Genomic DNA, 53,799 nt, shown 5'->3' with positions numbered 1-53,799 from the left:
ACACCCGACACCCGCCCCAACGGGGCTTGGTAAACTACAAAATCTATGATTCTGAACTTTTGGGTATTACTTCAGCATTAGGTCTTTCCTTTTCTGAAAAATTTTAATTTCTTAAAAATCCTTTACATACAAAATCGCCTTTGCAGACCCTGGCTGTCTAATTGGTGTTTGTATTACAGGTAAGCTGAAAAAACATCTACCAACAGCCATTCCATTTGAATTTAAAGATAAATAGGGGAGAAATAGGGGAGATAATTGCAATTGGAGAAAAAATTTTCAGCACGGATTATTGGGGGGATCAGCCTGGATCTGACAATATCTCTGGGCATCTCATTTCTCTGAAAAATCTTTTCCTTAATTCGTCGGGCATTAGTTTCGGCATAACCAAAAAGAGAACGCGGTGCAACTCAAATTTGCATAGGGACAAAAGAAGGCAGGGGGCAGTGTTTCGACTACGCTCAACAACCGGGCAGGAGGTCACTGAGCGTAGTCGTTGGCGTGGTAACTGAGCGTAGTCGAAGTGTAGCCTCTCGTAGAGAAGTGAGGCAAGAGGAAAGAAGTATTAATTAAAACTAAAGTTTCAGGGTATAAAGCCCAGTTTAAAAGAGGAATTGTATCAGCGGAAAGTGCGTGAGGTACAAAGCGTCCAAGATCAATCCTACATTTTAAAACGTGGGTTCCTCCTGCCTCCTGCCTCCTATCTCCTGCCTCCTATCTCCTTCCTCTTGAACACACACCAAGTAGATAATCACCTCTGGAATCTGCTGTATTGTAAAAAACTTACCTATTGAGGGATGTTTGAGTTTCTAATGTCTAAGAGAATACAAATATAATCTAGTACTGATTGATTGAAGAAACGTTTGAGCCTCTAAATTAGAGATTGAAAAATAACCTTTTTATAAGTAGGAGTATTAATGAGTTTACCAGTTAAAGAAATTGTCTTAACGCCAGGAGAAGGTAATCATCTAACTACTGGTAATAGCGAAATAACATTTAAAGTAGTTGGTGCTGATACTCATGGTCACTTAGGATTGTTTGAAAACTTAATACAACCAGGTGGAACTGCCCCGGTACTGCATATTCATCGACAAATGGAAGAAATGTTTTATGTATTAGAAGGAGAAGTAGAAATTCAAGTTGGTAATCAGATAGTGCAGGGGCAACCAGGGGCATTTGTGTTAGTTCCACGTAATACGCCTCATACATTCGCTAACCGAGGAACTCAGCCTGCAAAATTATTAATCATGTTTTGTCCAGCAGGAGAACGCGAAAAGTATTTTGAAGGGTTAGCCGAACTGCTCAAGGACGGACAGACTCCAGACCGAGATGCTCTTGTAGAATTGATGCGGAAATTCGATCAGGAGCCAGTAGAGATTTAATTCTTGGCGGTGTTACTATTACCGCTGGTTGAAAGTATCAACCGAGGAAGAACAACACTAGACTTGTTGGCATTGTAGGAAAAAGGGTAAGGGAAAATTCCATACCCTGACAAAAGCTAGGTTCCATCTTTTCTTAGTGGCATTCGTGTCTTATATGTGCCGCCTGAACGAGAGCTAGAAAAAGTCTTTGATGACTGGGATCGAGAATTGAAAGCTCAGGATGCCATTGCACACCAATTGCCCAAGGATGATGTTCATGCTCCACAGCTTCAATGACTCCATCATCCCAAGCATGAGCAACAACCCGCCAACCAGGCGGTACTTTATCTACTGCTTGATGATGCCAAGAAACTACAGATATGTGAGAATTCTGTAAACAGTCAGCTAAAAGACTTTCTACATCTATCCTGACGAGATGTTCTGTAGGTAAACGTCGTCCAGGTTCCGGCTCTAGACGATGTAATACAGATGTACCGTAAACATCTGGAATGTGAGGAATTAGAGTACCCCCACAGGCGACGATGAGAATTTGTAAACCCCGGCAAATACCCAATATCGGCAGATGACGTTCAAGAGCAAACTTGCCAAGCTGCAATTCAAAAGCATCGCGTTCGCGATCGACAGAATAAATTGTAGGATGAGCAAAACCGTTGTAGCAAGCAGGGTGAATATCTCCACCACCAGAGATGATTAAACCATCCAAAGAATCTAGAACTTGAGCAGGCTCAATTTCTCCTGGTGGTAATAATATGGGAATGCCACCTGAAGCACGGACTGCATCTATATATTCGCTTGGCAGAGAAAATGGTAATGCTGCAAGGCGACCGTAAGTTGTAATCCCAATCAATGGTTTTCGAGATTTTCTACTCATCATTCTTCAAATAAGCGATCGCCTTTATGTAACCGATAAGCGATTTGATAGGTTTGTGCTTGCGATCGCATTGTGGGAGAATGGGCTGCTAAATACCGAGCAGCAGCAACTAATACATGAACCCCAGCAGGAGTGTCACCTAATAGGGAATACTGACGAAAAGCGGCTTCTATTTCTTGAATAACATGAAAATCACGGTTTTCTCTGAGCATCATTTTCCCTAGCATTGCCATCAGTCTTTCAGGCTTGCCACCACTATATAAATAATTAGCCACTAATTGACCTGTCTGGTTAACTTGCTGTTGACGATTTAATAAATCAGGTAGCTGCTGGAGCAATTCTTCGGGATTTGGAGCGAAGTCTTTGGGTTCTGGAAGTCGTGCTGGTGGTACATTCAAAAAACGATTCAAATAAACACTCATCGCCGCATCAAATACACCTCTGAGTAGTTCCACTGTTGGCACTCGTCGTAAGCCTTGATGCACAGCGTTAGCAAAAGTAAATGGATGATGTGCTGAATTCCAATCTCCAAAGTCATTGTTAGTATTAAAACGAGCTACACGCAGGGCTGCCGTATAAGTAACTACGCTTGCTAATTGTTCTTCTGTACAACCAGCTTGTAGGGCATTCAGTAGCGAGTCGGCGATCGCTTGTGGGTCTTCACCTAATAAGATTGGTATTAATTGCTCCGAGTTTGACCAAGTTCCTTGTTGAGATTTTCCCGCATTTAAAACATTGGGTAATTGCTTAAAAGCCGACTCTAATATTGCCACCAAGTCTACAGGGTAGCGCCAGGAATTAGATTCTTCCATCCGGGATGCACTCGCTAAACCCGAAACTAAGCTAGGTAGAACAGATTCTGCTGCTTGCCAACCAACAACATCAAGTGCTTCTAGTGCTTTGTTAATAAAATCAAGGGTATGCCCAATGTCGAGATAACGATGATCTGTGGCCGATGAAAACAGCATATCTGCAACTTGCTCTAAATTAGCCCCTGAGCGAATCGTAGATACCAGACATCTTTGTGCAGCTTCACTATCCCGTACCTCAATAAACTGGCGAAACCAGCTTTTTAGAGTTGGAAAATCAACTGTAGAGTTAGGCAATGGCTGAACGACAAACAGAGGCGGCGCACCTGCACTATCATTAGCAACTGCCGAAAGTCCGTGGAATAAAGCACGGGGTTTGTCTTCTTCATCCAGATAAGGTAAGAGATTAATCGTGCAGGTATGGATAGTTAAACCTGTACTCCAACCTGTTTTGTTGTAACGAGTGCCAAATTGTAGCCCGATTTGAAATGGTTCCGCCGGATTTACTCCTATATCTAACAGTGCGATCGTTGATTTGGCAATCACTAAGGAAATACTCTGCTCTAAACCATCTTCAAGGCGTTGAAGATGGTGGGAATGAGAATTAACTGGCGGTGCTAAATTCACCCAAACTTCACCATCACGGATTTCTACAGGAAATGCCGGAACATCATCTGCCCAAGAGTCGAAGGTTCCACCACTAGCGAGATCGAAGCGGGCATAATGCCAAGGGCAGGTAACAATACCATCTTTGCAAGTGCTACCTTGTAGGGGAAAACCCATGTGGGGACAACGGTTATCAATTGCATAAATTTTATTGTCTGAGTAAAACAAGACAATAGTATGCTTTTCCCTGTGGATTAACAAACTGCCTGCTGCCTGAACATCTGTAAGTTGAGCAACACGGGTATAATTGTCTTTCTTGGTCGTTTCTTTAAATATTTGAGTCATTTAATTTACAGACAAGTAAATATCAAAAGCCTTGCTTCTACTCTGACAAATTTTTTCTTTTTTCGACCATTTGTACAATACTAATTTTTGTTAATAATACTTGAAGCGACTGAGTACTACTGGGACTACAAAGGGCATGACCGAATGGCACGCTTGATAACGTGAAACCTCGTCTGGGCAGGGTGTAGGGTGTAGGGTGTAGGGTGTAGGGTGTAGGGTGTAGGGTGTAGTGTTAATAAACATTAGATTTCTTGCAGAAGTGGGGGAAAGGGGAAGGGTTAAAGGGAAAAGGGATGGAATTTCCCCTTTACCTTTAACCTTTAACCTTTCCCCAACCGGAAAGCAAAAGTTACTTTTGCAAGATGTCTATTCAAGCTCACGAGGTGAAACAGAAATTACTTATTCTTCATTCCCTACACCCCACACCCGATACCCTACACCCTTTCATCCTTATAGATAATGGATTTACCCTTATCAAGCGTGTCATTCGGGCATGAACGAATCCTGGCTAGTGATGTCAGAGGTTGCCAGGTTTATTACTGTTGTTCGCCCAAAGGCAGCGGGGAGGATTCCTACAAAACTTTGAGCAATAGCAGTTAGATTAGTCATCTTTTGCGATCGCTGGTACTGAATATTTACTACACCTTGCACCCAAAAGCCTTAAAAATAATGCATTTGACCTTATTAAGCCTGCCATTTAGATATGAACTATAATGCTTAACTGACAAAATTAGCTGTGTTTCGCTGCACTAATATATACTCTGATTAACGTGTCATTCAAACCCCTATGAGCTGCGAACATTTAGATAATCTGACTGCGGAGACTCTGATTTCTAAAGCAAACTACCCAGTATTTCGTTGTGAAGAGTGTATCCAGATAAACAGTCGCTGGGTGCATCTCCGTATTTGTCAAAGTTGCGGCAAGATGCTGTGCTGTGATTCTTCTGTTCATCAACATGCCCGACGGCATTATGAAGAAACTGGACATTCAGTAATTAGCTCGGCTGAGTTAGGAGAACAGTGGTTATGGTGTTTTTTGGATGAGCAGGCAAAAAACTATTAAAGTGAGGCGAACACAGGATCAAAAGAGTGCAGAGGAACTGGAGACGCTTGCAGTTTCGGGAAAAAGTAGCTCTTTAAGCGGTGAATGTTGAATCGCAGATGTTACAGATGATGAACGCTGGCACTGTCAAGAGAAGGGATCGCTATCTTCCCAACGTCTCACTCAGGCAATCGTCCTTTCAGAGAAACCGCTTTCAACTGTTGTTGAAAACCAGTATCATCCGAAATTTTATGCGAAGAATTATTATTGGGGTTATGGGTAGGGGAGAAAATGCGACAGCAAATGATTTACAAAATGCTTATATACTAGGTCAACTTATTGCCAAACAAGGATGGATTTTACTCACTGGTGGTAGAAATGTAGGCGTAATGGATGCAGTAAGTAAAGGTGCAAAATCTGCTGATGGTTTAACTATTGGTATTCTTCCAGGTAAGAATCAGGATGGTATGTCCTCTTGGGTAGATATTGCTATTTTCACAGACATGGGTAATTCTAGAAACAATATTAATATTCTTAGCAGCGATTTAGTTATTGCTTGCGGTATAGGTGCAGGAACCGCTTCAGAAATCGCTCTAGCTTTGAAAGCAAATAAGCAAGTAATTTTGTTGAATAATGATGAAGAAAGTAAACTTTTCTTTAAAAAATTGTCGCCAGAAAATGTTTATATTGTCGAGAGTGTGGATCGGGCGATCGCTACTGCCAATCGCATTATCGATAAGCTAATCAGCATTTAAGCTGCAATATAGCTGAAATTTCCTTTTATGTTTAATTTTCCAATGCCACTTAATTACTAACTCGCCTTGATATATGTTTCAGCGATCGCAGAGGTTCGGGAAATTTTCTCAGTACAACAATGACTTTTAAAACCGCCTTCGATATCATGGCGGGTTCTCTGTTGGTACGGGGTGCGATCGCAAAAAAGGAACATGAGCGTCACTGTTACTGTAAGGAAACCTTGTTGAGTTTTGAAGATAACTAGCAAGCTCATCATTGATTACGAGATTGCGTTAGCGAAGCTCACCGAAGGTATCGCTTTTGATGATCTATGGAGTGGAAAAGCCAGGATTTATGAGTTTGCCCATCACAATCGTGATATTCAAACGACTAAACAGCGATCGCGCCAAAATTACTGCATTAAAACTTGGATACTCTCCGTCAATTCATTTAGCACATCGCAGAACCGACGATGATGAAATTTACATCGATCAATGGGTGTTGACTGAAGAACAGATTTGCCCAATTTTTGTTATTAACAACTGCTACGCGTATGGTGCTGACTTTTTTGAACCATGTCCTACAGCAGCGGAGATTGAAAGCTGCGATTTGCCAGCCACAGACAGATGACACTGTTGGACTGTAAGCCATGCTAAATAAAAAGTTTGTTTCTTCTGCGTTCAATTGACACTCTGGTATTTGCGGCTCGAAGCTTGCTATTAGTTTCGGCTATTTTACTGTCAATATCTGGCACTAAAATTGTAACTACTCAGTTGGCATACTTTGGTATATTTTGGCATAATCTGGCATATTATGAGACTTGTAAATTACCCCAGTTTTACCCCACTTGATGGTTTTGACTGCTTTTGATTTCCTATAATAAACAGCAAAACCCTTGTTTTACAAGGGTTCGTGAAAAAGAATTAGTTAAAAGGCGGCACCCGGATTTGAACCGGGGGTGGAGGTTTTGCAGACCTCTGCCTTACCACTTGGCTATGCCGCCACAGCAAGATTCCCTGAACTACTTTAATGTTTCTAAGGTATCTTAGTTGTCATTTAGTAGTCATAGGACGCTAGTTAAACCATGATAGCATAGGATTCTGAGGTAGAGATAGTAGGTTAACTGGATGTTTTTGGTAGTCTTTAAGCGATCGCTAGAAAATTCCGATCGCAGATTGACCGCAGCACAAACAAATCTTAGCTGATTAAAGAGAGTTGTAACTCCTCACTCCTCACTTGTTACACCTTTACTTCGTCGGCAAAATTACTCCAACGGACAAAGTGAAATGGGCCAGCGATAGAACCCCACAGACGTTCATCGGTGTCTAAATCTCTTCCCCTGTCGAGGCTGAAAAATTCTTTAGCGTCAATCTCAAATTCGTTATCTAGATAAGTATTTTTGCCGTCACGAACCACTATGCAGCCTTTACCAGGTTCAACTCTGCCTTTGAAGCTCTTACCTGTCCACTCTACAATCATGTTGCAGCCTGACATTTTTTCCAATTGGTCAACAGACAACTCTTTGAGGCGTTCGGGTTCGCGAGATGCACCGTAAAATTTCTCTTCTTCTTTAACGGTGTAGTGTTCAATCGCAATGTGGTTTTCTGCCGGAATCAAGTTCATTACCCGCATCCGGTAGGGTTGATTGAGCAAAAAATCATAAGCTTGTTCGAGAAACAAACTTACCCCTGAGAACAACTCTAAGGGAAGGGGACGGATACAGACGCGGATATGGGCATAAAAAGGTGGATTTTCAAAAGCTTGTTCTTGATTGCTAAAGTCAGCTGCCATCCAACGGGCTAAAGTGGCGATATCAGTAGAATGAGTCATTACAAAACGATCGACTAGTTGCTTAAATATTATCTAGGATTATTTTGACACTCTGCTGACTCAAAAATCCTAGCTGCGATCGCAATTTTTAAATTATATCTAGGATAAATGCTCTGACTGGAGAAAATTTAGCTGCTTCAGTACAAGTTAAACTGCTGACATCTTGTACTTAACAACTAGAACTCGTTAGGCATTTATTTTGGCAAAATCCGCACTTACTGTATCCTGAAGCCAGATAGCTCTCAGGTAAGCTTTTCTTGGAAAGCTGGAGAAAAGCTGGAGAATAGTTAGTCAATAATAGGCATGGGGATAATTGCTAATTATCTCATGCAAATCATTTAAGGCAAAGTAAAGTACTCATGCTCAGGCACTTAATTGCGATCGCTACTGCCACTATACTCTTTAGCAATTCTTTAACGCTGGCAAAGAGTAAACCGCCGAAACCACCCGATCAATTTCCTCCCAGCCCTCTAGAGATTACCACACCCGATCCACTGCTACCGCGATCGCCCAAGGATAAACAGCCGTTAACTCCCCAAGAACGGCAAAAGTTAGAACCAGTGTTGGATGAGTTAAATCAAGAAGCGGCAGCGAAACTGCAAGCAGGTGAACAGGTTGCGGCGTTTGAAATTTGGAACCGAGAATTACGTTTGCGGCGCTTTTTAGGTTCATTAGCAGAAGTGCAAGCATTATCACGAGTTGGCGCGATCGCTTGGAAGCTAAACGACGGACAAGAAGTACAATATATTACGGAACGATTGCAAGCAATTCAAAAGCAAGCCCAATCTCAGAAAAAAAACGTCCCAATCGATCTAGAATTGTGGCGATCGCTAGCTGAAGCTTACAAAAATGTGCGAGCGTCTAAACTGGCTATAGAAGCTTACAACCAAGTTTTGCTAGTAGTGCGACAACAAAACGATCGAGCAGCGCTATTAGAAACCCTCAAAACAATTGGAGAACTGCATTTGAGTTGGTTTGATTATCGCAAAGCTGCGCCAATCTACGAGGAATTGTTGAGTTTCGCTAGATCTCTTGGCGATCGTGTAAACGAAGTAACATATCTGCAACAACTGGCTTATATTTACGAGCAGACAAGCCAACCACAGCAGTCATTGAATGTACTTAACAAACTAGCAGAAATTTATGTCAATGAAAATAAGCTTACGGAAATACCAGAATTAAAGCTAGCGATCGCTTCAGATTACGAATCTCTAGCTAAGAAAGATCCTAACTTACTGCTAGAAGCTTTTAACAATTATCAAGAAGCTTATACCACTGCTTGGCAATTAAAGGAGTACGTTCGGGCTGGTGATGCTTTGCAGAAGTTAATTGCGCTGTATCGTTCCCAAGGACAAACAGAGGAGGCTTTGCAGGCTAGCGAAATTCTGGTGCAGATACAGGCGCAAGCTGCCAACTTTTACGGAATGATGCAAGCTTATGACCAAATTGGGCAATTACATCTAGAACGCAAAGAATTTCCTCAAGCATTAACAGCTTTTCAACAAGGGTTAAAACTGGCGCAACAACTCAAACATCAAGAAGCATACTTTACTGGACAAATTGCAAAACTGTCGAAAGCAAATTAACTGAAGTTTCTGCGATCGCTTAATATAAAAATACCCGTCACGCCTCCCCACAAGGTGAAAAGCTATGTCAGAAACTACCCTAGCTGCACCAGATATTCAACTCCCACCCACCCAAGCAGAATTACCAGACGATGACGGTATTCCGATGGAAAGCGCACGACACAAAGCCCAGATGGATTTGCTGATAGATGCTTTGATACCTTGGTTGTCAGAACGAGAGGATGGGTTTATCGGCGGTAATATGTTCGTTTACTACAGTCTGGCTCAGGTGCGAAACAAAGACTTTAAAGGGCCAGACTTTTTTGCTGTGTTGGGAGTCCCGAAAGGAGAACGTCGCAGTTGGGTGGTTTGGGAAGAGGGGAAAACACCAGATATAGTTATTGAATTGCTTTCGGACAGCACAGCCCAAGCAGATAAAAATCAGAAAAAGCTGATTTATCAAAATCAAATGCGTGTGCCAGAATATTTCTGGTATGACCCTTTTAACCCTAATGATTTGGCTGGTTTCTCTATTGAAAAAGGAGCTTATCAACCTATTGTAGTGAACGCTCAAAATCAGTTAGTGAGTCAATCTTTAGGATTAGGATTGCAGTTGTGGCAGGGAAGTTATAAAGGTATTGATGCTACTTGGTTACGCTGGGCAAATGTGGCAGGAGAATTGCTGCCAACCCCTGAAGAAAAGGAACGTCAAAGGGCAGACAAGGCAGAATCGCAGTTATTACAAACTGCACGCAACTTACTTGAGTCTGGGATGACAGTAGAACAGGTAGCTAGGTTAACAGGTTTGAATGTATCTGAGATAGAAACGTAGAACTCAGAAGATTTGATCGTGAATGCGTTCTTTTCTCAACTCATCTATAAAGGTATTAATATCAAAATTTTCTGGTAATTCTGCCTCTACAACTAAAATCCCTTCTTTTCGATAAATATTTGGTTGGTTAAGAGCCAGTACATTGGTCATCTCAGAGTTTTGTTGAGTATGTTCTTCAGTGACTTGCTGACTCAGCGTGTCAATTTTTTCTGCAATAGCTTGCAAAACAAACTGCTCAGTCGAAATTTCCTGATTGCTTGCCCATTTTTCAATCTTTTGTTGGAGTTGGAGAGGAAAGTTCATAGACGTAAATATAATTAATACTCCAATTGTAAAAGGCGATCGCCTACGACGGGCTACGCTTAAGTATTTGTGTTGATGAGAGAAAAGCGATGTCTGACAACAAGCTGTTTCTCTACGAGATACTTTGCAGGAATAGGCATCTACGCGGATAATCAGGTCATCGCCACAAGATTGGATAATTTATTTGTTAAAAGTCCCTTGTTCTGGTGCTTTCTCAATAGCAGCTACAGTCTGGTGAGACTGTTTTTTGAGCGGGACGAGAAACTTACCAGTCTTATTCCATAAAGCTTCACCTACCTTTTCGCCCGTTTTTTCTGAAGCTTTAGTGGCTATTATAGTGCCAACAGCGATCGCCGCAGTTTCAAGTATCATCATCCTGCCTTGACTATGTGTATTTTATTTACTTATTAACACACCGCTTTTGTTCTAAATTCCGCAACTAAGTTAAAAAACCTAGATTTAACTCAGTGTTACAGATTTTGCAGAGTTCAGCATTACTTGCTCAATTAATTGCGTGTGATATCTAGGCTTTTTGAATTGAAACCAGTTGCCGTTACTAAACATCGCCACTAACATCGTGCTTTAAGTTACTAAAATAACGAGTTTAGTTATCACCACTACGATTTTTGTTACAAACATCATTATTTTCGTTATAACGCTACGATTTTGTTAGTAAAATAACGAGTTTAGTTACCACCACTACGATTTTCGTTACAAACATCATTATTTTGGTTGATATTGCTGGGTCTATCGTTACATTTAATACTTTTCAAATTCAGCGACGTTGAAATTTCACTTAGTTTGAAAGATATTTTGTACCATTTTTTTGTCTGCATTCGCCGCCGCCTTATCCAACTCTGCAATCTCACCAGCATCTAATTGCCAACCCAACGCCCCAAGATTCTCTTTCGCTTGCTCTACGCTCTTTGCTCCAGGGATGGGAATAGTTCCTTTACAGATGCACCAATTAATTGCTACCTGTGACATAGTTTTGTTTCTGAACTGTGCCACCTCTCGCAAACATTCTAAAAGCGATTTACCAGTAGAAGCCGTTTTGCCTCTACGCATTCCTGATAATATTTGCTTAAATAACAGACCTCGAATGCCTTTAGGCAAAGGGCCTTGCTCTGAGTATTTTCCTGTCAGTAGTCCCAAAGCTAGAGGGCTGTAGGCAATCAATTTAATGTCTAACTCATCACAAAGGTCTTTAAGGTTCAGTTGGGTGACAGGATATGTAGACAACAGAGAGTATTGAACTTGCAAAGTTGTAATCGGAACGCCTCGTTCGGCAAATTTTTTCTGCACTCGCATCAGCCGTTTCGGCCCATAATTGGATAATCCCACGCCCTTAACCAGTCTTTGCTCATACAAATCGGCAAGACCATCTAAAAGTCCTTCTTCTTGCCAAGGAGCATAGTTTGCTGTTGACCAATGCATCTGTACCAAATCAACATTTCTTCCCAGGCGTTGAGCAGATGACTGACAAGCCCTTACCATTGATTGACGCGTCCATCTCCACGGGTAAGCAGCAAGCTTAGTCGCAATACAAATATTTTCTTTGCCTGAACCTACATATTCTCGGTTGAATTGTCCCAGAAGCAACTCACTGCGACCATTCAATCTCCCCGTTCCGTAAGAATCACCTGTATCAAATAAAGTTACACCGTTGCTTACACAAAGGTTAAAGACGGCTTGCAACTGCTCATCCATACTTTCGTCATATCCCCAAAGCAGTTGGTTGCCCCAAGCCCAAGTGCCGCAGCCCATGCTTGGGAGTGAGAGTTTTTGGAGAGTCTGCATTCTTTACTGTTTGTAGATTGCCTTATTAATTATCAGGCATATATAGCAGTCCGAAATCATTCGTGAAAATTTGAGATAGTTATAACCACCCTGTAGTCTTGATTCATTAATTTCAACTTGACAGACTACTATTAGGAAATATGGTCGGATTTGCCAAGAGCCAAGCTTTTTCAGTCCAAGCGTTATTTAATAACCCGACATCTGACACTTGTAATTCAAATGAATGGGGTGGTGATTCTAGCAACAGGGGCGAACCTTTATCCTGGGCTTCAACTAAGTTAAGTATCCAGGGAAGAAAGTCTAAGATTTCTTTTGGTAGTACAGTTAACTCGAAATCCCACATCAAATTCATACCTCGGCAGACTTGTCCTTTTCTGGTCACTGTGACTCTACCAGCACTCTTGTTAATAGCCAGTCGCAGAATGAATGGGCGGAATGGGACAAATTCATCGGGTGCTGTATAAGCGTATACATTTATATAGTTGAGTCTCTGCCTACGATCCATCCAAGATGCGATCGGTGAATTACTACTATAAGATGTACCAGTTATAAGTACCGGCATACTCATCGCAGCAGCAAAGTTAGAGTAGAACTTATGCCTTAGTTCGTTAACAATATGTTTAGCTTCTGGGGTCATTGTTGCTACACCGATTACAAAAACGATACCTGCGGTAAGCTACCCTAACGCATGGCTTCATAAGAATTATTTCCTAAAACCTCCTGCATCACTTCTCTACGAGAGGCTGCACAACTCTTGGAGACGCTGCGCGTAGCTTGCTTCCCCGGAGGGGTACGACTACGCTCTGTTACCACGCCAACGACTACGCTCAGGACAAGCTCAGTGACCACCTGCTCTCTGACTTGAAAGTGCTGAGTGCTGTTAGCGGATAGCTAAGGTTTAGCCCGTGCTGAGTGCTAAGTCAAAATACCAGTCCCAAAAAGCAAAAAAGGCAGACTCCTTGTCTGCCCTTTAGACCTGAGAGTTAAATTTTTGGCTTTAGACCTTAATAGCGGCCACCACCACCGCCACCGCCACCATAGCCTCCTCGTCTACCACCAGAGGAACCGCCATCTGTTTTGGGCTTGGCTTTATTAACTTTTAAGCTTCGACCCATCCATTCAGCGTTATCAAGGGCATCAATCGCCGCTTGTTCTTGTGCGTCTGATTCTAATTCCACAAAGCCGAAACCTCTCATCCGACCTGTTTCTCGGTCGATAGGCAATTGAACATTTTTTACAGTTCCATATTCTGCAAAGACTTGCCGGAGGTCATCTTCTTTAACCTCATAAGATAGATTACCGACGTAAATTGACATAGAATGTCTCCAGAATCAAAGGGTGTAGAGATTTAGATCCGGAGAGGTCTGTAATACAAGTATACATAAAAACAAACTGTACAGCCGAATTTCATCTTCCACGCATACTTTAACATAAATGGAGAAGTTATGTTCGTAAGTAACACTATACTTAATCTGTCGATCTAAGTACTCAGATAGTTGGCAAAACTAGTTTTAAATCAACCTACCAGCGATCGCATGAAATTTGCAGCGATCGAAAAATTTTCATCACTGAACTTAATTTATCTGCAAAGAATATTAATTGGTAATTTTTAGATTTTATTCAATCAAAATTTTGAGAGAGAAGAAACCAATAAAACCAGTGCGATCGCTTGTAACGTAAAATTAGTTTCCATCCAGCATTTGCTAACAGCTTGACGCCCATGTTTTGCGACTACCTCATCCAAATCCTGACTGCCCGTGTGTATGATGTTGCCCAGGAAACACCACTGGAGTATGCTCCAAATTTGTCTGCGCGGCTGAATAATCAACTCCTGTTGAAACGCGAGGATATGCAGTCAGTATTTTCATTTAAACTGCGGGGTGCTTATAACAAGATGGTGCAACTGCCCCCAGATATATTGGCCCAGGGTGTAATTGCCGCGTCTGCGGGGAACCATGCTCAGGGAGTCGCCCTTGCAGCCAATCGTTTGGGAACCAGAGCGATTATCGTCATGCCAGTAACCACACCCCAAGTCAAGGTAGATGCGGTGAGAATGAGGGGCGGAGCAGTAGTGTTACATGGAAACACTTATGACGATGCTTATAGCTATGCCCGTGAATTAGAAATAGAAAAAGGATTGACTTTTATTCATCCCTTTGACGATCCCCATGTAATTGCTGGACAAGGAACAATTGGGATGGAAATTTTACGGCAATATCAGCAACCCATCCATGCGATTTTTGTGGCAATTGGCGGCGGCGGATTAATTTCTGGGATTGGGGCTTATGTAAAACGATTGCGTCCCGAAATCAAGATTATTGGTGTTGAACCAGTTGATGCTGATGCCATGTCTCAATCGCTCAAAGCCGGACATCGGGTGCGCTTGTCTCAAGTGGGGTTATTTGCTGATGGCGTAGCGGTGCGGGAAGTAGGTGAAGAAACCTTCCGTTTATGTCAACAGTATGTAGATGAAATTATTTTGGTGGGTACAGATGATACTTGCGCTGCAATTAAAGACGTGTTTGAGGATACGCGCTCCATTTTAGAACCAGCCGGTGCATTAGCGATCGCAGCTGCCAAAGCCTACGCCGAACGAGAACAAATCGAAGGACAAACCTTAATTGCTGTCGCCTGTGGTGCAAACATGAATTTCGATCGCCTCCGCTTTGTGGCAGAACGAGCAGAGTTCGGCGAACGCCGCGAAGCGATCTTTGCAGTCACAATTCCAGAGCAACGGGGAAGTATTCGCCAGTTTTGTGAATGTATTGGCAACCGTAATCTGACCGAGTTTAATTATCGTATTGCCGACGAAAAAACAGCCCATATTTTTGTCGGCGTGCAAATTCAAAACCGTGCCGATGCTGTCAAGATGGTAGAAACCTTTGAAGCTCATGGATTTGAAACCCTTGATTTAACCGACGATGAGCTAACTAAACTACATTTGCGGCACATGGTAGGTGGACACTCTCCCCTAGCTAACAATGAATTGCTGTACCGTTTTGAGTTTCCCGAACGTCCCGGCGCATTGATGAAGTTTGTTACTTCCATGAGTCCCGACTGGAATATTAGTCTTTTTCACTACCGCAACAACGGCTCAGACTACGGGCGAATCGTTGTTGGTATCCAGGTTCCCCCCCACGAGATGGAAGATTGGCAAGCTTTTCTCGACCATCTGGGCTATCGCTATTGGGATGAAAACAAGAATCCCGCATACAAGCTGTTTTTGGGATAGCAGGGGAGCAGGGGAGCAGGGGAGCAGGGGAGCAGCACTTCGGCTACGCTCAGTGACCAAGGAGAAGTTGCAGTAAGTTTTTCCCCTCTGCCCCTCTGCCCCTCTGCCTCTTCCCAATACCCAACCTAACGAGAACTCCCCTTCAATATCAGATTTGAGTCCCAAGTATAGAAGCCAATTTGATTAGGAACCCTAGCGAATCTACCTGTGCGATAGCCTCTAGATAGTTCATTCAGCACCTTATTTTTGATCTCTCTAATTTGCTGAGAATCTAGTTCTCCATAAATTCCGGCGATGACTTCAGCCACGCTGAAAACTTTACCTGGATTTTGTTTTAACAGAGAGGTGAGGGCATCAATTAAGAATTGACCCTCAAAGGCTTTGAGCATTGGTACTGTTTTTGTCGGAGGAACGAAAGGCTTCTTATTTTTGTTCTTGATATTCCTAGAAGCACCATTGCGATTACTTGGGGCTACTAAACTTAAATCCAGGGTATAACAACCTGGCTCATCGGGAATAGTTACCCAGTAATTCCTTTCTCTGCCTTGGGTGAGGGAAGATTGCACTCTACCTTTAACTACTTTGAATAGATTGGAATCTAACTCTCCATAAAGCGATCGCACGATAAAATCTATATGACAAACAGTACCTATCTGTTCTTGCAATAGCTGTTTTATAGCTTCCATTCGCGAGATAGCGTGCTGATACTGAGGTAGCATCGGGATTTCCACTACCTTTGTTGAACTATCGTTGTTCTCTAGGACGATCTTTGGATCTGTTGATGTCGTTTGAGATTGACTCTCTTTTGTATCAACAGCAGCAGAAAAAGAATTATTTATCTCAACTCGATCTGAGTCTTCTTGTTCTGACTCTAAAGATTCCACCAAGTTGATTTCGCCGATGTCATCAAGGGGTGATAAAAACCGCAGAGAACTTTCCCCAGAAAGATTTGAGGTTTCATCAGTCGACGTTAATCTTGATATCTGCTTGTTGTTATCAGAAAAAGACCAGTTAGACAACAATGCTTCTACATGATCGAGCTGCGATCGCGCCTGCACAAAGAGGCGTTCATACTCTTCTGTCAGGCGAGCATAATAGTCTCGTAATTCCAACAGTGGTGAGAGAAAGGTGCCCGGAGGCGGTTCTAATTGTCCATTTTGAGTCATAGGGCTTTAATCAATTTAAATCGATGTCACTTTTATAAGACATTGCTCTGGGTTTTGCCTTGTGAGATGCTGGCTGGGATTTCTTAGGCGGTTGGGGAGGGCGACATCTCTCACAATATAAAGGTCGAGGACCGAAAGTCTCGCGTTTTGTCAGATCGTTACACTCTTTACAGACAAACTGGAAAACACGAGTATGAATCTGTCTTTTGTGCGCCCTGACAGTATATTCCCTAACATCAATGAATTTACTTGCCATAATCAGGAATTGTGAATTGCCGACGTTATCAATGTCCTATCAATATAGCTATTCAAGCAAATCAAACCGCATCAGTGTGTGTTTATGTAGAAGTTTTATTCAAATCAGTGAATTTGACATCTAGACATAAAGTGCAGATGAGCAATTTGAGAGTTAGCCGTTGACTATATCTCTCAGCATATAATTGGTGATGAGCAAACACTACTATCATTTTTTCGGGGCAGCGATTTTCATTGCCCGGATTAGAAAAATGGGTAGAGAAAGTCCAGGATTATTTTCTTCCAGTACTATTGATTGGCAAATCAAGCGATCGCCAGCCTATATAATTGCCCATCATCAAATTACCGCACTCCTAACCCCTCTTCCTCATACTAGATGGGTAATGCTTAATGAAGCCATTTCTATCTAAAGAACAACCGCCTCCTAAAAACAGGAGGCGGCGATCATTGTTAATCAAAGTATGATTCCAATAAGTTTGATCCCTCTACTAGTAGTATGTCAAGTCAACTTCACGGGGTCAATAAGTTTGTAGTCAGAACTTTAGTCCTTTATTAAGCGCTTAAGCGCTTATTCTTAACCCATGAATTTCAACTTGACAGACTACTGCTGACTGGGAGTAGCAGGTTGTGATTGAGGTTGTTGGCGTAAACGACGCAAAGAGTCTCGCAATTTACTCTGGCTAGCGTTATCTCTTCGCCGCCGCCGATTTGTGGTTACTTGTGGTTTTTGTGATGAATCGGTAGTCGTTTGCTCGCGCTGGATGCGGCGTAGGGACTCTCTTGCAGTTCCTTGAGTACGAGTTGTTCTAGCTTCAGATGATGAGTTTCTCGCAGGACTTTCTGCTCTTTGAGGTTCCAGTCGCCGACTAAATCCAGATATGGCTGGTCTTGATGGGGGTGCCAACTCTCTGCGCCTACGTCTTGGAGTTTCCTGTGTAGAGTTAGCAGCCGTTGTTTGCTGGTTTCTTTCTCTCTCTTGTGCTTGTCTTTGTGTTTTCCGTTCTTGAACTTGGCGCGATCGCCGTGAACCTTTGATGGCATATTCAGTGGCTATAGATACCCCTTGTCTACCACCTTCTGCGGGTTTTAATTTCCACTCACGCGCTTGTCTTGCGGTTTCTGCATCCAAGTCGCGGTTTCCACTGGAGCGAGCAATTCGCACATTGGTAACATTACCTTGTGCGTCAGTATCTACAGCTACTTCTACTCTGCCTTCAACTCCTCGCCGTCTTGCTGCTTCTGGATACTTGGCATTACATTCGCGGCAAGCAGCACGACCATTACCTGGACTGTTAATTTTTGGAGGTGTAGGCGCTGTTGCTACTGTGGGACGGTTTCCTGTTCCACTACCAATTCCACTGCCAGTACCGCTACCAATCCCACTGCCAGTGCCGCTACCAATTCCACTGCCAGTGCCACTACCAATGCCGCTACCAGTGCCAGTACCAGTTCCACTACCAATTCCACTGCCAGTGCCACTACCAATACCGCTACCAGTGCCAGTACCAGTTCCACTACCAATACCACCACCAGTGCCAGTGCCAGTTCCTCCACCAGGACCAGTACCACTGCTTGTACCTACAGCAATACCACTACCTGAGCCTAAACCAACACCAGAGCCACCGCCGCCACCGCCACCGCCACCGCCACCCGCTGAACTTGCTTTGGAATCTTCAGACGGAGCTGATTGGGGAACGGATGCAGATTTCACAGGTACTTCTGGTACCGATCGTGGAATAGGTGCAGATTTCACAGCAACTTCTGGCTTGATAGGAATTGCTTTTGGCGGCGTATTTATTGGCTGTGGCTTCTGAGGGACTGCTGTAATCTGTTCAAATTTTTCTACTGGTGGGGTTTGTATAGGCTGTTTTTGAACAATCTCTGGTTCTTTTTTTATTTCTTCTGGAATCTCTGCAATTGGTTTTTCTGGTTCCGCAGTCGGAGAATCCACAAGCGCCAACTCTATTGGTTCTTCTTCTCCTGTGGGCACTCTCGTCAAATAATTACTTATGCCAGAAGACAGTACGCCGATATGCAGCGCCAGTGAACCTATTAGACTGTAAGTCAGAAAAGACTTGAGAGCCTCAACTTCTTTGGAACGTTGCTCGACAGTAGTGCCGGAAAAGCTCATAGCTATTGCTACCTATTCTCACTAATTTAGCTATCTTAGAATGCTAGGTTACAAATATCAAGTAAACAATTCAAATTATTTGGGATAGCTTTACGGAACCCCCGGACTAAGATAAACATCTTTTTAAACCACCAATATCATGGTTTTTGAACAAAATGAACTTTTATTGCAATTAAATTAATTTAATTTATGTAAAACAAACGAACGAGTAAATAAAAATCATGACCGTTTCATTTGAAAAATTTCTCATTATATCTTATATTTTGTTGAGAATAAGTTTCAGCTTTTCTCTAGATTCTGGTAGTCTAATTTTGTATTGTGGATGACGTTATAGAGGCACTACATGGGAATTCAAAATTTGTTTGCAGCAGGCGGTGTGGTCATGTGGCCCCTGTTGGCGTTTTCAGTATTGGGTGTGGCACTGATCTTCGAGCGGATCAGGTTTTGGGTACGGATTAATAAGCGTCAAAACCGGGTGGTGCGAGATGTTTTGAATCTCTACCGTCTCGATAATATTGTCGGTGCAATGGATAAACTTCAGAAAAACGCAGATTTGCCACTCGCTCGGATTTTTCTGGCGGCTCTAGAATTAGAAGAGCCAAATCCAGAGGAATTTCGTTTGGCTTTAGAAAGTGAATCGCAAGCTGAGATACCTGTACTCAAACGTTTTCAAAACATTTTCGAGACAATTATTAGTCTGGCACCACTGTTAGGTCTTCTTGGCACGGTATTAGGATTGATAGCTTCTTTTGCTTCCCTAAATCTTGGTGATGTGGGAGGTAGTAAAACCGCAAGTGTTACGGCTGGGATTAGTGAAGCCCTTGTATCAACTGCATCAGGATTGATCGTTGCTATATTCATACTCATGTTTGCCAATACCTTCCGGGGATTGTACCAACGGCAAATTGCACTAATTCAGGAGTATGGGGGACAGCTAGAATTACTTTACCGCCGTCGCTATGAACGAGGAGAAAAAACCTATGCGTCTACCAGATGAACCAGAGCTTCCGCTCCAGATCAACATCGTGCCGATGATTGACGTGATTTTTGCAATTTTGACATTTTTCATTATGTCAACTCTGTTTTTAACACGTTCGGAAGGTTTGCCAGTAAATTTACCGAAGGCCGCCACAGCTAAACAACAGCAAGTTCCCACTAGAATTACCATTACGGTAGATGAAAAAGAACAGGTAAGCCTGAACCGTAAACCAATTGCAGTTGATGATTTAACAGCGCAAGTGCGAACCTTAGTTGGTTCTAACCCGGAAGTATTAGTGATTATTAATGCTGATGAAAAAGTTGATTATGGCCGGGTGGTGGCGGTGATGGATCGGGTACGTCAGGTTCCGGGAGCTAAATTAGCGATCGCTACCCAAAGAGAATAAAAAGATATATTGGGCATCAGAAGTTCAGAGAGTCAGGAAAATTCTATATTCTGACTCCTAACTCCTTCTTGTCTAATAGACATCTCCAGCAATTTATTATGCATTGCCCAAAATCCTTGTTATACACAATTCATTAATTTTGCCTACCTGATTTTCACCAGATGTTTAATTCTAACGGCAGTAACTTTTATTGGTCTAGGTTTTGCCAAGGTTAAGTTTCAGGCGAATGGTTCCATTCTAGTATCTACAATCACGACATAATCCAAACTGACTTGATAAATTGCTAATTACACGAACAAAATAGGCATAGCAAATTTATACAAGCAGGTAGATTATCTGATGACTATTCCAGAGTCAATTAAAAAATTCATTACATGGATACAAGGTTTCGATCGTCATGTTTTACGAAATGAAGATGATGTAAAAGAAAAGTTAATTTTGCCAATGTTTCACTATCTCTGCTATCCAAAGATATGTCATCGTGAATACTCTTTGAAAACATATCAATCAGAAACACACACCAAAAATCTAAAAATTGCTCAGATTTATTTTGCCACAGATGATGTTAAGAAACAAAATACAGATACATCACTGATTTTTGTAGAAGCGATAGAACCGCATAAAACTAAGTTAAATAAAGCTATTGAACAAGCTAAATTTTATAGTAACTATTTTAATACACTATTTTTTATAGTCACTAATGGATATGAAATTAAGGTTTTTCAGCGCCTAGATTATAATCGAGAAGAATTAGTATTCGATCTAAATATAGATGCCTTTAAAAATAACGATATCGCCTCAAAGTTTTATAATAAGCTCAATTTTGATATAGTTAAAAATATCGATAAAAATGCAGCCGATATTTTGACATATCCTAAATGTAACTTAATAGAAAAATTAATTAGACGCCATCCAGATTTACAGTATTTTTTAGAAAAATATGATTTTGAGCCTTCTATAACACTAGAAGGCTGCCACTTAGTTGTTGTTAAACCAAAAGTAGCGATCGCCTGTAATTTGCCCAAAACTTTTGGAGAAGGTAATTGTCAAATAGAATTCAGTAGTATTCTTTTTAAAGGTTTAAAAATTCACTTAAATCATCAAGATATTTTAGGTCAATTAATGACTGGATTGCACACTCAACCAAGTTGGGGTTGTCGTCGTTTTTTAAAACAGATAGATAAAGATAGTTTTACAGTAAATTTGGGTCAAATAACAGTTATTTTATCACAGCTAGAAGTAATAGACTTGTGTTTGTGTATTGATGAAGTTTGCGAAAAATATAAAAACTCAATAATTGAATTTGAAAATGCTTTAGAAACATGGAATTTTGAATTTGTAAACTTTTCAGAAGTTCGTGGTTTTATACTTTTTTCTGTTAAGCAAGAATTATGGGAGTTAATGCAGCAGTTTGTTAAAGAATTTGATTATAAGAAAGGCAAGTCAGAATGGCATCTATTTCATAGAGAAAATATATCAATTCGAGTGAGTCGAGGAATTCGCGATCATGTATTTTTCTTCCCCAAATTTGACAGAAATTTATCTTTATTACCTAGCAATCAAGTTAATGTAATCTACGAACTAAATGATATCAATTTACAATCTATTGAAGCAGCTCAATTTGGCTTGTGGCAGCAAGATATTGGAGTACGAGGAACTTGGACAGCTAGATATACCAAACAGTGGTTATTAGATAAATATATTCCCAAAGTTATTAATTATTACTCAAAAAAATCTCAATTATCTGAATCTGAATTGCTAGCAAAAATAAAAAATTACAGAAATGAACGTGCGCTGATTAAAGAAATTGATAATATTAAAGATTTAGTATCTTATCTTCGTGACATCCAATCTTGGCTACATATCTATGTGGAAAATATTGCAGCTTCGCTATTGAAGCCATATTACCAAGCCTATACAAATTTAGTGCGTAACACAGATTCTTCCATAACAGGCATAGACTATATTTTCGGAAATTTGCGGAGAGTAGAGTGGAAAAATACCCCAGAAGAAAATTATAGCAATTCCACAGACTGGAAAAACTTGACTTTTAAATATGTTATAGATTGCTTAGATGAGCAAGTAGTAAGAATAAATAATAGTGAATACGAGAATAGTTTTAAGGCAGATTTAATAACTCGGATATTTATTTGGATTATAGAAAATGGTAGAATATCTTTTTCACAAGCTCAGTTAAGTGCTGCTAAACAAGCTTTAATCCCACTTTGGGAACAAAGTCGTTTTGAAATGCGCTATATCTATCCTAATCAATAAAATTACATAATTTGCTGTAAATCCAACACAAATCCAGGCAGTACATTTTCTCCAGATAAACTAGCAGGATTGTCTAATATTTCTACATCTTTACCTGGACAATAAATTTCCACTCGCTTGTTTTTCCGGTCAATTAACCAGCCTAATTGAGTGCCATTTTCGATGTACTCCTGCATTTTCTCTTGCAATTCTTTCAAGGAATCAATACGAGAACGCAACTCTACTACAAAATCAGGACAAATGGGGGCAAATTTTTCTTGCTGTTCTGGAGTTAAAGCATTCCAACGCTCAATTTTCACCCAAGAAGCATCAGGAGAACGTTCTGCACCATTAGGTAGCGTGAAACCAGTTGAAGAGTCAAAACCTTTGCCTAATTTAGTTTGTTTATTCCAGATTCCTAATTCAACAACCATATCAAAGTTACGGTTGCCAGTATCACTACCTGTAGGTGGCATAATTAATAATTCCCCTGATGCTGTACGCTCAAATCGATAATCGCGGTTTTTCTGACACATTTGGAAAAATTGATCATCAGTTAAGTCGATTTTCAGTTTGAGGATTGAAGGTAAGGCAACTGTAGTAGCGTTCATAGACTTATCACGACATCTTACTTTCTAGTTTAGTGGTGTGGTAAATTTTATTTCGTTCTCAGTGCTTCTTAATCAAGAAAGCTACATAATCTGCTGTAAATTTAATACGAATCCAGGTAGGACATTTTCTCCAGATAAACTAGTAGGATTGTCTAATATTTCTACATCTTTACCTGGACGATAAATTTCCACTCGCTTGTTTTTCCGGTCAATTAACCAGCCTAATTGAGTGCCATTTTCGATATACTCCTGCATTTTCTCTTGCAATTCTTTCAAGGAATCAGTATGAGAACGCAACTCTACTACAAAATCAGGACAAATCGGGGCAAATTTTTCTTGTTGTTCTGGGGTTAAAGCATTCCATCGCTCAATTTTCACCCAAGAAGCGTCAGGAGAACGTTCTGCACCATTAGGTAAGGTGAAGCCAGTTGAAGAGTCAAAAACTTCGCCTAAATTAGTCTCAGAGTTCCAAATATCTAATTGAGTGGTGATTTTAACATTACGTCTGCCAGTGTCACTACCTGTAGGTGGCATAATTAATATTTCCCCTGATGCTGTGCGCTCAAATCTATAATTACTATTTTTCTGACACATTTGGAAAAATTGCTCATCAGTCAAGTCAATTTTCAATTTGAGTGTAGAAGGGAAAGTGGTTGTTGTGGCGTTCATAGCTTATTGTGAGCATCTTAGTTTCTAGTGTAGTGCTGTGTGTGGTGCGATCGCATGATGAGATAATGGAGTGCGATCGCACTTTACCTATTAAATAAATTTGTCTACCCATTTGGTGTAGCTTTACCTGGATAGATTTGCTTAGAACCCTTGGGAATAAAAATCCAGCCAAGGTCTTGTAAGCGGTTAGTTAAATTAGATATTGTTACACCAAGCTCTTCTTTCATTGCATAAAGATGTTTCCAATTAGTTAAATTACGTCCTCTTTGTTTAGCTTCCAAAATTTCTCTAGGCATTAATAGACAGCTAGCAAAATACTGAGCTTGCCATTCAATTTTATCCAAATGGCTTTGAATTATATTTGGATTAGTTTTAGCCCCTGTAGTGCGACACAAATAAAGCTTTGTCGCATCTTTCATTCCTAGATTTAATTCTAGTTTCTCTGTCAGTTCATCAGCTTCATTTTGATTGACATGAAGTATCCAGTGTCCAATTTCATGAGCAATTGTAGATTGCTCAAATCCTCCAGTTAGCTCTGAAATACATTCATTGAGTACAATCTTTTTTTGCAATGGCAGAATCTTAGCTACTATTGACCCCTGCTCATCAGGAGGAATTCTTTCCCAACTCACCATAATTCCCAAAGCGTCAGCAGCACAACTAGCCTCAAAAGGCCACTTTGGGGGGAAATTTTCCAACTCCATAATTTTGAAAACTTCATAAGCTTTCTGCTCTATTTCTTCTTTAGAATAGAATTTATACCTGAAAAGGTTCATTATAACTCCTCACTTTCTTTACTCATAACCACCACCTTCTTTCCTGACATTCTGGTTCTAAGTTGCCTGGATAGATTTGCTTAGAACCTTTAGGAATATAAATCCAGCCAATATCTTGCAACCGATTGATGAGATTAGATATTGTTACACCAAGCTCTTCTTTTATTGCATAAAGATGTTTCCAATTAGTTAAATCACGCCCTTTACTTATTTCTTGCAGTACATGACGAGGCATTAGCAGACAGCTGGCAAAATACTGGGCTTGCCATTCAATTTTATCAAGCTGACTACTGGCAGTATACTTATCAAGTGGCTCACTAGCGCTACGACATAAGAATGAATAATTAGTTTCTTCAATGCCAGCATTTATATCTATTTGCTCAGATAAAATTTCACTTTTATTTTGGTTAACATGAAGTAACCAATGTCCTATTTCATGAGCAATTGTCGATTCTGTAAAAGCTCCTAGAACTTCTGGAATATCATCATTTATCAAAATTGTACGTTCTAAAGGTAAAATCATAGCTACGATCAATCCCCGATCATCGGGAGATATTTGTGCATAACAAATACTCAGATTCAAAAAGTCACATACCCTAGTAGTATCCATAGATAATTTAAGGGCATATTGAGATGAAATTTGCATACGACTTAGAAGATCATTCGCTATGTTTTCAATCTCATCTTTAGAATAAAAGCGATTTTGAAGCTTTGCTACCTTATCTCTGAGTTCAGCATTTTCTTTTTGTAGTCTTGCAATTTGCTCATCTCGTGCTTTTACCAATGAATCAAGACCCGGACTTTCGCGCACTCGACGGAATAAAGCAGGCATTTCTTTGTAGTTCGCCTTAACCAATTCTTCAAAAGCATCCGAGTCACGTTGAGTCATACGTCCAGCTAGGTAGATCAGCTCCTCTGCATTCAAACTGAGATGTTCTGCTAGCGAGCGGATCACCTTCTCGCTTGGTTCAACGTGGTCGTTTTCTAGTTTGGACAAATAGGTGTAGTCCACCCCTACCTTTACGGCTAGCTCACGCTGACTCAATCCCTTTTTTCTACGAGCTTGCCAAATACACCTGCCAAAACTCTGACTCTCTTGTTTATCCATAATCACATTCAACTGCCTAACCCATTTCCTGAAGCATAAATAATAATAAGCCTTCTATCGGTTTGAGTCATAGTAGGCTACAAGCCTTATTTTACAAAGCTTTTCAGGAGTCGCTGGGCTATAAGTTACCCAAAATTTTTAGCCTTTGAATCACTCATAGATAGATAATACCAGTGTTGAAAATAAAATTCAACATTTGTTTTGCATAAATTAAATAGTTGACAATAATCGTTCATGTTGAATAATATGTTTTAATACTGAACAACTTATATCTTGCCTTGTTGAAATTGTATGGCAATTCAGGCGGTTGTACTGATGTTCATTGAGTTATATTTCGTTACACAAGAGCAAAAACATGAATAAACAATCGTTGAACCCTGAACAATTGTCCTTTTCTGTTGGTAGACCTCTACCAGTTCTGCTTGAAGAAATTCAAAAAACAAGCCGCAATCCACAACTCAGAAAGGCTGCCGAACAGATGCTAGAAGGCTTGCATACCTTGGAAATGGCAACCGAGGTTGGTGTATATACAGCAATCTACGAAATCCTAACCAAGTAAAACTTTTTTCTCTGCTAAATTCTGGGGTTTGACATCAATGAGCCAAAATTGGCTACCATTTGCCAGTTACAACTTATGGTTGCAGTACTCTCCACCCATAGGGAAAGAACACTTACACTGTGACATGAAACGAGGTTTTACAAAAGCGCGATCGCGAGAACCTGCGGTTGCAGCAATCTTGGCAAGTGATAGCACTCCTGTGCGAATTGGATTACTAGCACAAAAGGGAGTTTATGAGTTTCATGAAAACTCCCCGATGTTACATCAGGAAGACGCTGTAGAAAAAATGATAGAGATTCTGGAATTGCGGAAAGAGTCAGATTTAGTTCAGCAGCAAGTACTTCAGATACTGACAAGCTACCAGCAAAATCCAATTCTTGCTGAGAAGAAAATTATTCAACTTAGCCGAGGTGATGAAGGTTTTCCAGAACCAATTCTGATTAAGCAGGGTAATCAATCTTTTAACTTCTTTGCTGCGATTGACTGCATTTTTGCCGAAGAAGACGATACTTTGCACATTTTAGATTTCAAAACTGGCCACTCTGATTTTGATCGGCGACAAGGGTATATTTATTTACTAGCTGCTAGTTACCGATACCCCCAGCAAAAAGCAGTAGCGTCTTTTTATAACTTAGAAAATGGTAACTGGTCAGAACCTATCAGTGCAACACCTAACACTCTTAAGGCTTTTCAGATAGAACTCGCTTTAATAGCTCAACGACATCAAGAAGATTTGAAGCGCTACCGTAAAAATTCTTCTGATTTCAGTCAAATATTTCCCCAAAATCCGGGTGTAAGTTGTCGCTACTGTTCGTTTAACTCAATCTGTGAATTTACTATATCAGAGGTTTCTACATGACTAATGCTGTACTTAAATCCCCCCTAAAAACTAATGTATACCCAATATTTTTGTCGGAAATATTTTTACTAAATATTCCTCAACCTAACTTAATCTGCTTTCGACTGACTCCCCGAGTCGATACTAAAATAGGTAATCGCTTCAGTTGGCGGTTTAGTCAGAAATTCCCTGATATTATAGTCATTTTTGCAGATGGGAATTTTTGGGTTTTAGCTAAACCCGATCAACCAATGCCAAATTTAGATGAATGGCGGAAAGCTTTAACAGAAATTCAAGACGACTTGAAAAAAGATATTGGCGATCGCACTTACTCAATTCAGTGGGTAAGCCAACCACAAATAACAGCTTCTATATTGGCTCAATTAGCTGTAAGGGTCTTGAAAGTTAGACGACCTTTTTCATCTGATACTGTTTGGTCTGAAAATAAGGTGGTAGTCAAACGTGAAGTAGATTTTTGGGCAGAAACGATAGAAATAAAAGATACTTTACATCCTGCGATCGCTTTTACAATTCACAGTTCTTTTGTTTTCAAAGGTGATTTAGCTGAGTTTTACGAAAATCATCCCTATCGACAAGATCCAAATAAGCTTTTGATTGGCTTAAAGGTTAAAGATATTGAAAAAAAAAGCTCTGCTACAATTGTGGCTCTTGCAGGAACTTTTGGAGAGCGTAGAGAAGAGCTTTTTAAAAAAGCGACTGGAGCTATTAGTAAACAGAAACTTGAACCGGAAGCAGCACCAGATGAGCAACCTGTAGTAACTATTCAATTTGGTAAGGATAAACAACAATATCCTTATGCAATGGCTGCTTTAATTCCCTGTGTTACAGAAGAAACCGCTGACTTATTTGAAGTAAAGTATAGTGATTTACAAAAGCAAACTAAAATTCCTTATCAAGAACGGCAAAATCGTTTAGCTTCATCCAAAGAAGAAGCTACAAATGCTTTAGCTGTCTATGGTTTTCAGTTAGCAGCTAAATGTATTAACAACGGGAAGTATCCAGAATTGTTCTTAGTACCTACCTTCAAACTTGAAGAAACATTACTTAAATTTGGCAAGAATGTGACCCGAAAGCGAAATGAGGTTTTAAAGGGACTATCTACAGGTGGCGTTTATCGCCGTCACCAAGATTATCAAGATACTTCCAGAAAAATTCGCATTGCAGCACTTAAAATAGGCGATTTTAAAGTTGATATATCTTTTCTTAAGCAAATTCGACAACGCTTAAAAGACTATGACTTTGAAAGCCTTGAGATTGATGAAGATAGAAGAAAAGCCGTTTCAATCAATGGTTTAAGCAGTGCTGAAGCCAGAGCTAAAGTGGAGAAAGCCCTTGATGATTTAATAGCTATCCCTACTGATATTGTTTTGACCTTTTTACCACAGAGCGATCGCCATACTGATAATAGTGATGATGGGAGCTTATATACTTTTGTTTCTTCAAGGGTACTCCGACGTAGTAACCCTGAGATAGTAAGCCAAGTAATCTATGAAGATACTTTGAAAAATCCTAGCAATTATAAAAACATCCTCAATCAAGTAATAGTAGGAATTTTAGCAAAGTTGGGAAATTCGCCTTTTATTCTAGCTGAACCTTTAGGGATTTCTGATTATTTTATCGGCTTGGATATTTCCAGAAAACCCAAAAAGAAAACCGTCGGTAGCAGAAATGTGTGTGCAAGTGTTCGTTTGTACGGTAAACAAGGGGATTTTATTCGTTATAGGTTAGAAGATGTTTCAACAGAAGGTGAAGAAATTGATAAACAAACATTAGAAAGGTTTCTCCCATCTGCTGATATCAGCGAAAAAACTGTACTAATTTACCGTGACGGACGCTTTTGTGGTGATGAAGTTGAATATTTGCAGGAAAGAGCTAAAGCAATTAATTCTAAATTTATTCTTGTAGAGTGTATTAAGTCTGGTATTCCCAGATTATATAACTATTATCAGTCAGTTGTGAAAGCACCCACACAAGGGTTAGCACTTCGTTTGTCCTCTCGTGAAGTGATTTTGGTAACTACTAAACTACCCTCTGAGAATATGGGCTTACCTTATCCTCTACGTTTGAGAGTACATGAGAAAGGACACCAAGCACCGATTGAGGATGTAATAGAAGCAACGCTAAAACTCACTTTGCTCCATCATGGAGCGTTGAAAGAGCCACGCTTACCCGTTCCACTGTATGGATCTGACCGTATAGCCTATAGGCGGTTACAAGGTATTGTCCCAAATTCGCTGAATGGCGATCGCCAGTTTTGGTTGTAGAATTAACATCAACGCTACAGACATTATGCATCCAATCAAAACCTGACTTTTTGCAGGTGCGATCGCAATGCAAACAACTTCTGGTTAAATTTTACTAATGCTCTATAAGCTTGATACTTTAAAGGGTAGAAAAATCTAGATGCTTTGGTTATCTCAATGGCTAGTGTTAGGAACTATATTTGTGAGCTTAACTTTTAGCACACTTTTATTTGCCAGTCAGTCTATGAACCAACAAGATATCCAGATATTAATAGAAAAAACTAAAGATGCATGGGTTGCTCAAGATGTCGATGCTCTTGCACAATTGTTTACAGTTGATGGAGAACTAATCGTGCCTGGTCAATGCTGGCGGGGGCAAGAAAGAATTCGAGAAGAACTTACCAATTTTAAACAACAGTATTCAGATGTCAAAATAGACATCCGGCGGATTATCATTGGAGAAAATCAGGCAGCAATAGAGTGGTACTACGAAGATACAGAAAAGGCGACAGGTCGTCGTAATAAAGCTGATGACGTAATTGTTGTAGATTTTAAGGATAGTCAAATTAGTCGTTGGCGTGAATATTTTGACACACAAACGCCAACTAACAGATAGTTACATTAGCCATGAAACTTAAATATCCCTAATTTATTTTGAATTAAGAATATTGGAGTATCAAAAATTAACTTGTAAAGTAAAAAACGCAAGACGCCTACCACCTCAGACCGCTCTGATGAAGAATTTAACCTTCCCTAAGTGATAATAAAGTGGAGGAAGCGACAAAAACTCCACACCGTCAAGGATTTTTATTGATTTACACTGTTCAAACATCTGCGATCGCTCTCCTTCGATGTTTGATATTGGGCCACAGCGGCATAACACCCATACAGTGCTGTCTGTTTTCATGAATCTAGAATAGCTAACAGTTGGGTGAAAATCTCTCTCTCTCAAGTATAAACACTACCTAGTCAAGAGATATAGCTATATTGTTTATACAAACTTGTCTAAAGTAAGATTTTAATTCTTTATAACTTTAGCTACTCATTTGACGCCGTTGGGACTGTGCTTGGTTAAACTGCTTTTGTTGTAGTGTTAATTGGCTGTAATCACTTGAAGATTGCATATCCCATTGTAATTCTGCTAGTAACAGTAAACTAACGGTCATAATTAGCCCCGTTGAGAGGAACTGCATGACACCGCAGTATGGCAAAACTAAAATTCCCAGCAAATGAATAAACCCCATCAGAATAAATGTGCGCGAACGCATTCCTATCCCGGTGCAAAAGTAGCCGATGGCACTTAATCCTAACCACAGTGGACACAAACGGATCAACACCTCTCCCCATCCCAAAAAAATGCTCAGATCGGTCAAGATCAAACCCATTAAGATTAAAATCGCCCAGCTATAAACAACCCAGCGTAACTGTTCTACAGTTGCCCAAAACCAAGTTAAACTTACCATGCCAACTGCACCGAATAAGGTAAGCACTGACCACAAAATTGCTTGGCTACTCCAGCTAATGGGTAGAAACTGGGCGGTTACAAAAATTCCAGATGAAATTAGTCCCCAGAGAATAAATGCTTGATCGACACAAGTATAAAACTTTGAAAAGAGGATGAAATTTCCAATTTGGTAGTTGAGACAGACTAGACCTTGAATATCTTGAAAATCTAGCTCTTGCTGTTTTTCACGCAGGAGCGGCTCAGAGGAATTGAAAAAAGTCATTGATAATCTATTACTCTTGGTAGATGAATAAATTATTACTCTATCCAAAGATATATTGTTATTTAAATATAAACAAGTAAAGACTAGTTGAGATGTTTTTGAGCGAGAAAGGTTCTGGAAGTCAATACTACTTGTTCTAATTTCGTATATTTTGAGACTTTGAAAACTAAAAGATCGCTGATAAAATCGGTTGTTTTCAATAGCGATCGCAACATCAAAATACTAAATAAAGCGCTATCAGTTTCTTTTGCTTAAGCGTGGCGATGTCTACGATGGGCTACGCCTACGCTCCTTGACTCATCCACGCTTAAGCAGCAACTAATACCAATTTGAACAATGATTGCGACAGATGGAAAACTGAAACACTTATCCAATGGATGTTTCACAATCCAAAATCTAAAATCTAAAATCCAAAATGGTATAATCTAGCCCTCTATTTACGTACTAGGTTCAGCAGTTCTTTTGGAGAAGCCAACAAGTCAATCGCTACAAAGAAGATTTTGCCTTGGGGATCTAGCAAAAAGCGCCATGCAATATTCATGCCCACGCTGGCACCGAACCAAGGGGTTTGGACTTTGCCTGTAACTTTAACTTGGGTATAGCCATCTTCCACAGGCTCAGATACACCGCGCTCTGGGAGCATCTTCAATCCCTGACATTCTTCACGCATATAAGCGCGAATTGCGTCTTGACCAACAATTGGTCTTTCAAAGGGAGGTTGCAAAGCACCTTCGGAACGAAACAGAGAAACGGCAGCATCAAAGTCATTGGCATTCATGTTGTTGATATAGCCAAGTACCGTAGGATTGTTGATGCCCTCAATGGTGACTTTAGTCCGAAATGCTGGTGCAGTGGGAGGAGCTACCGGCTCTGAAACTTTTTTGTAACTACCAGGAGCATTCGGATCGAATCCCATGCTAATTACGGTATTACGTAGGATGGTAATTTGTTGACCCGAATCTGCATTGCGGATGGCTTGTAACACATCGGCAGCTTTAGAAGAAAGCTTGTAACCTGGTGGGATTGGAGCAACGATTCCCTGAGCCATCCATTCTCCCAACTGATACCAAAAGCCTAACTTGATGTTCACCGTGAAGGATGCATAAGAACGGCACAGAGGAGTGTCAGCACGGTTAGCCAAATCGTACATCACTTGCGTTTGAGCCTCAAAAGGCATCTGCTTAATTTGTTCGAGTAAGCCTTGTGCAAGGATCATGTTTGCTGCCCCAGGAGCCGCAACTGTAATACTTCTACCCATCTCGGTATAAGCAAACCAAAGTAATGCTAGTTGATCTTCAGCATTGAGCTTAGAGAATGATTCGACGACGGTTGGAACAAGGTCAGCAACTAGGGTGCCGGGAAAAATACTTTGAGCCGACTGGATGGTGAAAGACATAGCAGAAGTTCCAAAAAGAAAATTACAGTTCTAGCGAATGTGAAAAATCAAATGTGCAAAGACCGATGAGAAATGCGTTTAAGTGTTAATAAAGGCACTCAGTAGTTTTTTGCACCACTAAACAGCCTGTTTTAGACATAGCTCTAATAAAGGCATAGTGATGCTGTTGCCGTTGAGTTTAGATACTTGGCAAAGCACATTGCAGGCTCAACTGCATGGTTATTTAGAAAGCCTTGATTAACGGTGGTTTAACGCATTGATGCTGCTTTTGTATCTTTATGTAAAGAAACATAACAAGTTCGTTACAAATAAGCAATACTTTCTCAGTTATATATTAATAACTTATGCTTATACAAAATATAAGTTTTGCTGATGTTCAATTTAATGCAATTGGTACTTTTGTGTGCATCAAATTTCCATAATCCTTAGCTGTACCTATTCGCTATCAAACATCACGAGCGTCACAGCGTACTGTCAATGTGGTTCGGTTAAGATTTTTTGATGAAAATTCTAGATCGCTAAAGATGCGATAAATCATCACAAAGACGCGATAAATCGCCGTCTCTACAATAATCAGTCTTTCGTCTTGACGGCGATTCATTGCGTCTCTTGCCTGAAGCGAACTGTATTGAGCCGACTGTAGACATTGCCTAGTTCTCACACAAATCCGAAATACCCTACTCACTTGGTACGGTTCCCACTACCTTTTTTTGTATGTCAAGTAGTTGCACGAAATATTTACAATAGTTAATATTCGTTTACAGAGAGCAAAAACAAAGAATCAAAAATGGCAAGTAAAGGCTTTACCATTAACGAACGCGGTCAAATCAATAGATTTGCGATTGAACCCAAGGTTTATGTTCATGAAACTCCGCAGATAGGATTCACCAAATATGCCGAAAAACTCAATGGGCGTTTGGCAATGATTGCTTTTGTTTCACTCATAGCTGTAGAAGTTATTACTGGACATGGTTTGATTGGATGGCTAACCAGCCTTTAAAGAAGACACTTTGAGATTTCTTAATTTTCTTTACTTGACGAATAAAGCAATTTAGAGGCAAACTTACTTATGAAAACTGATTTTGATTATCCCAAAAAGGATTTAATCGGACCTGTTGTTTTTAGACCTGATTTCAACAACTTTGAGATTATCAATGCAAATCAAGCCTGGTCATTGTTTTTTACTGCCGGTCAAGATGACAAAGGACTGGGACAAGAAATTGAGTTCGGCAGATTTTTCACTAACCTTTTAATTGCCATTGGAGTAACTGGAATTATTTGGGCGATTTACTTCAGCCAATTAGCATGAGTAAGTTTGTTCATTTCTAGTGTGTAGTAACTTCAATAGAGGTCTTGGATTTGAATACCAGGACTTCTTTTAAATTTTCAATTAAGTTTAAAAAACTCTATTTAGCTTTGGAAAAAGTTTGATGTTGATTGGATTTATAAAGCTTCCCAATTTGTCGCGGTATTGTGGATACGTGGGCTTAGAAGTAGCACAAATTGTTTCCAAACATCTTGCTGTTCAAAATAAAACCTATGTAATTCAAAATAGAAGGGTATTGGTACATCAACTTTTAAAGTCTGGTCTGGATTCTCATACCGCAGATCGAACTGTTACTGTACTTATATCAAGCGCAGTTTTACAATTAAGCAACAAAAACCAGTGTGCAATTAATTGTATGCAAGAGAAACCATACAGGTAGTAAAAAGCTTTGGGGTTAAAGGAGAGTTTACAGGTGACAGATAATAATCTGTACCCTCTAACCCGTATCCTATTCCCTTCTTCAGTCCTCATTTCAACGCAAACAACGAATCGCCTCTAATAGACCTCTAGCTTTATTTAGCGTCTCTTCGTATTCTTTCTCTGGCTCAGAATCAGCTACCAAACCTGCACCGGCTTGTACGCTGACAGTACGATCGTGTACTACCATTGTGCGAATTGCGATCGCAGTATTTAATTGTCCTTCAAAATCGTAATACCCATACACACCTGAATAAACACCCCGACGACTAGACTCTAACTCGTGGATAATTTCCATCGCCCTAATCTTGGGTGCGCCGCTTACCGTACCTGCTGGGAAGCTAGCTTTCAGTAAATCCCATGCTGTTTTACCAAGTGCTAATTTACCCACAACATTGCTAACAATGTGCATCACATGAGAGTAGCGCTCAACTACCATTAATTCATCAACTTTGACGCTACCACTTTGACAAACACGCCCCAAATCATTCCGCCCTAAATCCACAAGCATCACGTGTTCGGCAATTTCTTTGGGATCTTGGAGTAAATCTTGAGCGAAGGCTGCATCTTCCTTAGTGGTTTTACCCCGTGGACGTGTCCCAGCAATTGGGCGTACCGTTGCTATTACTCCACCATCTGAATCGGTTTCGGCTTTCACCATCACTTCGGGACTGGAACCGATGATTTGCCAATCTTGGAAGTTAAAGTAAGCCATGTAAGGCGAAGGATTTATCTGACGCAGGGAGCGGTAAAGGGCAAAAGGGTCGCCTGTGTATGTTGTTGATAACCGCTGGGAAATTACTACTTGGAAAATATCGCCTGCTTTAATATAATCTTTGGCCTTTTGGACACTGGCACAAAAATCAGGGCGAGTAAAGTTACTGTTATATTCCTCTGCTCCTCTGCCCCTCTGCTCCTCTGCCCCTCTGCTCCCTGGCGGTTTCCATTCCAATCGGGTTTTTTCCGGCGATAGGGGTAAAGATAGCTTTTCGAGCATTTGGGTGACGCGATCGCACGCTTGTTGATATGCTGCTTTTAAATCTACATTCGGGTCGCGTAAATCAGCATAAGCGATCGCCCAAATTTTCCGCTTCACCTGGTCAAAAATCAACAAGTGGTCTACCTGCATCCACAACCCATCAGGGATATTCCGCTCATCTTGTGGATAAATTGGCACACGCGGCTCAATCCACTGAATCAATTCATAGCCCCAAAACCCAAACAAACCGCCAATTCCCGGCGGTAGTTGTGGTAATTTTACTGGGTGATAAGGTGCTAAACATTCGGCTAAAGCTGTAAAAGGGTCGCCTGCAAAAACCACCTGCGAACCATCGCGGTTTTTCTGAGTCGTGCGATCGCCCCTTGCTTCCAAAACCCACACCGGATCGCAACCAACTAAACTATAGCGTCCCAGTTTTTCCCCACCTTCGATGGATTCCAACAAAAAGCTATAAGGCTGACCTGCACAGACTTTATACCAAGCAGATACGGGCGTATCTAGGTCTGCCACCCATTCTTGATATACAGGGACGAAGTTGCCTTGTTGCGCTAGGTTGGAAAACTCGGAGAAATCCGGAAACATCATTATTTTTCAAAGGTAATTGGTAATTGGTAATGGGTAATGGGTTTTTATTTACCAATTACCCATTACTAATTACCCATTAGCTACTAACAGCTAGTTACGGAGCGTCGTAAGTAGTAACACCGCTAAACTTAACTTTAGAGGGGCTGGGGTTTTGTCCGATACGACGGTCTACATAACGCACTTTGTCACGACCTGGGTTGACCTTTTCGGGGAAGACACCATCAGCTGGGTGAAGTAAGGTAGTTTCTCCGTTGGGTAAAATCCGGTAAACTTTGTAATCTGTGATTTTGAGTTTACGAAGTTGCTGACCGCCCAAAAAGATGCCATATTCTTTACGAGCTATATACAGCAGGTTTTCACCTTTCCGCATAGTAGCAGCACCACCTGTAGGCAATTCAAAAACTTGCTCTTTCGGGCTAGTCCAAGTGATAGCGTACTTTTCTTCTACTGCTGCTTTTGTAAGCAAGCCACCAGTGCTGCCAGCAAATAGCGGGGTTTGTCCAGAGAGTGTTTCTGCCATAAAGTCTATTCTCTCAACGTTTTTAGGGAATCCTAACATCGCAACCAGGATCATATTGCGATCGCGTCATAGACTGTAACAGTTTTTAGTCATTTGTCCTTTGTTCTTTGTCATTTGTTAAAAATTAATGCCTCATGGCCTTCAGGAGTGCTGAGTTAGGAGTTATTATTTCTCCCCTGCTCCCCTGCTTCCCTGCTCCCCTGCTCCTCTGCTCCTCTGCTCCTCTGCCCAATCCCTATTTACTCTTGACTTTTGTCCGCTTTTCCTCTTGGCTACTCCGAACAATCGGGATGGTGAAGTGAAACTGACTGCCCTGGTCTTTGCCAGTTGACTCTGCCCAAATTTCTCCACCCCAGCCATTAACAATTTGACGGCAAATTGCTAAACCAAGTCCAGTCCCGCCAGTGGTGCGGCGCAGCGCTCCTTCTTCTTGATAGAAGCGGTCAAAAACTACTTCTAAACGATTTGGTTCAATCCCTCGTCCAGTGTCAGCTACAGTCACTTCGACCATTTGACGGCTGTTGTAAATCGCTTTAATCGTGATTTCTCCTTGGGGCGGCGTAAATTTCAAAGCATTGTCCATGAGTTTTGCCAGTACCTCGACTAGCCAATCACCGTCAGCTCTGACTAAAGGTAGGTTTTCGGCAATTTGAGTCTTGATTTGAGGCGGCTTTTCCATTGAGGAACGCGTGCGATTTCGGCTGAGTGCTAAATCGACACATTCTTGTAAAGAGAGGGATTCTGGATGCCATTCCACCCGGCCGCTTTCTAAGTTGGAAAGTGTAAGAAAATCTTGTACCAGTTTTCGCATCCGCTCTGAGTCGGAAAGAGCGGTGTTGAGCATCACCTGCTGCAACTCCAAAGGCATATCCGGTTCGGTAGCGAGACTTTCCAGGCACACTTGAATTGTGGATAGGGGGGTACGCAGTTCGTGTCCGGTGATGGCTATGAGGTTGCTGCGGGTGCGGTCAAGGGCTTCTAGCTGCTGGTTAAGTTCTTCTAGGTTAGCGTAAGCTTCCGCTTGGATGAGAGCTGCTCCTACTTGGGTCGCGATCGCTTTTACCAAATCCAATTCCCCAGGTTGGCACTCGTGGGGTGGCATCCGGCAGTAATGTAACTCCACAATCCCCAATAATCGCCCCTGATAAAATACTGGTTCCATCAGCCAAGAACGAATGGCAAACTTTTTGGCGATCGTGGAAAGTCCTGGGGATTTAGTAACGCGGGGGTCACTCAGTGTATCGCTTACAGAAACACCTTCGCCTTGTTCCACGATGTCCTGAAACAGTGAATTTTTCTCTAACTCCCAGGTTTGTCCGCAAACAGACAAAATACCGGGGGTCAAAAACTCGTGTTCAATTATGGCTTGGCTATCGGTGGCTTGAGCGCGGTAAATTAAACAGCGACAAGCTTCTAGGTGTTGTCCTAATTCTTGTGCCGCCACCTGGAGAACTTCATGAGGATCGAGCGATCGCCGAATGGCAGTACTAATCGAGTTGACTAATCGTTCTTTTCGTGCTTGAGCAGCAATAGAACGGTAAGCTTTGTGCAATTTGTACTGACTAGCTTGCAAATAAGTTACTAAGCGCTGTACAAAGGGATCTGTATCAATGTCACAGGCATACTCGTTTACCTGTTCGGCTCCAGAGTAGTTTCGCGGCTCCCCAATACCAAACCTCTGACGTGCCTGTTGAATTTTACTTGTCAGTTCTGGTCTGTAAACCAAAACTCTATCTAACAGCAATTCAGCTGCTTTGAGGCTAACTCCTCTTTCCGATGTCCAAATTCCCTCAAATCTTCGGGCTGTGTCTATATCCAGATTAGGGCTTAGTTCCGGTAGTTGGTTGTTTTTGGCAAGAGAACCAAGGTTTTCTCGGCAAACCAGACAAGTAGCATAATTGTCAGCAATCACTACCAAATGCCACTCCTGACTTAAGCCATCCGTTGGCTCAAAAGCCACTTTTTCATAGTGTTCCGAACTGTTGGCAAAATCCGTTTCTGGAGCAGATAATACGTATATTTGATTACTTCGCAAAGCAAGTCGCTGGTAGCGATGAGCTTCTTGGCGGTAGAATCGCTCTCGCTGGAAACTAGCAATTACAAGGGGTTTCGCTAAAGTCGCAGCCAAAACTTGATCTTCCATCGCGTGGGAGAGCGCCGTTAGTGAAGCCTTAAAATATAGCTGGGGCCGCAAGTAGGGTAGGGACTTTAGCAGATCACTCAGCACAGAAGTTGAAATGCTCATGAATTATTGTTAAACGCTCAACCTCGATCAGATCCACGTCACAGCTGCATTGTACAAATTCCAAGGGACTCTCAAGTTAAATAGACAGCTGCAATATGTAAAGAACGCTAAAAAGCGCTTTTCACCAAAGCAGTCGCAACACTTTGTTACCAACTAAGGGGCGTGGGTACACTTGATTTGTTGATTGACAACCTATTACGCCCAATATACATTCAGGACAACTGATGCTTTTGCTTGTACAGGTAAATTTTTTCAGGAATAAGTACTAAAACATTAATTCTTGTATGGTTTTAACTACTGTGTTAGCTAATAATCACGGACAATCGATTTACAGTCCATGCGTCGGCAAAATAGCCTGTCGTAGACATTACCTACTTTGCCGACGTTGATTTATGTTCGCTAAATAAATTTTCTTAGCCAAAAATCCTGACTTTGATATTTACATAACTTAATTTATAATTAGTTATTAAACTTAATCAATTAATTATCTTAAATTAGTCTAATCAAATATCAAAGATTATTTAGAGGATGTTTTCAAAGTTCTTTGGTCGGTAACAAAACGTATTAGATCCCTCTAAATCCACCGATAAATTGGGGGACTTTGATTCCAGTTCCCCCTTTTTGAAAGGGGGTTAGGGGGGATCTAGAAATGCCTAAAATTACAGATGACCACTTTTAAAACATCCTCTTAAAACAAAATCTTATACTAAATAAATGTTCTCTATGTTCAACAAAAACATCTCAATTTCACATTTTTGCTGAGTATACTATATATCCTGTGTCTTTGAAAGTTTAAAGACTAATAAATTATCTTAAAATCCTCAGTTTTCAGTCTTGACCTCACGCTTATAAAATATAAATTTATCGACGAAAGACAGTTATTGCTGTTCGCGCAGCGTGTCGTAGACAGGGCAGTCTTCCTAGCGCCTCCTGCGGTTCGACTGAGCGATCGCCGAACATCCTTCTGCATCCTTCAACAAGATTTGTTTATATAGATATCAGCGCTGCTAATACACCTGTACACGGAACTTTGTCTAATGACACCGGATACGCTAATCACCCCAGAAAAAATTTTTCTGGATGGAAAAACTTTTATTCCTGCCGAACAATTACCGATCCCGGAGTGGCCTTGTGTTGTGGCTGAAAGATCGCAACCGACACTAACGGTTAAAGATGATGATTTATTTTTTGTGACAGATACTATCGGGAATATTTCTGGCTGTTCCCTCAACGATGGCAATCCCAGTATGGGACTGTTTTGTTGTGATACGAGATTTCTCAATCGCTTGGAGTTACAAATTGAAGGGCGATCGCCTGTACTCCTCAGTAGTACTGCCGAAAAAGGTTTTGCACTCTCAGTTTTGTGTACCAACCCCAGAATCGACGAACGCCTGAAAGCCGAGACTATCGGAATTCGCCGAGAAATCGTGCTGAATGGAGCACTATTTGAAGAAATAGAAGTATCTAACTACAGCACAACCACTGTCAATTTTGAACTAAGTATCAGTTTTGATGCGGATTTTGTTGATTTATTTGAAGTCCGTGGCTATGACAGAGAAAAACGAGGTCGGCTTTTACGCCTAGTAGAACCGACGATTGAGGAAGGAACATTTTCTCACGTCGATGGTGTTGCACCAGTACCTAAAGAGCCATCTGCCTATAGAGAAGAATCCTTAACACTCGCCTATCAAGGTCTGGATGGCTCGGTGATGGAATCCCGAATTTTATTCCAGCATCGGCAACCAAACAATTTCAAGGGTTACACTGCGGTTTGGCAGCTAGAGTTGGCTTCTCACGAAACTCAAAAGCTGGGCTACCGAGTGAATATGTTGAGAAACAACCAGTCCAGTTCAACCGTGAGTGCCGCTACTACTTTAGGACAAGCGAAAGCTGCTGAGTGGATGGAGGAGCAACACTGGGTACAACAAATTACTCGCATTAGTTCAGATAAGAGTACCTTCAATCGAGTGATTGAGCGGGCTGAACAAGATATGTATTTGTTGCGCCAGTCTTTTGGTAAGCATAAGACTGTTTCTGCTGGAGTACCTTGGTTTTCGACATTATTTGGGCGAGATTCGCTGATTACAGCTTCCCAAAGCCTGATGTTAAACTCGCAAATCGCCAAGGAAACTCTGATATTACTGGCGACATACCAAGGTAAAATTGACGACGAATGGCGCGAAGAAGAACCGGGTAAGATTTTGCACGAGTTACGTTTGGGAGAAATGGCTCGTTGTCAAGAAATTCCTCATACACCTTACTACGGTACTGTTGATGCCACTCCCTTGTGGTTGCTGCTCTATGCCGAACACTATGCTTGGACTCACGATGGAGAACTCTTAGAGCAACTTTGGCCCAATGCTCTAGCGGCAATGGAGTGGATCGATCGCAATACCAAAGAAACCACTTACCTCAGCTACTTCCGTACATCGAAACGCGGTCTTGCTAATCAAGGTTGGAAAGATTCTGGCGACTGTATTGTAGACCGGAAGGGAGAATTAGCCAACGGCCCAATTGCTCTCTGTGAGGTACAAGCTTACGTCTATGCTGCAAAAATACGCCTAGCAGAAATAGCTAGGATGAAGAAGCGGCTTGATTTGGCAGATCGTTGGCAAGAAGAAGCCAGAAATCTTAAGGTTCAGTTTAATCGAGATTTTTGGGTAGAAGATCAAGATTTCTGCGCCCTGGCTTTGGATGGAGAAGGTAAGCCAGTAGACAGTATTACCTCAAATCCCGGTCATTGTCTGCATTTGGGACTTTTCACAGACGAAAAAGCTCATAGTGTAGCAGAACGGTTGCGGGCACCAGATATGTTTAATGGTTGGGGCATTCGGACTCTAAGTAGTTTGTCACCCGCTTATAATCCGATGGGTTATCACATTGGTTCGGTTTGGCCCCATGATAACGCTCTGATCGCAATGGGATTGCGATCGCTCGGTCTTATCGATCAAGCCTTAGAAATATTCCAAGGTTTATTCGATATGACTGAGCAGCAACCCTATCAACGTCCTCCAGAACTTTTTTGCGGCTACGAACGAAACGGTGATAATGCTCCTGTACAGTATCCGGTTGCTTGCACTCCCCAAGCTTGGGCTACGGGTAGTGTTTTCCAACTACTGCAAATGATGGTAAATTTGGTGCCTGATGCTCAAAATAATTGCTTGCGAATAATCGACCCCGCTTTGCCAGAATCGATTAATCGCCTGTCATTTCATAATTTACGAGTCGGCCCCACCATCCTCGATTTGGAATTCGAGCGTTCTGGGACTACGACTGCTTGTCGCGTTGCGAAAAAACGGGGCAATTTACGGGTAGTTATTGAAGCTTAGAGAGAGTAGGGAGTTAGGAATTTACCACTCCCTATTTTATGGTTAGTGCGTAGGCGTAGCCCGTCGTAGACATCGTCGCGCAGTGCCATCCACTCCAACAATCCAGTGTTAGCGTACTTCATCGCCAGTGTGTAGAGTTCTCAAAAGCTGCTCTGTAAGCTCGATCAATTCAGATACAAAATTTTGCGTAAGTTGTGTAGTTTTGAAGCCATGAGCAATAGAATTACGTAATGGGAGTGCATTCATTAGTAACTGATACTCAGCTTTTGAAATTACACCTTCAGTTGTTAATTGCTTTACTAAGTAGTGTGGATCAAATCTTTCTAAACTTAGCCCTTCCTTTTGGGCAATAAGTCTCAAAGTTGCTTCTACCAAAGACCAAGAATATAGGATAGCTGATTCTGGATGTTGCGTTGTAAGTTGCCTTGCTACTTGCAACTGTGATTCTATTTCATGTTCTTGAAGAGAAGCCTCTGCTTTGGGAGAATACATTGTATCCTCCGGGTTGGTCATTACTAATTCAAATCTCCAAGCAGGATGTTTTTCTACCGCTTGAGCTAAATTACCTAAATATTGATTAGAAGAAGAGCTAAGTGAAGAGCGTGACTTGACTTCAATAACTACATTTTCTTCTCCCCGACGTACTATCATGTCAGGGCGATAGTGATTAAGGAAGTCTGGCAAGTCTTCTGGATCTGGATGAAAAAAAACTTCGTAACCCTTTTCACGATACTCCTCTGCTAGTTTCAGCAATCGCTCTCTTTCTAAGTTTGCAGTTGGAGTTTCCATCAAATAATTACCTCCTGGTTAGGAGCATCAATTACGACAATATGTAAGAACTCATTGCCACTAGCAAATCCTTCCGCCAATGTCGAGGTCATGTTTTCTATTCTAAAGTTACCTGACAAATTCCTCTTTCTAACTAGGAGATCGCTTACTTGATTATCATCGACGTAGGCTAATCCTTTAATTGCATCTTGAATAGGCTTCACTATATTATCTATATCTATTTGAACAGAATCATAGAAATAGGTTATCTGGAGCATAACCAACCCAGTAGCTGTTTTTTGTTCCGAAGACCAGTATTTTTCAGCTTCTTGTCGCACTGTCTTTTTCCAATCTTGAAGCCTATTGCCCTTACCGCGCTTACGAGCCTGTTGTGATACTGGTCGCCCATTTACTATGAACTCAAATCTGGTCAATGCACTTTTAAATAATAGATCGCAGGTTATCCTATGCTAGTAAACAATATCACCCTCAAGTCACTCAATATCAACTCGAAGTCCTTGTCCAATATAAGCATGAACTAATAGCTGATAGCTAGAAAACCCTAATAATGGTGATACTCGCTTCAAATCCTCAATCGCATTTTCGGGAATCCTAATTCTGACTGTCGTCATTGGACGACAGTTATCGAGTCGCTTTTTTGACTTCACATTTCTTGTGCGCCGCTTTGCGATCTGAGAATAATACAATATTAATTTTCCAGCCTACTGACGCGATCGCCTCAAATTCAGAGATAGTAATAAATTTCTGCTAAAAAAAATTAAGGATGTAAAAACAACAATCATTTACACCCAAATTGCTAACAGACGCGATTAATCGCGTCTCTACATTATGCTTCTTCGGAATTATCTCTTTTAGGTCCTGGGGATGCTTCGTAAAGTGCATCGAGATGTTGACGCGCATCTTCAACGTTAATCGAACGCATTACCAAAAGTGGCTCTTTAATTAAGTTTCCAGCGCTATCCAACAACTCTGGATGGGGTACAAACTGTTTTTTTGATGAATAATAACCATAGTTACCTTGATTATTCATTGGCGAGGAATTTGTCGGGTAAGTTCGCTCCCGATCGAAACTGAACATAATCAGGTTACGGATTAAGTTGCCAACAGCTATAAATGCAAGGATTGTAAAAGCAAGAATGTAAAGCAGATGTAACATTTGATTTTCCTCCAGAACAGCAATTTTTAAAACTTTAATTTTGTAACGCTTTGTTTCGCCGATACTGTACTCACAGTTAAGACGAGTATTCTACGCATTTTTCAGGCGCTTACATTTATATGAAGCTATTTGTCAACCGTTATTCCACTTACGGTAGCATAAGATACATTATTTTGCTAATCCAGTTAATGTTAAGAAATTGTTAAGAATTTTCTACTATCTTTTTAACGACTGATTTACCATCTTGCGTAGACGCTTTTGTGGTAAGTCTTGAGACATCGCTAAGTTGTTTGCCGAAATTTGACGCGCTTAGACTTCACGTCCTTGACGAAAGCGCATTGCCACATTCCAGCATTCTGTTACTAATTCATGCCAAGGCATTAACGTTGCCATATCAATTCCGACTTGTTTATCAGTTGCATTAAATAGCATCTTTGCCGTATTTAATTCGTCCTGCGCTTGCTTAACCCGCAAGAGCAAGTCAGATTGCTCTTGCTGACTCATAAATGAGAGTTCCTCAGTTTCGAGTAAATGGCGCGATCGCGTAAACCAATGCTGAAAATCTTCCAGCAGCGGATCTAAAACCGTTTTCAACAACTCAGTCCCTGGTAAATTTGAGTCTGACATAAATGATAGGGATATTTCAAACTTGCTTACTAATATTAACGTTATTTACGTTTCTTAATACTTTTTGGGTTTCTCTCATAATTTATTGATGTAAAATTTTGTAACAAAGGGCACAAATTTTATTATATAGTCTTGATATCTGGTTTGTACAGTGCCTTTGGACAGGCATCTATAGGTATATATGACATCGAGTTGCAATTCATAAGATAATTTAGCGATTGCGGGCAATCCTGAATTTGATACTCAGGTAACAAATCAAAAATTTATCTTTATTTTTGGATTGAACAAGAATTCAGGAGTCAAAATTCAGGACTCAGAATCAAACCTCTACGCGCAGTCATTAGTTATTAGTGATTAGTCCAAGAGAAAGCACGCCCACTCTTTAACATAGTTTGAATTACTGCGATGAAAGAAAAAGTTTTTCTACCCACCATCAAAGCAAGTTTACGATGAGCTTTGTTGAACTGCTTATGGCATTGCAAGGGATGGGGTATGCACCAATAACCAATGACAAATGACAAATGACTACTTAACCAAAGTCGTTATAGTTGAATAAGCCTACAGATTCAGACAAATCAACTTTTGTAATCACTTCGCCAACGGTTCAGCAGCCAATGTCGCCAAATTCATCAAATCAGTCACAACAGTCAGAACAAGTTGAAAAAATTTATTTACCGCGTACCAGCGAATCGGAGAACTTAAAAAAGATTCGCCACACTGCTTCCCATGTTATGGCAATGGCGGTACAAAAGCTGTTTCCCAAGGCGCAAGTTACAATCGGCCCTTGGATAGAAAACGGTTTTTACTACGACTTCGACAATCCAGAACCATTTAGCGAAAACGATCTCAAAGCCATCAAGAAAGAGATGGCGAAGATTATCAATCGCAAACTAGCAGTAATTCGGGAAGAAGTCAGCCGCGAAGAAGCCGAACGCCGGATTCAGGAAATTAAGGAACCTTACAAGCTAGAAATCCTGGCAGATATCAAAAACGAACCAATCACGATTTACCACTTGGGGAATGAATGGTGGGATTTGTGTGCGGGGCCCCATCTGGAAAACACCAGCGAATTAAACCCTAAGGCAATTGAACTAGAAAGCGTTGCTGGTGCTTATTGGCGTGGGGATGAAACTAAAGCCCAACTACAACGCATCTACGCCACCGCTTGGGAAAGTCCAGAACAACTCGCTGAATATAAGCGACGCAAAGAAGAAGCGCTACGGCGAGATCACCGGAAACTGGGTAAGGAACTGGGATTATTTATATTTTCCGATCTAGTAGGGCCGGGTTTACCTTTGTGGACACCCAAAGGCACTTTGTTGCGGAGTACTTTAGAAGACTTCCTGAAGCAAGAACAGGTAAAACGGGGTTATTTATCTGTAGTAACTCCTCACATTGCCAGAGTAGATTTATTTAAAACCTCTGGACATTGGCAGAAATATAAAGAAGATATGTTCCCCTTAATGGCAGATGATGAGGAATCGGCTGCACAGGAACAGGGCTTCGTTATGAAGCCGATGAACTGCCCCTTCCATATCCAAATATATAAGAGTGAGTTACGCTCTTATCGGGAATTACCGATGCGGCTGGCGGAATTTGGTACTGTTTACCGCTACGAACAGTCAGGCGAATTGGGCGGTTTAACACGGGTGCGCGGCTTTACTGTAGATGATTCTCACCTGTTCGTTACTCCAGAACAACTAGATAGCGAATTTCTCAGTGTGGTGGATTTGATTTTGTCGGTGTTCAATAAGCTGCAACTGAAAAACTTTAAAGCTAGACTCAGTTTCCGCGATCCTGCTAGTGATAAGTACATCGGTTCAGATGAAGTTTGGGACAAAGCCGAAGGTGCAATTCGCCGTGCAGTTGAAACCTTGGGGATGGAACACTTTGAAGGGATTGGAGAAGCGGCTTTTTATGGCCCCAAACTCGACTTTATCTTTAGTGATGCCCTAGAACGCGAGTGGCAATTAGGAACTGTACAAGTGGATTACAATTTGCCTGAACGCTTTGAGTTAGAATACGTTGCCGAAGATGGGGTTCGCAAACGCCCAGTGATGATTCACCGTGCGCCTTTTGGTTCGCTGGAACGGCTAATTGGGATCTTAATTGAAGAATATGCAGGTGATTTCCCTTTGTGGTTAGCGCCAGTGCAAGCTAGATTACTACCCGTGGGTGATACACAGCTAGATTTTGCTAAAGATGTGGTAACGAAGATGCGTGCGTTAGGCATCCGTGCGGAAGTTGATACCAGTGGCGATCGCTTGGGTAAACAGATCCGCAATGCAGAGAAAGAAAAAATACCCGTGATGGCAGTGGTGGGAGCCAAGGAAGTGGAAACGAACACCTTGAGTATCCGTACCCGCGCCTCTGGAGACTTAGGTAGTATTTCTGTTCATCAAGCTGTGGGTAAATTGCAAGAAGCGATCGCTAACTTTGATAACCTTCAGATCGATGTCACAAGCGCAGAGTCTGAAGCTAGCTTCGAGAACTTCAACATTGATTTTACAGAAGCAGTAGGAACCAATATGAAAAAATTGGATTAATTTCAAATAGCAAACAGTAGGCTGGGTAATGCCCAGCCTAAAAAATTAACTGAGAAATCAGAATTAATGCCAGCCAAAGACATTTATCATGATTGTGTGAAAAATGCACTTATCAAAGATGGGTGGAAGATTACGGATGACCCCTTTAAGCTGAAAAAACAGGCACTGTACGATCGCTGCTAAAAAAACAGTTGAGAAATACTGGCAGCATAAAGACAGAGAGTACAAAGAATATCAACAAAAGCTTACCGAGACGCAAGAGTAAAGCATTATCTAGATTTTAAACTAAGCTCCTCTATCTCTTTATACTTAATCCACGAATATTCTTAGACATTGGATGCGGTGAGGGATAGTTGTCTCAACAGCTTTTTTCTTTAGGAATTGATGGCTAGGGTGTTGATTTTTGCGCCGATCTCATTGAGGCAGCAAGGCATAGTGGTGATTCTCGCTTTGTTGTCTGTTCCTACTCGGATCTTGCATCACAAAGATTTAGCACCATTAACTATTTCTCTTACTTTATCTGCAACTTTTCAATTCTAGGCGAATGCAGTCTTGATGAGATCGCCAAGGCAGGTCATAACCTGTTAGAGTCCAAAGGCAAAATAATCATTCAAACGCTTCATCCGATAATTGCTTGCGGTGACTCTACATACTCCAATGGATGGCGCGAAATCTTCATGGCAAACAGTTTTAGATAAGCCATTTCACCCTACTCCTTAGTATTTTAGAACGCTCGAATCATGGATAAACGAGTTTCATGCTTTAAATTACCGATTGTTAAATTTATATGAGCCATGCGATCCCAAGACGAACAAACTGATTTCAATTATTTTTGTCTTTGAGCGCGAATAAAGTATTAAGCGCATTTGCTGACAAACATCCTAATACTGCTTTTTGTCCTCAGCTAAGTCAATTATCGGAGTAGGTAGTCTTGAAATAGTTAACTGTAACGCTTGCATTTGAGGAAAATCGCGCTTAATAATTTCGATAGCTTTTTTTTGACTTTCTTGATTTTTAACGATTAGTTGTGCAGTGCCATCGCCCTGAGAACCCACGCCTTTCCCTCCGAAGATATAAGGCTTAAGTGGCTCGTGATCGAGAAGCAGATGCAGCTTTTTTGCAGTTAATTGCTCAGGACAAGCCGGAACTACGTGCCGATCAAATTCTGCTTGGGCTTTCGTCATTAAAGCTCCAAGAAGTTGAGCATCTCCTCTTTGTATTGCTTCAACTGCTGCCTGGGTAATTTCAGAGCTAATATAACCAAAATATTTTTGGACATTTTGCTGTATTGGATTAGTAGCAAAAGGATAACACTGATTCAATTTTTGTAGTATTTCTTGTGTGTTTTTGCTGCCGCCAAGATCGACAATCACAAAAAACAAATCCTCACTAACTTTCAGTTCGAGCAGGTCAATTTCTTCACCATCAAATATCATCAATATTGGGCGATTTCCATAAGCACAAGCCTGATCCATACGACCACAAAGGCTAGGAGTGGTTCTTTCTCCCAGGTAGGCAAACTCCATTTCTGAACGAATTGTCATCTTCAAGTCATACAGACGATCGAAAGCCCTCGCAATCAGAACGCAAAAGGCAGCACTCGAAGATAATCCCTTTTGGATGGGTAAGTCGGTTAGATAATTATCAACCTCAAGTCCGCCGACATCATAATGAGTTAGAATTTGATATGCTGTACCAGCAGCATAACTAAAAAAACCGCCCTCTGCCGCTATGCACTTCAGGGTATTAGATTCCATAGGTAATCTCAGAGGTTCATAACCCCTACCATCATTGAGAGAAGTACGAATAATTAACTCAGTAGGATTAGGCAAGACCGAGGCATAAATTCCTTGATTAGTACCAACAATTAAGGTGTAGCCCTTTTCGATCAGAGGATTAACACTGCGATATTCTCCTGCCCAATCGCTGTGTTCTCCGAACAAACAAAGACGCCCTGGAACAAAAATTCTCATTTGAAGTTTCCTGTTCTTAATCGAGGTATATTATTCTGATTAGCTTGAATAAACAACATACCATTCATCACTGCAATAGCCCACATCAGCAGCGCTTTCGGCAATCACTCGTGAGAATTGACTGGGGAAGCGATGACTACGCTCCATAAGAGCGATCGCGCCAATCTATCCTTACAGGCATCAGCGCAAGTTCGGGGCTGAACGCATTCCACAATAAAAAGCTTCAAATAACTTGCTATTGCATGAAGGCAGTGAGCTTGGTGCGATCGCTCCCTATCTGCTTGTCCTAGATCCGGTTGAGGAAGTTTTATAACTAAATGAGAAGTAGACAAAGGAGATTTATTATGGCTAAAGTGAATCCAGTGCAGCTACAAAAAATTTGAACAAAGTTAACTATTCCCTTAGCAAAAAAGGCTTGGTTAAGTATGCTGAAGAAAAAGGTATTGACGAGAAAATCCTGCGAGTTTTGAAGAAATTGCCTTCAAAACAATATGAAACTCTGGCTGATGTGGTCAACTTAATTGATGAAATATTCATTACTAAAATCAGTCCAGTACAATTAGAGAAAACTTGATTGCAGTTAACTATCCACTCAGCAAAAAAGGCTTAGTTAAGTATGCTGAGGAAAAAGGTGTTGATGAGAAAGTCCTGTAAGCCTTGAAATGTTTGCCTTGTAAACAGTATGAAACATTAGCTGATGTAGACAATGCAATCAATCAACAATCAACAGTGATTGCATTGCTAGTAGTAAAGTAAATACATCTGTATTGGTTAAGGTGCTACTTTTTCTCGAAACAGCTTTCCAGGAGAAAACGCAGGAACTCTAGTAGCTGGAATTGTGATTGTCTCCTTAGTTTTGGGATTACGCCCTTCACGCTCTGAGCGATCGCGTCGCTCGAATGACCCAAACCCAATGAGCGTTACCTTATCCCCATTCGCTACAGCTTCGGTGACAACTGACAAAAAAGCACTGATTACTTCATCAGCTTGCTTTTTTGTAATATTTGTCTTTGCTGCTACAGTATCCACCAATTCGCCTTTGTTCATAAATCACCCTGAAACATTGCAAGTAGTCGAAATCTAGCATCACTACCTCTTATTAAGAAAGGGAAAAAGGAATAAATTTCTAGCAACACATGAAAATTAACAATACTCAAAAAGGGTGAGCGCTCACATCTGCAATCGGTCAAATTTTAGCTAACTTTCTTTTGAGTAAACACTGACAACTGTCTAGGAGAAATATTCCCGCGTCCAAATCAATGGTAGTAAAGGTGACAGCCACTACACAGGCAAGCCAAGTTCTCCAGCCGATTGTCACCAGGGTAACAATTCCAGTGATGTACCTGAAGTGTATGAGCTTTGCGCTGGGATTTTGTCCAATCAGGTGGTTTTTTCCCAAGACGTAAGCAGACCTTACCACATTTAGTACAACGCCAATCACAGTCAGCTTTTAGCGCTGTCGCAATTTCTTTCCAATTGTCTGGATATACGCCCTGACTCATGACGATGTATTTTTGCAATCTATAGTGACTTATCAATCAACAAAGCTTATCTTAAAATCGACTAAGTTAAAAGTATTGTTGCTACAAGAATCTTTCGCCAATGAACATAGATATTCTTCTAGCTTTCAGACCCGATACCGTTGCTGTTGTGAGGTGTGATTGATTTTTTTGCACAAGCTCTACTAGCTGGCTCTATTAATTCTCAGTCTCGCCCTTCTTTGCTTCCACAATTTTAAACCTGAATCCTTACGGTATGACAGCTATACCATATCTATTCTTGATGATAAAAGTCACAACTACTTTTGGGAATTATAAACTGGACAACCTTTGTTGAGGGTTACTGGCCTTCAGCTATCTGCACGGAGACAAGAAATGCAGCAAACTACGATAAAGCAGCAATTCCTACCCAAGCTGGATCGTCCATTTATAATAGCAGCACTGACTATTCCTATTGTTCACCTCGGACTTGGATACATAGGTTTATCCATGACATTTGTCGGTGGTGCGTCAGCATTTTGGCCTTCATTCGGTGTGTTTTTAGCAGGAATGTTATTGATAGGTTATCGGATCTGGCCCATCATATTTTTGAGTGATTTTATTGTTAGTTATATTTTCTTTTTTAAGAACAATCTTTTAATTAGTACTATCATTCCGGCCGTCAATTTAATTACTCCTTTCGTCGCAACTTTTTTAATTCATAAGTTTATCAAGCGTCGCCATTTCTTAGAGCGATCGCAAGATATTTTTAAATTTATGGTTCTGACTATACCCAGCCCCCTAATCAGTTCCATCTTGGCTGCACTAACGCTTTGTATTAGTGGTATTGCACCTTGGTCAATATTTAGTAACATTTGTCGAACTTGGCTAACATCAGACAGCACAGGTATTTTAATTGTTACACCTTTAGTGCTGGCATGGTTGCAAAAATCTCCATCGCCGAGAAGCTTCCATCGGCGACAAATTATCGAACTTGCATTCGTCTTCTTGTCAATGACGGCGATTGTTCGGGTCGCTTTTTCAGGGGGATACCCAATTGAATACATGATCGTTCCGCCGTTAATTTGGACGGCATTTCGATTTGAAGCGCGGATATCGACTCTAGCTGTACTTATTGTGTCAGCGATCGCGGTTTTTGGTACTGTTAAAGGCTTTGGTTCGTTTGCTAAACAACTCTCACCTAATGAATCGCTCATCTTGTTGCAATCATTCATTTGTGTAATTGCTATCACTACCTTTGTGATCTCTGCGGTAACTAGTGAAAACCAAAGATCGGCAATCATACTGCGGCAAACCAATGATGAACTAGAACGACGAGTTGAAGAACGAACTGCCCAACTCAACGAAGCAAAAACTGTTGCCGAAGTTGCCAATCAAGCCAAAAGTGAATTTCTCGCCAACATGAGCCACGAATTACGAACTCCACTCAATGGCATCCTCGGTTATACTCAAATTCTACAACGGACTGAAACCTTGTCAGACAAAGGATACAAAGGAATTGAAATTATCCATCAATGCGGCTTTCATCTATTAACTTTAATTAATGACGTGCTGGATTTGTCTAAAATCGAAGCCCGCAAAATGGAGTTGAATCCCATCGATTTCCATTTTCCTTCGTTTCTGGAAGGAGTAATCGAAATTTGTCGGATTAAAGCCGATCAAAAAGTTATTTCCTTCACCTATCAGCCCGACTCTCAACTCCCGGTTGGTATCCACGCCGATGAGAAAAGACTGCGGCAAGTTCTGATTAATCTTTTGGGTAACGCAATCAAGTTTACAGATAAAGGTGGGGTGACTTTAAAAGTAAACGTTATTAATCATTCGTCATCTGTCAGTAGTCAAGAAACACAACAAATAACTAATTATAAAATTCGTTTTCAAGTAGAAGATACAGGGGTTGGGATGACATCGATGCAATTGCAGAAAATCTTCCTTCCCTTTGAGCAAGCAGGAGACATCAAACGACAATCTGAAGGAACAGGTTTGGGATTAGCTATTAGTCAAAAAATTGTTTACCTCATGGGTAGTACTTTGGAAGTTGAAAGTCAAATTGGTCAAGGTAGTATTTTCTGGTTTGAAGTAGAGTTACCAGAAGCAAAACAATGGGCTGCAAGTTCCAGAGTAATGCAACAAGGAGCTATTACAGGCTATCAAGGCAAAAAACGCAGCATTTTAGTAGTAGATGACAAGTGGGAAAACCGTTCGGTAATCCTTAATTTATTAGAACCGATTGGATTTGAGTTAATAGAAGCTAGTAATGGACAAGAGGGGATTGATCGGGCTGTTACATCTCAACCTGATTTGATCGTTACTGATTTAGTTATGCCTGTAATGGATGGTTTTGATCTGATTCGGTACATCAAGCAATCTGCTCAATTAAAAAACATAGCAATAATTGCTTCTTCTGCAAGTGTGTTTGACAGCGATCAAAATCGGAGTTTAGATGTTGGGGCGGATGCTTTCTTATCTAAACCTGTTGTAGCTGAAACTTTGCTGGAATTACTGCGAGTAAAATTAAATTTGGTATGGATTTATGTACCAAAATTGGAAGTTGATTTAAAGCACAGCCAAACTCATATTCAGTCAGATTCTGAGAAGCTCTCTTTACCTTCGATTGATATTTTGACTAGCTTGTATGAGTTAGCAAAAGATGGCAATCTTGATGGGATATTGCATGAAGCCAATAACTTAAAGAGTAATCATCCTGTTTATTTTGATTTTGCTCAACAAATAATCCAACTTGCCGAAAATTTCCAAATCAGGAAATTGCGACAGGCATTAAATCAATGGATAAGCCAGTCCAAATAAACTGTAAATAATCCTTAATAAGATTTTTTGTCTTGTTAGTTCATTTTATAAAAACCATTTGATAACCATGAAAAACTCTGATTTTGTTTTAATTGTTGATGATAATCCAACTAATTTGTCAGTACTATCACAAGCGCTAAAGAGTGCAGGTTTCGCGGTTAGAGTCGCCGAAGATGGAGAAAGTGCGATCGAAATGGTGCAGCATAAACCACCTGCTCTAATTTTGTTAGTGTGCAAATGCCGGGAATAGATGGGTTTGAGACTTGCCAGAAACTTAAAGCCGATCCATTAACGCAAAACATCCCAATTATTTTTATGACAGCGTTGGCTGATACTGGAAATATGGTGAAAGGGTTCTCGTTAGTGGGACTTAGACAAAATAGAGGAGTAAAAAGGGGTATAATTCTTTTTCAGCCTAGCTTTCACGTCAAAGTAAGCTCCCATGAAAGAGACAACTCCCGCCGCCATGCCTCCATGCTTTGAAAAATGGT

56 protein-coding genes, 1 tRNA gene and 2 pseudogenes are annotated in these 53,799 nt (G+C 40.9%); 25 read left to right on the top strand and 34 right to left on the bottom strand.

Features of this window, described 5'->3' with window-relative positions; translation table 11 throughout:
- Positions 1-914 precede the first annotated feature (914 nt).
- Positions 915-1,379: a cupin domain-containing protein gene (locus AC1F2U_RS28475; protein WP_480264185.1), complete on the top strand. Its 465-nt coding sequence runs from the start codon at positions 915-917 to the stop codon at positions 1,377-1,379.
- Positions 1,380-1,512: 133 nt separating this feature from the next.
- Here AC1F2U_RS28475 and AC1F2U_RS28470 read toward each other — a convergent pair whose 3' ends face one another.
- From AC1F2U_RS28470 to AC1F2U_RS28460, 3 genes are all read right to left on the bottom strand, one after another.
- Complete coding sequence (locus tag AC1F2U_RS28470) at positions 1,513-2,250, bottom strand: gamma-glutamyl-gamma-aminobutyrate hydrolase family protein (protein ID WP_480264187.1); 738 nt, start codon at positions 2,248-2,250, stop codon at positions 1,513-1,515.
- A complete protein-coding gene (locus tag AC1F2U_RS28465; RefSeq protein WP_480264184.1) occupies positions 2,250-4,010 on the bottom strand; it encodes a Rieske (2Fe-2S) protein in 1,761 nt (586 codons plus the stop codon). The genes AC1F2U_RS28470 and AC1F2U_RS28465 overlap by 1 nt, the downstream gene beginning before the upstream one ends.
- A gap of 483 nt (positions 4,011-4,493) precedes the next feature.
- Positions 4,494-4,661 carry a hypothetical protein gene (locus tag AC1F2U_RS28460; RefSeq protein ID WP_480264183.1) on the bottom strand — a complete coding sequence of 56 codons (168 nt, stop codon included), beginning with the start codon at positions 4,659-4,661 and terminating at the stop codon, positions 4,494-4,496.
- A gap of 136 nt (positions 4,662-4,797) precedes the next feature.
- On the opposite strand from AC1F2U_RS28460, the gene AC1F2U_RS28455 reads away from it, so the two are divergent.
- The 4 genes from AC1F2U_RS28455 to AC1F2U_RS28440 all read left to right on the top strand — a co-directional run bounded on the left by AC1F2U_RS28455 (position 4,798) and on the right by AC1F2U_RS28440 (position 6,417).
- The gene (locus AC1F2U_RS28455; RefSeq protein ID WP_335009882.1) at positions 4,798-5,073 is read left to right on the top strand and encodes a UBP-type zinc finger domain-containing protein; all 276 of its coding nucleotides are present in this window, start codon (positions 4,798-4,800) and stop codon (positions 5,071-5,073) included.
- Positions 5,074-5,153: 80 nt separating this feature from the next.
- Complete coding sequence (locus tag AC1F2U_RS28450; RefSeq protein ID WP_480264182.1) at positions 5,154-5,807, top strand: TIGR00725 family protein; 654 nt, start codon at positions 5,154-5,156, stop codon at positions 5,805-5,807.
- A gap of 119 nt (positions 5,808-5,926) precedes the next feature.
- The gene (locus tag AC1F2U_RS28445; RefSeq protein ID WP_480264181.1) at positions 5,927-6,052 is read left to right on the top strand and encodes a hypothetical protein; all 126 of its coding nucleotides are present in this window, start codon (positions 5,927-5,929) and stop codon (positions 6,050-6,052) included.
- Positions 6,053-6,108: 56 nt separating this feature from the next.
- Entirely contained in the window at positions 6,109-6,417 is a 309-nt protein-coding gene (locus AC1F2U_RS28440; RefSeq protein WP_480264180.1) for a hypothetical protein, read from the top strand.
- Positions 6,418-6,719: 302 nt separating this feature from the next.
- Here the strand turns inward: AC1F2U_RS28440 and AC1F2U_RS28435 are convergent.
- Together AC1F2U_RS28435 and AC1F2U_RS28430 are read right to left on the bottom strand one after the other, a co-directional pair.
- Positions 6,720-6,790: transfer RNA gene (locus AC1F2U_RS28435), tRNA-Cys, on the bottom strand.
- A 236-nt stretch (positions 6,791-7,026) separates the two neighbouring features.
- The gene (locus tag AC1F2U_RS28430) at positions 7,027-7,617 is read right to left on the bottom strand and encodes a CpcT/CpeT family chromophore lyase (RefSeq protein ID WP_480264179.1); all 591 of its coding nucleotides are present in this window, start codon (positions 7,615-7,617) and stop codon (positions 7,027-7,029) included.
- A 359-nt stretch (positions 7,618-7,976) separates the two neighbouring features.
- On the opposite strand from AC1F2U_RS28430, the gene AC1F2U_RS28425 reads away from it, so the two are divergent.
- Together AC1F2U_RS28425 and AC1F2U_RS28420 are read left to right on the top strand one after the other, a co-directional pair.
- Complete coding sequence (locus AC1F2U_RS28425) at positions 7,977-9,203, top strand: tetratricopeptide repeat protein (protein WP_480264178.1); 1,227 nt, start codon at positions 7,977-7,979, stop codon at positions 9,201-9,203.
- 64 nt (positions 9,204-9,267) lie between these two features.
- The gene (locus AC1F2U_RS28420) at positions 9,268-10,014 is read left to right on the top strand and encodes a Uma2 family endonuclease (protein ID WP_480264177.1); all 747 of its coding nucleotides are present in this window, start codon (positions 9,268-9,270) and stop codon (positions 10,012-10,014) included.
- Between the two features lie 3 nt (positions 10,015-10,017).
- Here the strand turns inward: AC1F2U_RS28420 and AC1F2U_RS28415 are convergent, their stop codons facing one another.
- The 6 genes from AC1F2U_RS28415 to AC1F2U_RS28390 all read right to left on the bottom strand — a co-directional run bounded on the left by AC1F2U_RS28415 (position 10,018) and on the right by AC1F2U_RS28390 (position 13,433).
- The gene (locus AC1F2U_RS28415; RefSeq protein WP_480264176.1) at positions 10,018-10,317 is read right to left on the bottom strand and encodes a hypothetical protein; all 300 of its coding nucleotides are present in this window, start codon (positions 10,315-10,317) and stop codon (positions 10,018-10,020) included.
- A gap of 180 nt (positions 10,318-10,497) precedes the next feature.
- Positions 10,498-10,692: a hypothetical protein gene (locus tag AC1F2U_RS28410; protein ID WP_480264175.1), complete on the bottom strand. Its 195-nt coding sequence runs from the start codon at positions 10,690-10,692 to the stop codon at positions 10,498-10,500.
- 417 nt (positions 10,693-11,109) lie between these two features.
- The gene (locus AC1F2U_RS28405) at positions 11,110-12,117 is read right to left on the bottom strand and encodes an aldo/keto reductase (protein WP_480264174.1); all 1,008 of its coding nucleotides are present in this window, start codon (positions 12,115-12,117) and stop codon (positions 11,110-11,112) included.
- Positions 12,118-12,229: 112 nt separating this feature from the next.
- Entirely contained in the window at positions 12,230-12,754 is a 525-nt protein-coding gene (locus AC1F2U_RS28400; protein ID WP_480264173.1) for a hypothetical protein, read from the bottom strand.
- A gap of 44 nt (positions 12,755-12,798) precedes the next feature.
- Positions 12,799-12,966 (bottom strand): hypothetical protein, encoded by a 168-nt coding sequence (locus AC1F2U_RS28395; protein WP_334837998.1) that lies wholly within the window; start codon positions 12,964-12,966, stop codon positions 12,799-12,801.
- 155 nt (positions 12,967-13,121) lie between these two features.
- On the bottom strand, positions 13,122-13,433 hold the full coding sequence (locus AC1F2U_RS28390) for an RNA recognition motif domain-containing protein (RefSeq protein ID WP_480264172.1): 312 nt from the start codon (positions 13,431-13,433) through the stop codon (positions 13,122-13,124).
- Positions 13,434-13,837: 404 nt separating this feature from the next.
- Between AC1F2U_RS28390 and ilvA the strand changes: the two genes are divergently transcribed.
- A complete protein-coding gene (gene ilvA / locus AC1F2U_RS28385) occupies positions 13,838-15,349 on the top strand; it encodes a threonine ammonia-lyase, biosynthetic (RefSeq protein WP_480264171.1) in 1,512 nt (503 codons plus the stop codon).
- 125 nt (positions 15,350-15,474) lie between these two features.
- Here the strand turns inward: ilvA and AC1F2U_RS28380 are convergent, their stop codons facing one another.
- On the bottom strand, positions 15,475-16,515 hold the full coding sequence (locus AC1F2U_RS28380) for a hypothetical protein (RefSeq protein WP_480264170.1): 1,041 nt from the start codon (positions 16,513-16,515) through the stop codon (positions 15,475-15,477).
- 10 nt (positions 16,516-16,525) lie between these two features.
- Positions 16,526-16,771, bottom strand: coding sequence for a hypothetical protein (locus AC1F2U_RS28375; protein ID WP_099099597.1), 246 nt, complete (start codon positions 16,769-16,771; stop codon positions 16,526-16,528).
- A gap of 190 nt (positions 16,772-16,961) precedes the next feature.
- Between AC1F2U_RS28375 and AC1F2U_RS28370 the strand changes: the two genes are divergently transcribed.
- Entirely contained in the window at positions 16,962-17,180 is a 219-nt protein-coding gene (locus tag AC1F2U_RS28370; RefSeq protein ID WP_480264169.1) for a hypothetical protein, read from the top strand.
- A gap of 191 nt (positions 17,181-17,371) precedes the next feature.
- On the opposite strand, the gene AC1F2U_RS28365 is transcribed toward AC1F2U_RS28370, so the two are convergent.
- Positions 17,372-18,901: an energy transducer TonB gene (locus tag AC1F2U_RS28365; RefSeq protein WP_480264168.1), complete on the bottom strand. Its 1,530-nt coding sequence runs from the start codon at positions 18,899-18,901 to the stop codon at positions 17,372-17,374.
- Between the two features lie 343 nt (positions 18,902-19,244).
- On the opposite strand from AC1F2U_RS28365, the gene AC1F2U_RS28360 reads away from it, so the two are divergent.
- From AC1F2U_RS28360 to AC1F2U_RS28350, 3 genes are all read left to right on the top strand, one after another.
- On the top strand, positions 19,245-19,898 hold the full coding sequence (locus tag AC1F2U_RS28360) for a MotA/TolQ/ExbB proton channel family protein (protein WP_480264167.1): 654 nt from the start codon (positions 19,245-19,247) through the stop codon (positions 19,896-19,898).
- On the top strand, positions 19,882-20,286 hold the full coding sequence (locus AC1F2U_RS28355; RefSeq protein ID WP_480264166.1) for an ExbD/TolR family protein: 405 nt from the start codon (positions 19,882-19,884) through the stop codon (positions 20,284-20,286). The genes AC1F2U_RS28360 and AC1F2U_RS28355 overlap by 17 nt, the downstream gene beginning before the upstream one ends.
- Before the next feature lie 339 nt (positions 20,287-20,625).
- The gene (locus AC1F2U_RS28350; RefSeq protein ID WP_480264165.1) at positions 20,626-22,560 is read left to right on the top strand and encodes a hypothetical protein; all 1,935 of its coding nucleotides are present in this window, start codon (positions 20,626-20,628) and stop codon (positions 22,558-22,560) included.
- A 2-nt stretch (positions 22,561-22,562) separates the two neighbouring features.
- Here AC1F2U_RS28350 and AC1F2U_RS28345 read toward each other — a convergent pair whose 3' ends face one another.
- The 4 genes from AC1F2U_RS28345 to AC1F2U_RS28330 form a co-directional block, all read right to left on the bottom strand.
- Positions 22,563-23,150 (bottom strand): Uma2 family endonuclease, encoded by a 588-nt coding sequence (locus AC1F2U_RS28345; RefSeq protein ID WP_480264164.1) that lies wholly within the window; start codon positions 23,148-23,150, stop codon positions 22,563-22,565.
- Between the two features lie 81 nt (positions 23,151-23,231).
- Complete coding sequence (locus tag AC1F2U_RS28340) at positions 23,232-23,819, bottom strand: Uma2 family endonuclease (RefSeq protein WP_480264163.1); 588 nt, start codon at positions 23,817-23,819, stop codon at positions 23,232-23,234.
- A 104-nt stretch (positions 23,820-23,923) separates the two neighbouring features.
- Positions 23,924-24,595, bottom strand: a complete 672-nt coding sequence (locus AC1F2U_RS28335) for an ImmA/IrrE family metallo-endopeptidase (RefSeq protein WP_480264162.1) — start codon at positions 24,593-24,595, stop codon at positions 23,924-23,926.
- A gap of 22 nt (positions 24,596-24,617) precedes the next feature.
- Positions 24,618-25,703, bottom strand: coding sequence for a helix-turn-helix domain-containing protein (locus AC1F2U_RS28330; protein ID WP_480264161.1), 1,086 nt, complete (start codon positions 25,701-25,703; stop codon positions 24,618-24,620).
- Between the two features lie 355 nt (positions 25,704-26,058).
- On the opposite strand from AC1F2U_RS28330, the gene AC1F2U_RS28325 reads away from it, so the two are divergent.
- The 4 genes from AC1F2U_RS28325 (at position 26,059) to AC1F2U_RS28310 (ending at position 29,980) form a co-directional block, all read left to right on the top strand.
- Positions 26,059-26,262, top strand: a complete 204-nt coding sequence (locus AC1F2U_RS28325; RefSeq protein WP_480264160.1) for a hypothetical protein — start codon at positions 26,059-26,061, stop codon at positions 26,260-26,262.
- 37 nt (positions 26,263-26,299) lie between these two features.
- Positions 26,300-27,121 carry a PD-(D/E)XK nuclease family protein gene (locus AC1F2U_RS28320; RefSeq protein WP_480264159.1) on the top strand — a complete coding sequence of 274 codons (822 nt, stop codon included), beginning with the start codon at positions 26,300-26,302 and terminating at the stop codon, positions 27,119-27,121.
- Positions 27,118-29,385 carry a Piwi domain-containing protein gene (locus tag AC1F2U_RS28315; protein WP_480264158.1) on the top strand — a complete coding sequence of 756 codons (2,268 nt, stop codon included), beginning with the start codon at positions 27,118-27,120 and terminating at the stop codon, positions 29,383-29,385. The genes AC1F2U_RS28320 and AC1F2U_RS28315 overlap by 4 nt, the downstream gene beginning before the upstream one ends.
- Before the next feature lie 139 nt (positions 29,386-29,524).
- Positions 29,525-29,980: a nuclear transport factor 2 family protein gene (locus tag AC1F2U_RS28310; protein WP_480264157.1), complete on the top strand. Its 456-nt coding sequence runs from the start codon at positions 29,525-29,527 to the stop codon at positions 29,978-29,980.
- Positions 29,981-30,398: 418 nt separating this feature from the next.
- Here the strand turns inward: AC1F2U_RS28310 and AC1F2U_RS28305 are convergent, their stop codons facing one another.
- The 3 genes from AC1F2U_RS28305 to AC1F2U_RS28295 form a co-directional block, all read right to left on the bottom strand.
- Positions 30,399-31,091 (bottom strand): hypothetical protein, encoded by a 693-nt coding sequence (locus AC1F2U_RS28305; protein ID WP_480264156.1) that lies wholly within the window; start codon positions 31,089-31,091, stop codon positions 30,399-30,401.
- 433 nt (positions 31,092-31,524) lie between these two features.
- On the bottom strand, positions 31,525-32,487 hold the full coding sequence (locus AC1F2U_RS28300; protein ID WP_480264155.1) for an orange carotenoid protein N-terminal domain-containing protein: 963 nt from the start codon (positions 32,485-32,487) through the stop codon (positions 31,525-31,527).
- Positions 32,488-32,932: 445 nt separating this feature from the next.
- On the bottom strand, positions 32,933-33,088 hold the full coding sequence (locus AC1F2U_RS28295) for a hypothetical protein (RefSeq protein ID WP_480264154.1): 156 nt from the start codon (positions 33,086-33,088) through the stop codon (positions 32,933-32,935).
- Between the two features lie 186 nt (positions 33,089-33,274).
- On the opposite strand from AC1F2U_RS28295, the gene AC1F2U_RS28290 reads away from it, so the two are divergent.
- The gene (locus AC1F2U_RS28290) at positions 33,275-33,487 is read left to right on the top strand and encodes a high light inducible protein (RefSeq protein WP_480264153.1); all 213 of its coding nucleotides are present in this window, start codon (positions 33,275-33,277) and stop codon (positions 33,485-33,487) included.
- Positions 33,488-33,556: 69 nt separating this feature from the next.
- Entirely contained in the window at positions 33,557-33,796 is a 240-nt protein-coding gene (locus tag AC1F2U_RS28285) for a hypothetical protein (protein WP_334900333.1), read from the top strand.
- Between the two features lie 490 nt (positions 33,797-34,286).
- On the opposite strand, the gene trpE is transcribed toward AC1F2U_RS28285, so the two are convergent.
- The 3 genes from trpE to AC1F2U_RS28270 all read right to left on the bottom strand — a co-directional run bounded on the left by trpE (position 34,287) and on the right by AC1F2U_RS28270 (position 38,581).
- The gene (gene trpE, locus AC1F2U_RS28280; RefSeq protein WP_480264152.1) at positions 34,287-35,816 is read right to left on the bottom strand and encodes an anthranilate synthase component I; all 1,530 of its coding nucleotides are present in this window, start codon (positions 35,814-35,816) and stop codon (positions 34,287-34,289) included.
- 94 nt (positions 35,817-35,910) lie between these two features.
- Positions 35,911-36,336 (bottom strand): photosystem I reaction center subunit II PsaD, encoded by a 426-nt coding sequence (locus AC1F2U_RS28275; RefSeq protein ID WP_322667867.1) that lies wholly within the window; start codon positions 36,334-36,336, stop codon positions 35,911-35,913.
- Positions 36,337-36,571: 235 nt separating this feature from the next.
- Positions 36,572-38,581: a DICT sensory domain-containing protein gene (locus tag AC1F2U_RS28270; RefSeq protein ID WP_480264151.1), complete on the bottom strand. Its 2,010-nt coding sequence runs from the start codon at positions 38,579-38,581 to the stop codon at positions 36,572-36,574.
- A 1,037-nt stretch (positions 38,582-39,618) separates the two neighbouring features.
- Here AC1F2U_RS28270 and AC1F2U_RS28265 point away from each other — a divergent pair.
- Positions 39,619-41,910, top strand: a complete 2,292-nt coding sequence (locus AC1F2U_RS28265; RefSeq protein WP_480264150.1) for an amylo-alpha-1,6-glucosidase — start codon at positions 39,619-39,621, stop codon at positions 41,908-41,910.
- On the opposite strand, the gene AC1F2U_RS28260 is transcribed toward AC1F2U_RS28265, so the two are convergent.
- The 6 genes from AC1F2U_RS28260 to AC1F2U_RS28235 all read right to left on the bottom strand — a co-directional run bounded on the left by AC1F2U_RS28260 (position 41,907) and on the right by AC1F2U_RS28235 (position 44,482).
- On the bottom strand, positions 41,907-42,032 hold the full coding sequence (locus AC1F2U_RS28260; RefSeq protein ID WP_480264149.1) for a hypothetical protein: 126 nt from the start codon (positions 42,030-42,032) through the stop codon (positions 41,907-41,909). The genes AC1F2U_RS28265 and AC1F2U_RS28260 overlap by 4 nt on opposite strands.
- Positions 42,019-42,699 (bottom strand): hypothetical protein, encoded by a 681-nt coding sequence (locus AC1F2U_RS28255; protein ID WP_480264148.1) that lies wholly within the window; start codon positions 42,697-42,699, stop codon positions 42,019-42,021. The genes AC1F2U_RS28260 and AC1F2U_RS28255 overlap by 14 nt, the downstream gene beginning before the upstream one ends.
- On the bottom strand, positions 42,699-43,112 hold the full coding sequence (locus AC1F2U_RS28250) for a RusA family crossover junction endodeoxyribonuclease (RefSeq protein ID WP_292752920.1): 414 nt from the start codon (positions 43,110-43,112) through the stop codon (positions 42,699-42,701). Before AC1F2U_RS28250 ends, AC1F2U_RS28255 begins: the two co-directional genes overlap by 1 nt.
- Positions 43,113-43,172: 60 nt before the next feature.
- Positions 43,173-43,310 (bottom strand): hypothetical protein, encoded by a 138-nt coding sequence (locus tag AC1F2U_RS28245; RefSeq protein ID WP_480264188.1) that lies wholly within the window; start codon positions 43,308-43,310, stop codon positions 43,173-43,175.
- A gap of 215 nt (positions 43,311-43,525) precedes the next feature.
- Positions 43,526-43,855, bottom strand: a complete 330-nt coding sequence (locus tag AC1F2U_RS28240; RefSeq protein ID WP_480264147.1) for a DUF2973 domain-containing protein — start codon at positions 43,853-43,855, stop codon at positions 43,526-43,528.
- A 309-nt stretch (positions 43,856-44,164) separates the two neighbouring features.
- Positions 44,165-44,482 (bottom strand): DUF2605 domain-containing protein, encoded by a 318-nt coding sequence (locus AC1F2U_RS28235; RefSeq protein ID WP_335000699.1) that lies wholly within the window; start codon positions 44,480-44,482, stop codon positions 44,165-44,167.
- 614 nt (positions 44,483-45,096) lie between these two features.
- On the opposite strand from AC1F2U_RS28235, the gene thrS reads away from it, so the two are divergent.
- Entirely contained in the window at positions 45,097-47,028 is a 1,932-nt protein-coding gene (gene thrS, locus AC1F2U_RS28230; RefSeq protein ID WP_480264146.1) for a threonine--tRNA ligase, read from the top strand.
- 66 nt (positions 47,029-47,094) lie between these two features.
- A pseudogene (locus AC1F2U_RS28225) lies at positions 47,095-47,184 on the top strand (element excision factor XisH family protein); the annotation flags it as partial.
- Positions 47,185-47,909: 725 nt separating this feature from the next.
- Here AC1F2U_RS28225 and AC1F2U_RS28220 read toward each other — a convergent pair.
- Both AC1F2U_RS28220 and AC1F2U_RS28215 read right to left on the bottom strand, forming a co-directional pair.
- Positions 47,910-49,001, bottom strand: coding sequence for a GHMP family kinase ATP-binding protein (locus tag AC1F2U_RS28220; RefSeq protein ID WP_480264145.1), 1,092 nt, complete (start codon positions 48,999-49,001; stop codon positions 47,910-47,912).
- Positions 49,002-49,105: 104 nt separating this feature from the next.
- Positions 49,106-49,333 carry a hypothetical protein gene (locus AC1F2U_RS28215; RefSeq protein ID WP_480264144.1) on the bottom strand — a complete coding sequence of 76 codons (228 nt, stop codon included), beginning with the start codon at positions 49,331-49,333 and terminating at the stop codon, positions 49,106-49,108.
- A gap of 47 nt (positions 49,334-49,380) precedes the next feature.
- Between AC1F2U_RS28215 and AC1F2U_RS28210 the strand changes: the two genes are divergently transcribed.
- Together AC1F2U_RS28210 and AC1F2U_RS28205 are read left to right on the top strand one after the other, a co-directional pair.
- Positions 49,381-49,575, top strand: coding sequence for a DUF2795 domain-containing protein (locus tag AC1F2U_RS28210; protein WP_480264143.1), 195 nt, complete (start codon positions 49,381-49,383; stop codon positions 49,573-49,575).
- Positions 49,572-49,655 carry a DUF2795 domain-containing protein gene (locus tag AC1F2U_RS28205; RefSeq protein ID WP_480264186.1) on the top strand — a complete coding sequence of 28 codons (84 nt, stop codon included), beginning with the start codon at positions 49,572-49,574 and terminating at the stop codon, positions 49,653-49,655. The genes AC1F2U_RS28210 and AC1F2U_RS28205 overlap by 4 nt, the downstream gene beginning before the upstream one ends.
- A gap of 117 nt (positions 49,656-49,772) precedes the next feature.
- On the opposite strand, the gene AC1F2U_RS28200 is transcribed toward AC1F2U_RS28205, so the two are convergent.
- Positions 49,773-50,048: an HU family DNA-binding protein gene (locus AC1F2U_RS28200; RefSeq protein WP_480264142.1), complete on the bottom strand. Its 276-nt coding sequence runs from the start codon at positions 50,046-50,048 to the stop codon at positions 49,773-49,775.
- A 209-nt stretch (positions 50,049-50,257) separates the two neighbouring features.
- Positions 50,258-50,503 (bottom strand): HNH endonuclease, encoded by a 246-nt coding sequence (locus AC1F2U_RS28195; protein WP_480264141.1) that lies wholly within the window; start codon positions 50,501-50,503, stop codon positions 50,258-50,260.
- 372 nt (positions 50,504-50,875) lie between these two features.
- Between AC1F2U_RS28195 and AC1F2U_RS28190 the strand changes: the two genes are divergently transcribed.
- Positions 50,876-53,308: an MASE1 domain-containing protein gene (locus tag AC1F2U_RS28190; protein ID WP_480264140.1), complete on the top strand. Its 2,433-nt coding sequence runs from the start codon at positions 50,876-50,878 to the stop codon at positions 53,306-53,308.
- A 67-nt stretch (positions 53,309-53,375) separates the two neighbouring features.
- Positions 53,376-53,671, top strand: a pseudogene (locus AC1F2U_RS28185) (response regulator); the annotation flags it as partial.
- Positions 53,672-53,799: the final 128 nt, after the last annotated feature.

The sequence above is a fragment of the Nostoc sp. LEGE 12454 genome, from assembly GCF_056620565.1.
Note: the sequence above shows the minus strand (reverse complement) of the source record. Positions and strands in the feature narration are given on the sequence as shown.

Bases quoted from the DNA above. Each gene is read 5' to 3' on its own strand.
- AC1F2U_RS28475 (WP_480264185.1), top strand. From the start codon at position 915: ATGAGTTTACCAGTTAAAGAAATTGTCTTAACGCCAGGAGAAGGTAAT.
- AC1F2U_RS28470 (WP_480264187.1), bottom strand. From the start codon at position 2,250: ATGAGTAGAAAATCTCGAAAACCATTGATTGGGATTACAACTTACGGT.
- AC1F2U_RS28465 (WP_480264184.1), bottom strand. From the start codon at position 4,010: ATGACTCAAATATTTAAAGAAACGACCAAGAAAGACAATTATACCCGT.
- AC1F2U_RS28455 (WP_335009882.1), top strand. From the start codon at position 4,798: ATGAGCTGCGAACATTTAGATAATCTGACTGCGGAGACTCTGATTTCT.
- AC1F2U_RS28445 (WP_480264181.1), top strand. From the start codon at position 5,927: ATGACTTTTAAAACCGCCTTCGATATCATGGCGGGTTCTCTGTTGGTA.
- AC1F2U_RS28430 (WP_480264179.1), bottom strand. From the start codon at position 7,617: ATGACTCATTCTACTGATATCGCCACTTTAGCCCGTTGGATGGCAGCT.
- AC1F2U_RS28425 (WP_480264178.1), top strand. From the start codon at position 7,977: ATGCTCAGGCACTTAATTGCGATCGCTACTGCCACTATACTCTTTAGC.
- AC1F2U_RS28420 (WP_480264177.1), top strand. From the start codon at position 9,268: ATGTCAGAAACTACCCTAGCTGCACCAGATATTCAACTCCCACCCACC.
- AC1F2U_RS28415 (WP_480264176.1), bottom strand. From the start codon at position 10,317: ATGAACTTTCCTCTCCAACTCCAACAAAAGATTGAAAAATGGGCAAGC.
- AC1F2U_RS28410 (WP_480264175.1), bottom strand. From the start codon at position 10,692: ATGATGATACTTGAAACTGCGGCGATCGCTGTTGGCACTATAATAGCC.
- AC1F2U_RS28405 (WP_480264174.1), bottom strand. From the start codon at position 12,117: ATGCAGACTCTCCAAAAACTCTCACTCCCAAGCATGGGCTGCGGCACT.
- AC1F2U_RS28400 (WP_480264173.1), bottom strand. From the start codon at position 12,754: ATGACCCCAGAAGCTAAACATATTGTTAACGAACTAAGGCATAAGTTC.
- AC1F2U_RS28390 (WP_480264172.1), bottom strand. From the start codon at position 13,433: ATGTCAATTTACGTCGGTAATCTATCTTATGAGGTTAAAGAAGATGAC.
- ilvA (WP_480264171.1), top strand. From the start codon at position 13,838: ATGTTTTGCGACTACCTCATCCAAATCCTGACTGCCCGTGTGTATGAT.
- AC1F2U_RS28380 (WP_480264170.1), bottom strand. From the start codon at position 16,515: ATGACTCAAAATGGACAATTAGAACCGCCTCCGGGCACCTTTCTCTCA.
- AC1F2U_RS28375 (WP_099099597.1), bottom strand. From the start codon at position 16,771: ATGGCAAGTAAATTCATTGATGTTAGGGAATATACTGTCAGGGCGCAC.
- AC1F2U_RS28370 (WP_480264169.1), top strand. From the start codon at position 16,962: ATGAGCAAACACTACTATCATTTTTTCGGGGCAGCGATTTTCATTGCC.
- AC1F2U_RS28365 (WP_480264168.1), bottom strand. From the start codon at position 18,901: ATGAGCTTTTCCGGCACTACTGTCGAGCAACGTTCCAAAGAAGTTGAG.
- AC1F2U_RS28360 (WP_480264167.1), top strand. From the start codon at position 19,245: ATGGGAATTCAAAATTTGTTTGCAGCAGGCGGTGTGGTCATGTGGCCC.
- AC1F2U_RS28355 (WP_480264166.1), top strand. From the start codon at position 19,882: ATGCGTCTACCAGATGAACCAGAGCTTCCGCTCCAGATCAACATCGTG.
- AC1F2U_RS28350 (WP_480264165.1), top strand. From the start codon at position 20,626: ATGACTATTCCAGAGTCAATTAAAAAATTCATTACATGGATACAAGGT.
- AC1F2U_RS28345 (WP_480264164.1), bottom strand. From the start codon at position 23,150: ATGAACGCTACTACAGTTGCCTTACCTTCAATCCTCAAACTGAAAATC.
- AC1F2U_RS28340 (WP_480264163.1), bottom strand. From the start codon at position 23,819: ATGAACGCCACAACAACCACTTTCCCTTCTACACTCAAATTGAAAATT.
- AC1F2U_RS28335 (WP_480264162.1), bottom strand. From the start codon at position 24,595: ATGAACCTTTTCAGGTATAAATTCTATTCTAAAGAAGAAATAGAGCAG.
- AC1F2U_RS28330 (WP_480264161.1), bottom strand. From the start codon at position 25,703: ATGGATAAACAAGAGAGTCAGAGTTTTGGCAGGTGTATTTGGCAAGCT.
- AC1F2U_RS28325 (WP_480264160.1), top strand. From the start codon at position 26,059: ATGAATAAACAATCGTTGAACCCTGAACAATTGTCCTTTTCTGTTGGT.
- AC1F2U_RS28320 (WP_480264159.1), top strand. From the start codon at position 26,300: ATGAGCCAAAATTGGCTACCATTTGCCAGTTACAACTTATGGTTGCAG.
- AC1F2U_RS28315 (WP_480264158.1), top strand. From the start codon at position 27,118: ATGACTAATGCTGTACTTAAATCCCCCCTAAAAACTAATGTATACCCA.
- AC1F2U_RS28310 (WP_480264157.1), top strand. From the start codon at position 29,525: ATGCTTTGGTTATCTCAATGGCTAGTGTTAGGAACTATATTTGTGAGC.
- AC1F2U_RS28305 (WP_480264156.1), bottom strand. From the start codon at position 31,091: ATGACTTTTTTCAATTCCTCTGAGCCGCTCCTGCGTGAAAAACAGCAA.
- AC1F2U_RS28300 (WP_480264155.1), bottom strand. From the start codon at position 32,487: ATGTCTTTCACCATCCAGTCGGCTCAAAGTATTTTTCCCGGCACCCTA.
- AC1F2U_RS28295 (WP_480264154.1), bottom strand. From the start codon at position 33,088: ATGAATCGCCGTCAAGACGAAAGACTGATTATTGTAGAGACGGCGATT.
- AC1F2U_RS28290 (WP_480264153.1), top strand. From the start codon at position 33,275: ATGGCAAGTAAAGGCTTTACCATTAACGAACGCGGTCAAATCAATAGA.
- AC1F2U_RS28285 (WP_334900333.1), top strand. From the start codon at position 33,557: ATGAAAACTGATTTTGATTATCCCAAAAAGGATTTAATCGGACCTGTT.
- trpE (WP_480264152.1), bottom strand. From the start codon at position 35,816: ATGATGTTTCCGGATTTCTCCGAGTTTTCCAACCTAGCGCAACAAGGC.
- AC1F2U_RS28275 (WP_322667867.1), bottom strand. From the start codon at position 36,336: ATGGCAGAAACACTCTCTGGACAAACCCCGCTATTTGCTGGCAGCACT.
- AC1F2U_RS28270 (WP_480264151.1), bottom strand. From the start codon at position 38,581: ATGAGCATTTCAACTTCTGTGCTGAGTGATCTGCTAAAGTCCCTACCC.
- AC1F2U_RS28265 (WP_480264150.1), top strand. From the start codon at position 39,619: ATGACACCGGATACGCTAATCACCCCAGAAAAAATTTTTCTGGATGGA.
- AC1F2U_RS28260 (WP_480264149.1), bottom strand. From the start codon at position 42,032: ATGAAGTACGCTAACACTGGATTGTTGGAGTGGATGGCACTGCGCGAC.
- AC1F2U_RS28255 (WP_480264148.1), bottom strand. From the start codon at position 42,699: ATGGAAACTCCAACTGCAAACTTAGAAAGAGAGCGATTGCTGAAACTA.
- AC1F2U_RS28245 (WP_480264188.1), bottom strand. From the start codon at position 43,310: ATGACGACAGTCAGAATTAGGATTCCCGAAAATGCGATTGAGGATTTG.
- AC1F2U_RS28240 (WP_480264147.1), bottom strand. From the start codon at position 43,855: ATGTTACATCTGCTTTACATTCTTGCTTTTACAATCCTTGCATTTATA.
- AC1F2U_RS28235 (WP_335000699.1), bottom strand. From the start codon at position 44,482: ATGTCAGACTCAAATTTACCAGGGACTGAGTTGTTGAAAACGGTTTTA.
- thrS (WP_480264146.1), top strand. From the start codon at position 45,097: ATGTCGCCAAATTCATCAAATCAGTCACAACAGTCAGAACAAGTTGAA.
- AC1F2U_RS28220 (WP_480264145.1), bottom strand. From the start codon at position 49,001: ATGAGAATTTTTGTTCCAGGGCGTCTTTGTTTGTTCGGAGAACACAGC.
- AC1F2U_RS28200 (WP_480264142.1), bottom strand. From the start codon at position 50,048: ATGAACAAAGGCGAATTGGTGGATACTGTAGCAGCAAAGACAAATATT.
- AC1F2U_RS28195 (WP_480264141.1), bottom strand. From the start codon at position 50,503: ATGAGTCAGGGCGTATATCCAGACAATTGGAAAGAAATTGCGACAGCG.
- AC1F2U_RS28190 (WP_480264140.1), top strand. From the start codon at position 50,876: ATGCAGCAAACTACGATAAAGCAGCAATTCCTACCCAAGCTGGATCGT.